The sequence below is a fragment of the Novosphingobium sp. NFX11 genome (assembly GCF_057376415.1).
Window position 1 is genome coordinate 638,087 of the sequence record NZ_CP080385.1, and the last position, 57,671, is coordinate 695,757.

A 57,671-nucleotide genomic window follows, 5' to 3' on the forward strand; every position below is an offset into this window, starting at 1 on the left:
GGAGTCCTGATCGATTGCGAAACGGCTGCTTCCTCAGGGAAGCAGCCGTAACCCGGTTCGCGTCGACAGACGGCCCTGACGGGATCACAGGGAATAGTTCAATCCGACAAGCAGACTGTGCGTGCGAAAAGACCCTTCGATCGCATTGGCGGTGGTCGTCTGCAGGAACACATCCGACACGTTGAGATAGCGATAGCGCAGCGTCGCATCGAGCCGGTCCGACAAGGCATAGCGCGCGCCGACCACGGCCTGCCAGGCGAAGCGCACCTTGTTCTCGTAGGCGAAGGTGCTGCTCTCGTCCGCCTCCAGCTTCCAGCGGTACTGGTTGATCCGCGCCACGCCAATGCCGCCGCCCGCCTCCAGCGACCAGCGCGAGCCGGTGGCGATATCGGCCAGACCGTTGAGCAGGATCGACTGAATGCGCGTAGTGCCGGAAGGATCGTCGTAAATCCCGGCAGTGCGGGAAACCGGATCGACCGCGATGCGCGTCGAATTCAGCGCAACCCGGTCGAGATCGAACTGCTGGCGCGCCAGTTCGGTTTCGGTGCGCAGGAAGCCGAAATCGTAGCCCAGCCTCCCGGCGAGTTCCCATCCGGTCTTGTACGAGGTCTTCAGGCCACCACGATCCACACCCAGCGCGGGGTTCACGCGGGCGCGGATGTCGAAGCTGCCGTCGTTGATCTTCGTGCCGCCCGCCGCCGCGCCGATGTAGAAGCCTCCCGTTCCGGAGCCTTCACTCCACCCGGCATCGCGCCGCTCGATCGGGCCGGTGGAGACCGTAAGGTTCAGGCTGAACGTGCGCGGGGCACCGGCCGACAAGGAGACACCGCCCGAGCCCGGCACCCAATACTGCTCGTTGGTGATGTTCTGGACGTTGCCGGAAACCGTCACCGAGCGCCCCTCGATCGGCAGTTCGTAGGAGATGCCCGCATCGCCGATGGTCACCGGCTTGTAGATGAAGGTATTCGTCACCTGCCCGTAAGCCTTGCCCGAATAGCGCACGCCGCCGAACGCCGAGAAGCCGGGCAGGAACGCGGGCGAATATTCGACGAAGCCCGAGGTCTGGAACGCGGTGGCGCCCGGCACCTTCTTGCCGACCAGCGCCGCGCTCGATGCCTTGGTCTGCACCGCGTCGAGATAGGCGGCGCCGAACTTCAGCAGCACTTCGGGCGTCGCCTGCCAGTGCGCATCGAACTCGATGCCCTGGAACCGCCGCTCGCCGTCGCGCACCCAGTAGCTTTCGATGTTGAGGAACTCGGACGGCACCTTGGTGCGGAACGCCGCGAGCGTCGCGCCCCAGGTGCCGCGATCGACCTTGATGCCCGCCTCGTACTGCGTGCTCTTGATCGGGCCGAAGCTCTCGCCATAGTTCAGCGCGTTGGCGGGGGCCTGCGTGCCGCGCTGCAGGGCCTGCACGTAGGAAACATAAGCTCGGACGCCATGTGCTACGTCGTAGCTGAGCGCGGCGACGGGAGTGAAGCTGTTCTCGCGGTAGTTCGTATCTGCCAGCACCGGCTCGTAATTGCGCTCGGTATAGAAGGTGTAGCGGCCGCCCAGCATCAGTTCGGCATTACCCAGCTTCAGCGTATCGCTGAGGAACAGGCCGCGCTGGCGGATTTCTTGATAGCGGAACCAGTCGGGCGGGCGCTGGAACTGGCGGCCCGTCACCACCTGCCCGTCGGCGCGGGTGTAGGAAGCGAAAGCCCAGTCGGGCACGTTGTTCGCGTAGATGTTGCCGGTCAGGTTGAAGTCGTACGACACCGTCGGCACGCGCGTAGCGGTGTACGGGTTGTAGTCGTAGTCGTAATCGACGTCCAAGTAATCGAACCCGGCGACCACGGCATGCTCGATCGCGCCGGTATGGAAAGTGCCGTCGATCGACAACTGCCCGACATGATACGTGAACTTGCGGTTCATCCCCAGCACGCCGACGCGATAATCGCCCGCATTGTTGGTGATCTGCGCGGTATTGCCGGTGAACCGCTCGTCCAGCGCCGAATAGCGCAGCGCAGCGGAAATCTTCCAGTCAGGCGCGATCTGGTAGTTCAGGCGGCCGGTCACCTGATTGATGTCGTTGAACTTGTGCGTCGATTTCGAGGCGAGGTTGAAGTCCGCCCCGCTCATCGTCGCCAGCGAGGTGACGCCGGTGGTGAAGCTGACGGTATTGGACTGCCCCGCCTGCCATGTGCGCTGGTAATAACCGTCGACGCTCCACGTCAGGTCGGGGGTGATCTCGCCCTGCAGCCACAGCTGCGCGAACGTATTCTTATTGTAGGCACCGTTGTAGAGCGTGCCCTGCTCCTCCACCGCGTTGAGGCGGAAAGCGGTGGAACCGGTCTCGGTCAGCGGCCCGCCGATATCGACGTGCGCGCGCCAGATGCTGGAACTGCGCAAGGATAACCCGGCGGTGGCGACCAGTTCGTCGGTCGGCTTCTTCGAGATGAAGTTCACCACGCCCGAAGGCGAGGCATAGCCATAGACGAAGCCGCCCGCGCCCTTCAGCACCTGGATCTGCTCGACCGCCTCGATCGGGTGGTCCTGGAACCAGTAGGGAAAGGCCAGACCATCGTACTTGTAGCCGTTGGTGAGGTCCACCGCCTGCCCGCGAATGCTGAAGGTATTGCCCGAAGCCAGCCCCGAATTGTTGGAGCGCACCGAAGGATCGTAATTGAACGCGGCGTCGATCGTCGTCGCGGCGATGCGGTTGATCTGGTCGGTATCGGCAGCGGAGACCGAAAACGGCGTCTCCAGAATGGTACGCGTGCCGAGCGGCCCGGCCTCCACCACTTCGCGCGAGCGCGTCCCTTCGACGAGGATTTCCGCCGCCGCATCGCTGCTGTCCGCGCCTTCCGCTTCGTCTGCCGCGAAGGCCGGCGTCGCCGTCCCCCCTACCGCCAGTGCGAGCATGAAGCCCAGAGCCTGCCTGCTGCTGCCCGATCCCAAGGCATGGCCCTTATGGCGTGCCAATTTGCGCATTGTTCACCCCTGTATATGCGTCGGGCGCACCGCTCCGGCCCCCGGAACGGAAGCTGCGGGAGCGGCGAAATCCGGCCCGACCTGTCGTTTTTCGAAAAAGGATATCCCCGACGTCAGGGTGCATCCGGCGCGCACGCTGTCGCAGCGTGCAGGGCCTTTTCAGCGTGTCTCACCAGCATGGCATTCATATCGGCGTTTTGATGTCAAATAGCCGCCGAGGCCTGACCTGATGAGCGATGGGTATGGGCGGCCCGTCGATCAGACAAATTGGAAGTCTTGGGCCTCGCTTGAGAATTGGTCATACTGATCGCGTCCGTTTAGCGCCGCGAATAACGCTATGGGAAACCCTCGTTATTCGCGAGTGACCGCGTCGATTACGCTCGGCCCATCATCATCGACGAACGGGTACAATCTCATGAGCGAACGGCAGCTTCATCTTGGCGCGATACTTACCGGCGTGGGCAACGACCAGTACAACTGGCGCCATCCCGACGTGCCGGGCGATGCCAGCGTCGACATCGACTGGTACATCACCAACGCGAAACTCGCCGAGGACGCCAAGTTCGACCTGGTGTTCATCGTCGATTCCCCGTTCATCACCCCTGACACCTCGCCGCACTTCCTCAACCGACTGGAGCCGCTGACGCTGCTTTCCGCCGTCGCCGGGCACACCTCGCGCATCGGCCTCGTCGGCACGCTGACGACGAGCTACTGGGAGCCCTACAACGTGGCGCGCCAGTTCGGCTCGCTCGACCACATCAGCCGGGGCCGCGCGGGCTGGAACGTGGTGACCACCGGCCTCGAAGGCGCCGCGCGCAACTACGGCCGCGAGGAGCATTTCGACCACGCCGTGCGCTACGAACGCGCGCAGGAATTCGTCGAGGTCGTGCAGGGCCTATGGGACAGCTACGAAGACGACGCCTTCCCGCGCGACAAGCAGTCGGGCGTGTTCCTGCACAAGGACAAGCAGCACCGCCTCGACCACAAGGGACGCCATTTCGCGGTGGCCGGGCCGCTCGCGCTCACCCGCTCGCGGCAGGGCCAGCCGGTGATCTTCCAGGCCGGCGACAGCGACGAAGGCCGCAACCTGGGCGCCCACATCGCCGAAGCCACCTTCGCCGCCTCCCCCGATTTTGCCTCGGGCCAGCAGTACTACGCCGACCTCAAGGCCCGCGCCGCCGCGCTCGGCCGCGATCCCGACGCGATCAAGGTGCTCCCCGGCCTGTTCCCGCTGATCGCCGAAACCGACGAGGAAGCCCGCCGCATCGAGCGCGAGCGCGCGGAGAACCTCGATATCGACAAGCTGCTCGTCCAGCTCGGTCGCGCGTTCAACTACCACGATTTCAGCCAGTACGATCTGGACGCGCCGTTCCCCGATCTCACCGGCGTCACGCTCAACAGCTACAAGGGCGCGGCCGAGCGGATCATCCGCACCGCGCGCGAGGAGAAGCTGACCTTGCGGCAGGCGGCCCAGCGCGGCCAGAGCCCGGGCGGCAAGGGCTTCGTCGGTTCGCCCGAGACGATCGCGAACGAGATCGAGCGCTGGTTCACCGGCCGCGCGGCGGACGGCTTCAACGTCGTCGTCGGCACCCCGGACGAGTTCGCGCTGTTCCGTGAGCGGGTCGTGCCGATCCTGCAGAGCCGGGGCCTGTTCCGCACCGAATACGCGCATGACACCCTGCGCGGCCACCTCGGCCTGCCGGTCCCGGAGCACCGCCACGCCGCCCCGTCGCTGGCGGTGGCCGCAGAGTGACGGTACGTACCTGACAAGCGCATCCATGCCGGGTCCTCATCCCGTGAACGCACCCCTCAATGCCCTGCGCGCATTCGAGGCGGTCGCGCGCCATCGCAGCTTCCTGCTGGCCGCGCGCGAACTCGGGGTGACGCCGTCCGCCGTCGGCCAGCTCGTCGCGCGGCTTGAAAAGACTTGGGGCTGGACCTTTTCGCAAGGCCGCGCACCGGCCCCGGCGGGCTGTCTCTCACCCCGCCGGCAGCCGGTGCGCTGCCGCATCTTCAGGCCGCATTCGCCAGCCTGTCGCTGGCGGTGCGGCACATGGAAGGCGACAGCGGGCCGGTCAGAAGTCGACCGTCGCCGAAAGCCAGAGACGGCGCCCCTCCTGGTTGATCGAGTAGGCGGGCGTGTAGACCGTCGCCACGCCGCTCTGGTACGGCACGTAGACCGCATAGTCGGTGTCGAGCACGTTGTAGACGGTCGCGGCAAGGCGGAAGGCCGGGGCGATCTGGTACGAGCCGCCAAGGTGGAACACTTCGTAGCTGCGGAAGTCGCCCACCGCCACCTGCTGCGCATTGGCGCCGCGATAGCGGCTGGAGCGCACCTCGGCCCGCGCCCAGAGGCTGGCGACGTCGCTGACCTTCCAGCGCAAGTTGCCGTTCAGCATGTGCTTTGGCATGCCGACCAGCGGGAGGCCCTTTTCCGACCCGCTGAGCTGCTCGGTCTCGGTATAAGTGTAGTTCAGCGCCAGCGTGAGCGCGGGTGTGAAGGCGAAGCGCGTCGCCACTTCGGCCCCGCGCGTGCGCGCCTTGTCGATGTTGATCGACTGGCCGAACAGGTCCACCGCCGGGAAGTTGCCGACGTCGAGGCAGCCCGGACGGTTGGGATTGCCCGCGAAGGAACAGTTCGGGATGCCCGGGCCGCTGGCGATCTTGTCGTCGAAGTCGTTGTTGAACAGCGTGACGTTGCCGCTGAAGAAGCCCTTGTTATCGAAGTAGATGCCCGCCTCGTAGGTGGTGCTCGTCTCCGGCGTCAGGCCCGGCGTGCCGATCAGCGGCACGCGGCCCTGGCTGCCGAAGCCGATGATGCCGCTGGCGATCTGTTCGACGCGCGGGGTCTTGAAGCCGCGGCTGACACCGCCCTTGAGGGTCAGTGCATCGGTCAGGTTCCACACCGCATAGGCGCGCGGCGACCACTTGTTGCCGAACGTCGAGTGATCGTCGTAGCGTATGCCGCCGGTGACGTTGAAGCCGTCGAACACGGTCAGCGTGGCTTCCGCAAAACCGGCCCACTGGGTGAACTTGAACGGCTCGGGCGCGACGCCGTCGATCATGCGTGCTTTCCAGTACTGGCCGCCAACGGTGAAGGCGAGCGGTCCTGCCTTGCCGGCGAAACGGCTGTCGATGATGTCGTTGCGCGCCTCCAGCGAACGGGCGCTGCCGGGCACCGCACCGGGGGTGCCGTTGGGGATCAGGCGGCCGATGGTCTCGGTGTCGTTGCGGGTCAGGGTGGTGTCGAGCTGGCCGAAATCACCCATCCGCCAGCTATGCGCGACGACGTAGTTGGTGCGGTTGAACTTCTGCTCGGGCGAGTAGCCGCCCGACCCCAGCGTGCCGAGCGGCCCCTCGGTGTTGTCGTAAGTCTGTTCGTTCCGGTCGAATTCCACCCACAGGTCATGATCGGCATGCGGCGTGATGCTGAGCCGCCCGCCATAGGTGTAGACATCCGAGCGGACCGGGTTGCGCCCCAGCGTCAGCGCCGGATCGCCGGGAATTGCGATGCTCGATCCTTCGCGGTGGAACACGCTGCCGCGCAGCGTCAGCCCGACGAGGTCCTTCACCACCGGCCCCTGTGCGAAGCCGTTGATCGACTGGATGTTGCCGAAGCGCTCATCCTCCTGGATCGTGGTTTCCGCCGTTGCGGTGCCGACCCAGCGGTTGCCGACCTTGCGCGTGATGATGTTGACGACGCCGCCCATCGCGTCCGACCCGTAAAGCGTGGACATCGGCCCGCGCACCACCTCGATCCGGTCGATGGCGGAATAAGGCGGCATGAAGCTGGTCGAAGTCTCGCCGAAGCCGTTGGGCGTGACGCCGCCCGGCGCGTTCTGGCGGCGGCCGTCGATCAGCACCAGCGTGTAGTCGCTGGGCATGCCGCGAATGGAGATGTTGAGGCCGCCGGTCTTGCCCGCCTCGCCGCCGACGTCGATGCCGGGGACGTCCTGCAGCGCCTCGGCCAGACTGCCGAAGCGCTTGTCCTGCAGATCGGCGCGGTCGATCACCGTGATGCTGGCGGGCGCCTCGATGATGTCCTGCGCATAGCCCGCCGCCGTGACCACGATCGGCGATCCGGTTTCGGCATCCGCCGCGTCGTCCGCACGGGCGGTCTGCGACCCGAGACACGCAAGCAGGACAAGGCTGCTCCCGGCAAGCTGACGATAACGATTACTGGCACGATTATTGGCACTGCGGGAAACGATGGACACGACTGAACCCCCTGCTGGTAATGCGACGTACTCGCATTAGCAGGGCCGGTTGATAAATTTGGCCGGGGTGTCAATCGCACGGCAGTCACGGCGCCGGTCGGGAAATGAAATATGACCTGCGAGCAACACCTTGTGAAATTAGATGCATATTCGTTGCGTCAATATTGCCGTTGAATTGCAGGACAGCGCCGCGAATAGTGTGGCAGAGCCATCTTCACCTCATTGTGCGAACAGCGCGCTGCGCCCTGCTGCTACCAACACGGTATCGGCCTGGGGCGAGTGAATCCGGCTGCACAATACGTCACGGTAATGCCTCTCGAGCGGGTTGTTACGGCTGATGCCCGGGTTGCCGGTCAGTTCCAGCCCCAGCGCCACCGCCTGGATCGCGTTCGCATTGGCGACATGCTTGATCAGGTTGGCCTCGGTGGCGGAGGGCAGCGCGCCTTCGTCGGCCGCCCGCGCCGCGCCTGCGATCAGGGCGCGGTTGGTGTAGAGCAGCGCCTCGATCTCGCCCAGCTTCTCCTGCACGCGCGGCAAGGTCGCCAGCGCAGCCCCGAGGTTCGCGGGCACCCGCGCGTCGAGATAGCCGACCAGCCAGTCCCGTGCGGCGCGGGCGACCCCGTCGTAGATCGTGGCGATCGCCAGCGCGTTCCACAGCGCCGGTCCTGCCGCAGGTTCCCACTCGGCCGGAAGCCTGACGTCGACCGCGTGTTCGGCCGGGATCGCCACGTCCTCGAAGACGACCTTGTGGCTGACCGTGGCGCGCATGCCGAGGTGGTCCCACTCGGGCACGATGGTGATGCCGGGCGTCGCCGGGTCCACAAGGAAGCTTCCGACGCGCGGGACTACCTCGTCGGTGCGCGCCCAGACGACGAACCAGTCGAGTCCGGTGGAGCCGGTGGAATAGATCTTCTCGCCGCTGATGCGCCAGCCTTGCGGGGTGCGGGTGGCGGTGGTCTTCGGCAGGCCGCCGCGTACCGGGGTGCCGAGTTCCGGCTCGACGCGGAACGTGCCGATCAGCCCGCGCCCCGCCACCGCCTCGCGCGCCAGTCGTTCGTAGAGAGGACGCGGCCAGCGGGCGGCCTTCTCGGCGGCGTGGAAGGCGTAGGTCATGAACAGGATGAGCGCGGTGGACGGCTCGCCCTGCGCTACCGCGCCCAGCACCCGCAGCGTGTCGGCATAGCCCGCGCCCGCGCCGCCCAGCTTTGGATCGACCGTCAGTCCGATGAGGCCCGCCTCAGCCAGAATGTCGAAGTTGGCGCGCGGGAACGTGGCGGCGCGGTCGTGGTCCTGCGCGCTGACTGCCAGCTTGCGGGTGATTTCCTGCAAGGTGGCGGCATCGGGAAGGCGCAGCGAAGCGGGTTCAAGTATACGGGTCGCCATCGTCGAAGCTCCGAAAGCACAAGTTGTCTCGCGAAACCTGTGTTCACTGCCGCCGCGTTCGACAAACGAGTTCGGCGCGATCTGGCTTGAGAGTTTGTGGACTGCGCCTGACGCCCGGGCATCTGTTGAGATAGCTCAATAGTCACATTGCCATTGCCGGATAGTCTTGCACGATCGCGGCGCTAGGCTTGGTGAGCAGGATCGATCCTTGCCGGGGCACTTCGCGTGAAAGCCCCCGGCGTACGGGTCTCCATTCCCTTCCAAGCAAGCGAGCCCGCATGACTTTCACGCCGTCCGACGACGATATCGCCGAACCCGAAGCCCCGCCGCCGCGTCCGCTCATCAACCGGCGCAGCGTGCTGGCGGGCGGCGTGGTCGCAGCGGCCGGGGCGGCCGGGCTTTATGCCGCCGCGCGTCCATCGCCACTGCCGCGCAATGCGAAAGGGCAGCGCAAGATCACGCTGGCCTGGAATGCCAATGCGATCTGCCTCGCCCCCGCACTGCTGGCCAAGGAACAGGGCATCTACGAGCGCTTCGGCCTCGACGTGGAGCTGATGAACTTCGCCGGGTCCACCGACCAGCTGCTGGAGGCGATCTCCACCGGCAAGGCCGACGCCGGGGTCGGCATGATCCTGCGCTGGATCAAGCCGCTGGAGCAGGGCTTCGACGTGCGGCTGATCGCGGGCACCCACGGCGGCTGCATTCGCGTGCTCGGCTCGCGAAGGGCGGGGATCACCGATGCGGTGGAGAGCCTGCGCGGCAAGGCGATCGGCCTTTCGGAAATCACCGGCGCCGGGCGCAATGCGCTGGCGGTGCTGCTGAAGGCCAACGGCCTCGACCCGAACCGCGACGTCGAATGGAAGGCATTCCCCGCGCCGCTCCTCGCCGCCGCCGTCGAGAAGGGCGAGATCCAGGCTTTCGTCGATTCCGACCCGATCGCCTACGTGCTGCAGAAGAATTCGGGCGGCGATCTGGTGGAGGTGCTCTCCAACCTCTCGGCTCCCTGGCAGGACCGCGTGTGCTGCGTGCTCGGCGCCAGCGGCGACCTGCTGCGCCGCGACCGCGCCAGCGGCGTCGCGCTGGCGCAGGCGCTGACGACGGCGGCCTCGATCTGCTCGCAGCAGCCCGAGGCGGTGGCGCGCGCCTTCGCGCCTTATGCCAAGGCCAGCGTCGAGGATCTGGTCGCGGTGCTGAAGATGCAGACCCACGATCACCACCCTGTCGGCCGCGACCTGCACAACGAGGTCGCGCTCTATGCCGGGGAGCTGCGCGACGTCGGAGTGATGAAGCCGACCACCGATCCGCAAAGTTTCGCCAGCCGCACCGTCGAACAGCTTTTCGCATGAAGGACACGCCATGAGCAGCAGCGCCCTCGCCTTATCGTCTGATCGCTTCGCCGGACGCAGTGAAGAGGTCGTCGAACCGGCTTCCCCGCGCGCTCCGGTGTGGCGAGGCGGCATTGTCGCGGCGCTGGCATGGGCCGCCGCCGCCGGGGTCACCTGGACGTGGCCGGATATCACGCCATGGTCCCGTTCGGGGCTTCTGGGTGCCGTTGAGTGCACGTTGGGTGCCGCCCTGTTCCTCCTAGCATTCGCCGGAAATCGCGGCCGACTGGCGGCCCTCCGGCCGTGGGATCGCTGGCTCGGCGCGGGTGCGGTGCTGCTTACACTGTGGCAGATTCTGACCGCAAAGACCGCAATTCTGCCGCTTCCGTTCTTCCCGCCGCCCCAGTCGATCCTCGAAGTCTACACCGACGACAGCGCCCGATTGCTCGAAAGCGCGGCCCGTTCACTGCTCCTGCTGCTGCCCGGCTATGCGATCGGCGGGGCGGTCGGTTTCGCCAACGGCGTCGCCATCGGCTGGTGGAAACAGGCGAGCTACTGGGGCCACCCGATCCTGCGTTTCGTCGGCCCGCTGCCCGCCACCGCATGGCTGCCGCTGGCGTTCTTCGTGTTCCCCGGATCGCAGAGCGCGAGCACCTTCCTGATCGCGCTGGCGACCGCCTTTCCGGTCGCGGTGCTGACGTCCTCAGGCGTCAAGGGCGTCAATGCGGCGTACTATGACATCGCCCGGACCCTGGGCGCGAGCGAGCGGTTCCTGATCCTCAAAGTGGCGATCCCGGCCGCGCTCCCGGACGTTTTCGTTGGCCTTTTCATGGGCCTCGGCGCATCGTTCGCAGTGCTGATCGTGGCCGAGATGATGGGCGTCAAGGCCGGGCTCGGCTGGTATCTGCAGTGGGCGCAAGGGTGGGCGGCCTATGCCAACCTCTACGGCGCGCTGATCGTGATGGCGCTGTTGTTCTCCAGCCTCATCGCCCTCCTCTTCACCGTTCGCGACCGCGTGCTCGCCTGGCAGAAGGCAATCGTTCGATGGTAACTCTGGTCCATTCCCCCGCGACCACCGGCCTGTCCGTACAGGTGCGCGGCGTTCACCACGCTTTCGACACGCCCGGCGGCCCGCTGCCGGTGCTGGACGACGTCACCCTCGACATTGAGCCGGGCGAATTCGTCGCCCTGCTCGGCCCCAGCGGCTGCGGAAAATCCACGCTTCTGCGCCTGCTGGCGGGGCTGGAGGCGCCCTCCGAGGGCAAGCTGGGCGCCGACAAGGTCCGCATCGTCGGCCCCGATCCGTCGCGGCTGCTCGTGTTCCAGGACCCGACGCTATATCCATGGCGCAGCGTGCGCGGCAATGTCGCGCTGGGCCTCGAGGCGCAGGGCGTGGACCCGCAGCAAGCCGCCGCGCGGACCGACCGGACCTTGCGCCTCGTCGGCCTCGGAGGCTTCGAGCAGGCCCTGCCGAGCGAGCTTTCCGGCGGCATGGCGCAGCGCGCGGCGCTCGCCCGCGTGCTGGTGAACGACCCGCGCCTGCTGCTGCTGGACGAGCCTTTCGGCAAGCTGGATTCGCTGACCCGCATGACCCTGCAGACCGAAATCCTGCGCCTGTGGCGCGATGCCGGGTTCACCGTGCTGCTGGTCACCCACGATGTCGAGGAAGCCCTGCTGCTGGCCCAGCGGATCGTCGTGTTCAGCCCCCGCCCCGCCCGGATCGTGCGCGAGGTGGCGGTCGAGGAGCCCTATCCCCGTCGCCGCGACAATCCAGCCCTGCAATCCTTGCGCCGGGACATTCTCGCCTCGCTCGGACACGCCCACGAGCTTTGAGAAGCCCCGGAGCCAAATGCTTCATGGGTGCTGCGACACGGCTTCGCCCTGCCTGACGATTTCATCGACAAGCGCGGCCGCGTGGCGGCTGAGCGCGGTAAAGTCGGCCGCACAAAGCACCAGATGGCGGCGTGCCCAACGATCCGCCAGCGGCACGATCGTCAACCCGCCGGAACGAACACGTTCGGCTGCCGCGAGCGGTAGAATGCCTATTCCGACGCCGGCTTCCACAAGCCGGGCCACGCTCTCGAAGCTGCGCAAGCGCACCCGGTAGCCAATCCTGCGGCCAAGTTTCGCGGCCTGATCCGCCAGATGCGAATGCAACGCCCCGGCGCTCAGGCCAACGAAAGGCTGGTCTAGCAGTTCGGCAAAACGCATCGACGAACTGCTCGCAAGGGGATGCTGGGATGGAAAAAGGACGACCAGCCTGTCCTCTGCGACCGTCACCGTCTCCAACCCAGCCGTATCGGCCGAGTTCGCGATCAGCCCGAATTCGGCCCTCCCTTCCGCGACGGCAGCAACGATATCTGCACTCGTACGCTCCTCGATGTCGACATCCACGTCGGGATGCGCAATCAGGAACACCCGCACGGCGGCGGGAAGCAGTTCGACAAGCGCAGCCGTATTCGAAAGCATGCGGATGTGCCCCTTGAGGCCCGATGCGAAAACGCCGAGATCACCCCGCATGCGCTCGATCTGCGCCGTCACGATGCGGGCATGCGCCAACAAAGTGCGTCCCGCAGGTGTGGGCACCACACCACGCCGGCCGCGCTCCAACAGCGAGGTTCCGAGCACGGCCTCCATGCCGCTGATCCGCGCGCTCGCCGAAGCCAGCGCCATGTGCGCAAGATTGGCGCCACCGGAGATGCTGCCTGCCTCCACTACGGCGATGAAGAGGCGAAGGTCGGTAAGGTCGAAACGCATGTGCCTTCGTTAACAGCGAAGGCTGGCATCGCATATCCCGCATTGTCGCATGCTGCGGGACGGACCACAGGTCGGGCAGCAACGTCACACAGGACAGGAAAGAGAACCACCATGCAAAGCGAGCACAACGCGATCGTCGACCGGCAGTTCGGCGGACAGGCGCAGGCCTACGTCTCCAGCACCGCACACTCCAGCGGCCCTGACCTTGAGCGACTGGCGCATGTCTCGCAAGCCTGGTCGGCCGCAAAGGTCCTTGATCTCGGCTGCGGGGGCGGTCACGTCTCCTATACGATTGCACCAAACGTCGGCGAGGTCATCGCCTGCGACCTTTCCCCGTCGATGCTCGATGCGGTGACTGGCGAAGCGCGGCGGCGCGGTATCGTCAACATTAGTACCCGGCAGGCCGCAGCGGAATCGCTGCCTTTCGCCGACGGCGAATTCGACGCCGCGGCCTGCCGCATGAGCGCGCATCACTGGCAGGACCTCGACGCCGGTTTGCGCGAAGCGCGGCGCGTTCTGAAAGCCGGGGCGCCCGCGATCTTCATCGACGTAGTTTCCCCCGGCCATCCGATGCTCGACACGCACCTGCAGGCGGTGGAACTGCTGCGCGACCGCAGCCATGTTCGCGACTACCGGATCGAGGAATGGTCGGCCGCACTGAGCCGCGCCGGGTTCGATACCCTCCGCGTTTCCACGCATTCCCTGCCGATGGAGTTCGCCGCATGGGTCGAGCGGATGAAGACCCCGGCGCCCCTCGTCACCGCGATCCGGGCGCTGCAGACCGAAGCATCGGAAGCGGTGCGCGATGCCTTCGCCATCCGGGAGGACGGCAGCTTCACCATCCGCATCGCGACTTTCGAACTGACGGCGGCATAGCGCCCAGCCTCCGTGGTTCTAGCCGTAGGCTTTCACGAAAAACGCGGCAGTCACGCAGACCGCCAGGATCAGCGTCAAGGCCCGCACGACGCCGGAAGGCAGACGAACCCCCAGCAACGCGCCCAGATAGCCGCCTGCCGCCGCGGCTGGGGCGAGGATCAGAACCTCGCGCCAGCCAACCACGCCCATGGCTGCGAACAGCAGGACGGCAGATGTGTTCGCCGCCGTGACCAGCACGGTGCGCGGCCCTTGCAGGCGCTTGAGGTCATCGGGCGTCACAAAGCTCCAGAACGCCATCATCATGATGCCCACGGCGCCGCCGAAATAGCCGCCGTAGATGCCGAGGATGAACTGCCCGGTCAGGATCAGGCCGCGACCCGCGCCGCTCCAGCCGTGGATCGCGGACATGATGCGCCGCCCGAAGGCCAGCGCCATGGTCGCGGCGAGCAAAAGCCATGGCAGTGCCTGGAGAAACAGCGCCTGCGGCGTCACCAGCAGCAGCACCCCTCCCGCCAGCCCGCCAACGACCGATACCGCCGCCATCCAGCGCAGCGAGACGCCCGCGATCGGCCCCAGCCCGTCCCGATAGACCCAGGCACTGACCGCCCCGCCCGGATAGAGCGCCAGGCTGCTGGAGGCATTCGCCGTCACGGGCGGCACACCCGCCGCCATCAACGCCGGCAGGGAAACGAACGAACCGCCGCCCGCCAGCGCGTTCATCGCCCCCGCCAGCAGGCCCGATCCGATGAGGAGAAAATCTGCGGTCATGGCACGGCTATGAGGATGCCGGGCGCCCCGCACAATCCGGATGATGCGAAGCCGTGCCTTCGTCCTGAACGAAGGCTAATGCGAAAAAGGGGCTTCAGATTGCGACAGCAGGCGAGATACCGCCGACACGGTTGCGCTGGGTGGCTACGACGACGCGGTCGCGGCCGCCTTCCTTCGCACGAAGAAGCGCTGCGTCGGCAGTGGTGATCAATGCCTGGATCGGTCCATGATGGGGATAGACGGCCAGCCCCAGCGAGACGGTGACCTGTCCGAGAGGCTGCCCCTCCTGCGTGAGATCGAGGCCCGCCACCCGCTCGCGGATACGCTCGGCCCGCTCCAGCGCCAGTGCCTCGTCAGCCCCCGGCATCAGCATGAGGAATTCCTCGCCGCCATAGCGAAGCGCCAGATCGTCATCTCGCGCACCACCGGCGAAGACAGCCGCGACGGTGCGGATGACGAAGTCCCCGGCATCGTGACCGAAGCGGTCGTTGAGGCCCTTGAAGTGGTCGATGTCCATCATCAGGCAGGCGATCGGCGTACCTGCCGCATCGGCGGTGGCGACCAGCCGGCGTAGGGCATCGTCCAGTTCATGCCGGTTGCGCAAACCCGTCAGCGGGTCGAACAGCGCCTTTTGGTGGAGCACGTCTCGAAGGTTCAGGTTGGCAAGCGCGAGCCCGACGGTCTCGGACATCAGTTCGATGTAGACGCCGGTGGAATCGTCCGGCCCATGGTCGGCCGCCAGGTTCTCCAGCACCAGCAGGCCGATCGTTTCGCCCTGCGCGGTCAGCGGCACGCAGATGGTCGCCCGCGCCGCAGACGGAACAACGTGGCGGCAAGGCACGTCGAGCATCTCGCCGCCGGGCGCATGGATTTGACCGCGCCGCAGCGCCCAGCAATCGTCCGGGCCGAACGCCGCGTCGGTGCCCTGCGGCCCGCGCTCCCCACCCCTTGATCTTTGACTCCTTGATCTTTGGCCCCGCGCCACTCGGCGGCACAGACCATCAGCTTCATGCGGTTGTCCAGCGTATAGAGCCGTCCCGCCAGCGTCGGCGCGATCTTGGGGGCGAACAGGCGCACCACGGCGAAGAGGTCGGAAACGCTCTCGCACCCCTGCAAGCGCTGTGTCATGCGCGCCAGCAGGTCCCGCACGGCCCAGTCGGCATCGCGCTCGCGCTCCAGCCGCTGGCGCTCCAGCCCGTTCTCCCGGAAGATGCGGATCGCCTGCGCCATGTCGCCGATCTCGTCGACTTGCGAGAACGCCGGGGTTTCCACGGTGTAGTCCTGGTCGGCAAGGCGGTTGACCACGTCGCTCAGCGTCATGACCGGACGCAGGATGCGTCGCTTCAGGATGAAGCCCAAAACCAGCAGGAACAGAGCGGCCGTGATCGCGACCATGGCCTCGGACACCGAGCGCAGCCGCTGCGAGGCCTGGCTCGCCTGTTCGATCGCATTGTCCGATCGCTGGTCGAGCATGTAGCGGAAGCGGCCGATCAGGAAGCGCACACGCTCCAGTTCGCGCTCGTACTCCGGTCCGAAGACGATCGCCCGCGCAGTGGCGCTCTCGCCGCGACGGCTGGCGGCGATCGCGGCCTGCTGCTCGTCCTCCAGCGTCGTAGCCCAGCGGAGACCCTCCGCCAACGAGCGCAGTTCCTGTTCGCTGGCGCCGCCGTCCTTCAGCCTCGCGAGGCGCTGTTCAACCGAGCCGAGCGAGGCCCGCGTGCGCTCGTAGGCGATGGCATGGCTGGGGTCGTCGGTCACCGTCGCGAGGCGAGCCTGATCGGTCAGTTCGGCAAGGTCGTTCTCGACCTCGAAGGTCAACTGGTCGAACAGGTCGCGCTGACGCACCGCCGCGCGCTCGACCTTGTCGGCGCTGGAAGCCAGAACCATCGTGATGCCCGCCACGATGGTAAGGCAGACGGTCGCGCCATAGGCCCAGTTGGTGATCGTCGCAATGCGCATGAACGGAAGCTAGACCATTGTGGTTACTTTTTGGTGCATCCCCCAACAAGGCGACCTCTAGCCAAATCCCGAATAGCGGGTAATCAGCGATCCGGTCTGAGCCATGTCTCGCATCACCGAAGGAAAGCGCGCAACCATGCCTTACGAACTATTGATCGATGGCGCACTGATCGACGGTGCATCCAGCATCGAGGTCGTGAACCCGGCAAGCGGCCGCGCCTTCGCGTCCGCCCCCGCGCGGACGAGGGACAGGCGTTGCAGGCGATCGCCGCCGCGAAGCGCGCGTTTCCGGGCTGGGCCGCACTGGGGTTCGCCGAAAGAAGCCGCTGCCTCCACGAACTTGCCGATGCGATCAGGCTGCGGGTCGACGACTTCGCGCGGCTGCTCACCCAGGAACAGGGAAAGCCGCTGAAGGAGGCAAGGCAGGAGGTTCTCGGCGCCGTCGCCGCGCTGACGTACTACGCGCCGCTCACCCTCGAGCCGCGTGTCCTGCGCGAGACGCCGACGGAACGCATCATCGAGCAGCGTTATCCGCTGGGCGTGGTAGCCGCGATCACGCCGTGGAACTACCCCTTGCTGCTGCTGATGGTGAAGCTCGCCCCGGCCCTCATCACCGGCAATACCGTTATCGCCAAGCCGGCGCCGACCACGCCGCTCACCACCTTGCTGCTGGGCGAGGTCGCCGCCGGCATTCTTCCGCCCGGCGTCTTCCAGACGCTGGTCGACCAGAACGACCTTGGCGCCCTGCTCAGCCGGCATCCCGACGTTGCGCATATCAGCTTCACCGGCTCCACGCCCACCGGCAGGAAAGTGCTGGGCAGCGCAGCCGATACGCTCAAGCGGTTCACACTGGAACTGGGCGGCAATGACGCGGCGATCATTCTCGACGATGCGGACATCGCCAAGGTCGCACCTCGGATATTCGGCGGCGCGACCACCAATGCGGGGCAGATCTGCCTTGCCGTGAAGCGGGTCTACGTCCCCAATTCGATGATCGATGCGCTATGCGCCGAGCTTGTCAGGCTCGCCGGAGAGGCCGTCGTCGGCGATGGGCTCGAACAGGGCACAACGATCGGGCCGATCCAGAACCGTGCCCAGTTCGAGAAGGTGCTGGGCTTCATCGAGGACGCACGAGCGCAGGGCACCATCGTCGCCGGTGGGAAAGCGCTTGCAGGCGACGGCTACTTCATCGCGCCGACCATCGTGCGCGACCTGCCCGACGATGCCCGCCTCGTGCGCGAGGAGCAGTTCGGCCCGGTGCTCCCGGTGCTGGGTTATGACGACCTGGAAGATGCGATCGGGCGGGCTAACGACAGCGAGTACGGCCTCGGCGGGACGGTGTGGACCTCTAACATCGATCGCGGCATCGCGGTCGCTTCACGCATCGAAAGCGGAACGGTGTGGGTCAACAAGCACCTGGAACTGCCCTTCGACGTGCCCTTCGGCGGCGCAAAACAGTCCGGGATCGGTCGTCAGCAGGGCATCGAGGGCATGGAGGACTTCACCCAGCCCAGGATCGTCAACGTCGCACTTGGCTGAGCCCTGATCGATCGTCGGCGGTCCCGTGCGACTTGCGCATGAGGTAGACGTCCATGATCCAGCCATGCTCCCGTCGCAGCGCCGAACGCAGATCGATGATCGTCTCCGCCACTTCGGCAAGGCGCCCGGCGACGAGTGCTTCGCCGGGCATGCCGAGGTAGGCGCCCCACCAGATGTCGATGCCTTGCGCATCCAGCGCCTCGAAGGCACCGCCCTCGTCCAGCATGACCACCACCGTTCCCGCGCCGGGCGGCCAGCCATGCATGCGCAGCAGCCGTCCGGTCGTGATCGTCACCGCGTCCGCCAGCCGGTTGAGCGGGATCGCATGTGCGGCGGTCAGCGCATGGAGGCTGGAGATGCCGGGCACCACGCGCACCTCGATGGCCATCCCGCCTCCGATCAGTTGCCCAGCGATCCGCAAGGTGCTGTCATAGAGCGAGGGGTCGCCCCAGACCAGCAGGGCAAGCCTGCCTCCTTCGGGCAGGTGCTTGGCGATCTGCGCGGCCCATGCGGCGGCGATCGCGCCGTGCCAGGACTGCACGCCATCGATGTAGTCGCCCCCGGCATCGCGGGTCGGGAGGTCGAACTCGACCACGCGCACCGGCTGCGTCAGCACGGCGTCGCAGATGGTCCGGCGTACGTCGAGCAACCCCGACTTGGCGCTGCCCTTGCGCGGCAGCAGGATCAGGTCGGCCTGGTTCATCGCGCGCATCGCCTGGACGGTCAGGTGATCGGGATTGCCCGTGCCGATGCCGATGAGATCGAGATGGATCACTTGGCAGATCCGGCGTAGCGGGAGTCTGCGGTCTGCGGCCGGAAGCGGCGGTCGTAGCCGCGGGCGTAGAGGCTGCTTTCCCCGAAGTCCTCGGCAGCGAGCACCCGGCCGACGAGGATCAGCGCGGTGCGCTCCATGCTCCCGGCAACGGCGTCTTCGATCGTATCCAGCGTGGCGCGCACGATGCGCTGGTCGGGCCAGCTCGCCCGCCATACGACCGCGACCGGGCAATCGGCGCCGTAGACCGGGGCAAGGTCGGCCACGACCCTTTCGAGGTTGTGGATCGACAGGTGGATCGCCAGCGTCGCTCCCGTCGCGGCAAAATTGGTCAGGCTTTCGGCGGGCGGCATCGTGCTCGCGCGGCCGGGCGTGCGGGTCAGCACCAGCGACTGCGCCAGCGCGGGCAGAGTGAGTTCGGCCTCCAGCGCGGCGGCAGCGGCCGCGAAGGCCGGAACGCCCGGGGTGACGGTGAAGGGAATGTCCAGCGCGCGCAGGCGGCGCAGTTGCTCACCCATCGCCGACCAGACCGACACGTCGCCCGAATGGAGCCGCGCGACGTCCTGCCCGGCGGCATGGGCCTCGGCGATCTCGGCGATGATGGCATCGAGGTCCATCGGCGCGGTGTTGACGATGCGCGCGCCGGGCGGGCAGTGGTCCAGCACCTCTGCGGGCACCAGCGACCCGGCATAGAGGCACACCGGGCTCGCCGCGATCAGATCGCGGCCGCGCAGGGTCAGAAGGTCGGGCGCGCCGGGGCCGGCGCCGATGAAGTGAACGGTCATGCGGAAACTCCCAGGGCTATGGCGCAAGTCGCCATGCGGTCGCGTGAAATGTGGCGGGGGCCTGCGAGCGTGGCGGCATCGTCGTCGAAAGCGGCAAGTGCACTGGCCTCGGCGACGCTACCGACGCCTCTTGCAGCTTGCGCGGCGGTGGAGGCGGTGCACGTAGACACTTGCGCCAGCCGGCCGGGCGGTACGGCGATCAGGGGCAGGTCCAGCAGGTTCGCCAGTTCGGCGAGCAGTTCCGCCTTGTCGGCCGGAGCGGCCAGATGCGTGACGGGCGGCGCCCCTCGCGCGCCAGCTGATACGCGGAAATCAGCGAAAACACGCTGGCGTCCTTGCGAAAACCGAAGCCCGCCACGATCACAGCACTACGCTCCACTGCACCACCGGATAGCGCGAACGCCAGCCGCGCCGGGTGCCGAGCGGTGCCGCATCCGCAAGTTCGATGCGCATCAGCGTGCCGCCTTGCTCGCCCTGCCAGCGGGCGAGCAAGGCTTCGGACTCCAGCGTCACAGCATTGGCTACCAGCCGGGTGCCTGTGGGAAGCCGCTGCCACAAGGCGTCGAGAAATCCGTCAGATAGTCCTCCACCGATGAACACGGCATCCGGCGGGCGGCCGTCAGGCAAGACCTGAGGCGCGCGGCCGAGGACGAGTTCCAGCCGGTCCACGCCCAGCGCCAGCGCGTTCGCCCTCGCCCGACCGGCGCGGCTCGGATCGGCCTCGACGGCGCAGGCGGTGTTGGCCGGATGCGCCAGCAACCATTCGATCGAGACCGAGCCCGAGCCGCCCCCGATGTCCCACAAGCGCTCGCCGGGACGCGGCGCGAGGGCGCTGAGCGTCAGGGCCCGCAGCGGGCTCTTGGTGATCTGGCCGTCGTGATCGAACAGATCGTCAGGCAAGCCGCTGGTCGCGGGCAAGGCGTCACCCACGCCGGCGACCTCGATCCCCACCGCTACCGGATGCCGGATATCGTCGAAGCCCAGCGCCTGTGCTTCGACGCTGCGCACCCGTTCGCGCGGCCCGCCCAATGCTTCCAGCACATGCAGCGTAGAAGCGCCGAAACCACGCTCGACCAGATACGCGGCCAGCCCAGCCACCGCTTCGCCATCACGCACGAGCACCAGTATGTGCCGCCCTTTGGCAAGGTGAGGCCGCAGGCGCTGCACCGGCGCGGCGTGAAGACCAAGGCAGGTGCAGTCCTGCAGCGCCCAGCCCAGCCGCGCCGCCGCCAGCCCGAACGTGGAAGGCGCCGGGTGCGCGATCCATTCGCCCGGAGCAAGATCGCGAGTCACACTGCTCCCCGCGCCGAACCAGAACGGATCGCCGGAGACCAGCACTACCACCTTGCGCCCGCGCTCCGCCAGCAGCAGCGGGATGCCGTCGGCGAAGGGAACTGGCCATTCGCGGCTCGGCGCACTAAGCCCCGGCAGCAGCGCGAGGTGGCGGGCGGCGCCCATCACCAGTTGCGCCTGTTCCAGTGCCGCGCGGTTTGCCGCGCTCAGTCCGTCCGCCGCATCCTCGCCGATGCCCACGATCGTCAACCAGGGGGAAGCGATGCTGTCAGCCATGCCGAACATCCTGCTGCTGGGCGGAACCACCGAAGCGAGCGCGCTTGCCCGCCTGCTGGCGGCGTCCGGCATGACCGCAATGCTCAGCTATGCCGGACGCACCGAAAACCCGCGCCCGCAGCCGATCCCCACGCGCATCGGCGGCTTCGGCGGCGTGTCCGGGCTCGCCGCCTACTTGCGCGCAAACTGCGTTACTCATCTGGTGGACGCCACCCATCCCTTCGCCGCAACGATGAGCGCGAACGCGGTGGAAGCGGCCCGCATCGCAGGCGTAACTCTCTTCGCGCTCACCCGTCCGGCATGGGAACCGGTAGCCGGAGACGACTGGCGCCCTGCTCCCGACATCGCCGCTGCCGTCGATGCCCTTGGCGGCCCGCCGCGCCGGATCATGCTTGCACTGGGCCGCATGCATGTGGAGGCTTTCGCCGCCCGCCCGCAGCATCACTACCTGCTGCGCTTCGTCGATGCGCCGGACCAGCCGTCCGCCTTGCCCCATCACACGCTGGTCATCGATCGCGGCCCCTTCAGCGTCGAAGACGACACCCGGCTGCTGCGCGACCATGCGATCGACCTCGTGGTCTGCAAGAACGCGGGCGGCAGCGGCGCCAAGGCGAAACTTGTCGCCGCGCGCGATCTCGGCCTGCCGGTGCTGATGATCGAGCGCCCGGCGCTCCCGACCCGCACCGAGTTCCATCGGCCCGAGGACGTACTCGACTGGATCGCTCACGCCGCATCCCCGGAAACCGAGCGCGGGGTGTAAAGGGTCGGTCCTCCCGGCCGCTCGATCACCCGCGTCCGGCTCGATCCGACGATCACCACGGTGCGCATGTCAGCCATTTCCGCACTCGCCTGTCCGAGCGGCACGATCCTCAGGCTTTCCTCCGGGGTCGATACCGCGCGGGCGAACAGGACCAGCCGCTCGTCGCCGCAGGCATCGCGCAGCACTTCCAGCACTCTGGCGAACCCTTCGGGCCGCGCCCTGGATCGCGGGTTGTAGAACGCCATGGCGAAGTCCGCCTCCGCCGCCAGCTGCAGGCGCTTCTCGATGACGTTCCACGGCTTAAGGTTGTCGGACAGGTTGATCGCGCAGAAATCATGCCCGAGCGGCGCGCCTGCCCGTGCCGCGGCGGCGAGCATGGCGGTAATCCCCGGCAGCACGCGTATGTCGAGACCGCGCCATGAAACCGGCCCTGCCTCCAGCGTCTCGAACAGCGCGGAGGCCATCGCGAAGACTCCGGGATCGCCCGATGACACGACGACCACCCTGCGCCCCTGCGCCGCAAGGTCGAGCGCCAAGGCCGCCCGGTCCAGTTCCACGCGGTTGTCGGAAGGATGCAGCGTCAGCCCCGGCCGAGGCGCCACGCGCGCAACATAGGGAATGTAGCCGACCACGTCGGTCGCCTCGGCCAGCGCAGCGGTGACTTCGGGCGTGACGAGTGCCTCGCTGCCCGGCCCCAGCCCGGCAACCGCAACCCATCCTGTGGTCATGGCCCCGCTCACGGTCGACGCCCCTGTCCGTGAATGAGCAGGATCGAGAAGTAGGGCGCGACCTGCTCGGCATCGACCAGCCGGGTCACCTTCTGGCCCGGCATGGCGGCGTGCTCGACCAGCCATGCGGCATCCTCGCGCCCGGCTGCGGCCACGGCGCGGCGCAGCTTGGGCAGGTTGCGGCCGATCTTCATGACCACCAGCGCGTCGGTATCGCGGATGCGCCGCGCCAGCTCCGCTTCGGGCAGAGTGGCCATCGCCACCGTCAGCACGTCATCCCCCCACGTGATCGGCAGGCCGGTGGCGTTCCATGCACCCGCCATGCCGGTGATGCCGGGCACGACCTCCACAGGCGCTTGGCCCGCAAGGCGGCTGTGGAGGTGCATGAACGACCCGTAGAAGAACGGATCACCCTCGCACAGCACCACCACATCCTCGCCGGTGCGGGTGGCGTCCAGCAGCCGCTCGGTGCATCCGGCGTAGAACTCGGAGAGGCAGGCGTTGTAGCCCGGATCGGACAGCGGGATTTCGGTGGTCACCGGATATTCCATCGCGATCTCGACCGCATCGGCGCGCAGCAGGTCCTGCGCGATGCGCCGGGCGTGGCCGGCGCGGCCCTTCTTGCGGAAATAGGCGATCTGCCGCGTGCCGCGCACCAGCCGGTCCGCACGCACGCTCATGAGGTCGGCTGCGCCGGGGCCAAGGCCGACGCCATGGATCGTGCCATGATCCGGCGCGCTCATTCGGCGCGGCTCGCAAGGGCGTTGATGGCCGCCACCGTGATGGCACTGCCGCCGAGGCGCCCCTCGACGATGCAGCAGGGGACCGGCGCCGCCTCCCACAGCGCGTCCTTGGACTCGGCCGCTCCCACAAAGCCCACCGGACAGCCGATGATCGCCGCCGGGCGCGGGCAGGCCGGGTCCTGCAGCATGTCGAGGAGGTGGAACAGCGCCGTGGGGGCGTTGCCGATCGCCACCACCGCACCTGCCAGATGCGGCCGCCACAGCTCCAGCGCGGCGGCGGAGCGGGTATTGCCCATGGTACGGGCGAGGTCCGGTACCTGGCTGTCGTTGAGGGTGCAGATCACCCGGTTGTCTGCGGGCAGGCGCGCGCGGGTCACGCCCTCGGACACCATGCGCGCATCGCACAGGATCGGCGCACCGGCGACCAGCGCATCGCGCGCTGCCGCCGCGAAACCGTGCGAGAAGCGGATATGCGCTTCGAGGCCCACCATGCCCGCCGCATGGATCATGCGCACCGCGACCGGCTCCTCCTCGGCCCCGAAGCGCACGAGATCGGCCTCGGCGCGGATGATAGCGAAGGACTGGCGATAGATCGCGGCGCCGTCCTTCTCGTAGGCATGCGGCATCAGGAAGCTCCAAGGCGGGCGAGAATGTCGGCGCTGTCCAGCCCTCGGCACAGCGGCTGCGCATCGGCGCGGGCCCCGAAGACAAGGTCGTAGCGTCCGCCGCGGCCGGTCACGGTCACGTCGGCGGGCAGCGAAGAGGCGCAGCCCTTGGCGCACCCGGACACATGCAGACGGCCCGGCACGAGGGGGCAAGCCGCCGGGCCAGATCGCGGGTTTCCACGCTGGCCTGCGGGCAAGCGGGGGCACCGGGGCAGGCATCCACCCGCAGCAGCGGATCGGCGGGATCGGTCACGAGACCGGGAACATCGGTCGAGCAGCCCCCTTCGACGAGCAGCACGCGCCAGGGCGTCAGGCGCACTCCGGTGACGCCGGGGCTTCGCATCAGGTCCAGCAATGTCTTCGCCTCGATGCGCCCGAACGGCAAACCACAGGCGATCCCGTCCCGCCACCGGCCGGGCGCGATGGGCGGCTGAGGCGGGGCGGGCCGGGCACCATCGCGGGCCCAGGCGGGCAGCGGAGCGTGGTGCCGGGCCATCCGCCGCGCCTTCGCGCCGCCGCTTTCGACGAACCACCGCGCGAGCGCCAGCAAGGCATCGACCTCGCCGCCGACCGTCAGCTTCACGCCCTCGGCCCGCCCGTCGGCGCGCAGCATCAGCGGGCCATCGAGCGTGCGTTCGATCCGGAAATCTCCCGGTTCGCGCGCCAGTACCGGCACCTCGCCCGCATCGATGACAAAGCCGACCTTGCCCGGCAGCTGCGGAAATCCCGCCAACCGGTCGCGCAGCTCGTCGGCGATGCGCGCGGTGTCGTCGCCCGCACGCCAGTCCGGTGCAGCGAGGATGTTGCGGTGGCTCTCCCGCTCGCCGTCACCATCGACGAGACCGAGCGCGCACAGATGCTCCAGCAGGACCGGCCAGTGCGGCTCGCCCACCCCGCGAATCTGGAAGTTGGCACGCCGCGTCAGGTCGATCAGGCCATTGCCATAGGCCAGCGCGGCCTCGCCCAAGGCAACCGCCTGGGCGGAGCTCATCCGGCCGAGGTGCGGCTTGACCCGCACCAGCAGTCCATCTCCGGCCATCATCGGACGCCAGGCGTCGGGGCACCAGCCCCGTATCACGCCCTCTTCCTGCAGGCTCACAGCCATCCCACCCCGCGCGCCGGGCCGAACCTGAGGATGGGGCTTACCGGCCACGGCCGACCGACGCGGGCCGACGGGCGGGCGCAACAGGCGCCCGGCGACACGCGCGCGTGCAGCCCCAGCCGCACCGCTTCGTCGCCCAGACGGAAGAACAACCGTGCCGTGACCATCCCCTGGACCAAGGCAAGAGCGACCAGTGCGCCGGCAGGTCTCCTGGCTCGCGGGTCACAGCTTGATGCACGCCTTCCCGGACCTTTAAGGCCCAGTGGCTGCCCCTCGAAAGGGCGAGTGCATCGCGCTACCCGCTTACAGTTGCAGGGACAGCCGCGGATTTGGGAGCAAGCCCCCGCACCGCATTCCCGATTAAGCCCCGTCAGGGGCACCGGCGCGATCATGTTCGAAGAACGGAGTTTCCCCACCCTTCGAGCGCTGCGCCTTACAGCGACTTTGCAGGAGGGTAAACTCCTGTTCGCCAGGATTGATCGTCATCGAATCAGTCGATTGCGATCGGTGCCCGCAGCGACTATATCCACTGCACCCCTGACGGAGTGTGTAATCATGAACTTGTCCCTGACCGCATCGCCTACCCGCCTTGCCGCCAAGGAAACCTGTGTTCATGCCTGCCTCCATTTCCATTTCCAAACTCACCTGGCCCGCGCCTGACGGCCGCCGCGTTCTTGATGACCTGACCCTCGATTTCAGCAAGGAACGCGCCGGCCTTGTCGGACGCAACGGCATTGGCAAATCGACGCTGCTGAGCCTCATCTGCGGCGACCTGTCGCCGTCCAGAGGAACCGTTCGCGTTCAGGGCACAGTGGGATTGCTACGGCAGGCTGTACAGGCATCGGCCGACGGCACCGTGGCGCATCTGCTCGGAATCGCCGATGCACTCGCGGTTCTTCGCGGCGCCGAAGCCGGCACCGCGACGTTGGACGAACTGGTCGAGGCCGACTGGACCGTGGAAACCCGCGCAGCCGACGCACTGGCCTGCCTAGGGCTGCCGATACCGCTCGATACGCCGCTCGGCTGCCTGTCGGGCGGACAGAGGACACGCGCGGCGCTGGCGGGATTGCATTTCACCCAGCCGGATTTTCTGCTGCTTGATGAGCCGACGAACAACCTTGACGCAGAGGGCAGAGCGGCCGTCATCGATATGCTGGCGCACTGGCGTGCAGGCGCCATCGTCGTGAGCCATGACCGCGAATTGCTCGACGCCATGGACTCGATCATCGAACTTACCTCGCTGGGGGCCGCGCGTTATGGTGGCAACTGGAGTGATTACTGCGCACGCAAGGCCGTTGAACTCGCTGCCGCCGAGCATGATCTCGCATCGGCCGAGCACCATCGGGCGCAAGTGACCCGCAAGACGCAAATAACCGCAGAGCGTCAGCAGCGGCGCGATGCAGCGGGAAATCGCCAGGCCGGTCGTGGCGGCATGCCGCGTATCCTGCTCGGGGCCCGCCGCGAGCAGGCGGAAAACAGCGGCGGAGAAAACAGACGCTTCGCCGAACGGCAGCGCAGCGAGGCGGAACTCGCTGTGAAACGGGCAAGGGCGCGGATCGAAATATTCCAGCCCATCTCGGTTCAGATCGCGACGACAGGCCTTAACCCGTCTCGCGATGTTCTTACGCTCGAGCATGTCTCCGCAGGATACGAGGATGGGGCATCGATATTACGCGACATGTCACTGCGCATCGTCGGACCCGAACGGGTTGCGATAACCGGAGCGAATGGCAGCGGCAAATCGACTTTGCTGCGGGTCATCATCGGCGAACTTACCCCGTCGTCAGGCCGAGCGGAATGCCACGTTCCCCGTAGGCTACTCGATCAGCAGGCCACCATCCTGCACAAGGAACAGACCATCGCTGAGAACTTCTCGCGACTAAACGAGGGGTGGACAATAATGCATGTCGCGCGGCGCTGGCTCGTTTCGGCTTCAGGGCAGCAGCAGCCGACAAGGCCGTCCACGCCCTGAGCGGAGGGCAGATCCTGCGCGCCGGCCTTGCCTGCATCTTGGGCAACCCTGCTCCGCCGCCGCTCCTTATCCTCGACGAGCCGACGAACCATCTCGACCTCGAATCGATCGCTGCGATCGAAGCCGGATTGATGGCCTACGATGGCGCGTTAATCGTGGTCAGTCACGATCGACGATTTTTGGATCGAATTCGCATTACGCGGACGGTCGAACTGGAAACTGGCGGCTGGATTCGCTCGACATGAGCATTGACCGAGAGGCCGCAGACTGAACCGAGCAATGCCGTGCGCCCGATCTTGGTCGCCAAAACAAGGCCTAGCCCCGGAACATTACGCAGCTATCGCTATTCACCATGCGCGGTCGGCGGCTGGGTCATTGCGCCGGGCGGGCATCACTTCATGGAAACGCCGATCGGAGACCAGGTAATCGCCTAAGCCCTGCCGTGAAGCCGTCCCGGCGACGGTAACACCTGAAACCAAAACCCACGCTCAAGCGATGTGGACCTTATGGAACCGCCAGCCGCATCTCAACCGCCTGCGACGATATCTTTCGCCAGACGACGGCGGCGCTGGAGCATCGCGCGGAATGTCCTGCTTGCCATTCTCACCGCGATCTTCGCTGTCTGGTTGCTTCTGTTCATAACCAAGGGCCGGTTCCTCAGACACCCTTTCGAAAGCATCGCCAGTTCGCTAAGCGATCGCACGGTCAAGGTCGGCGGCAACTTCCAGCTCTATTTCGCCCCGCTGCGGATCAAGTTCGTGGCCGAGGAGTTGGCCGTATCCAACCCGCAATGGGCAAAGGAAAACACCCTTTTCGCCGCCCGGCGCATCGAAGCCAGGATCGCCCCGCTTTCGCTGCTTTTGGGGCATCGCCATGTCTATGCACTCGATCTCGATCGGGGCGTCATCAATCTGGAATGGGATGCCGGCCACAGGCGCAATACCTGGACTTTCGCAACGAGCGGGGAAGGCAAGCCTTTCGAAATGCCACGCATCGACAGGGCCAACATTACCGGCACGCAGATCCATTACATCGACCCGCAGATGCCGCTCCTCGCCAACCTCACCATTGATCCGATCGCGGCTACGGATACGCGGATCGGCAAGGCAGTGGGGCTGAAAGGCAGCGGCACTTTTCGCACTACGCCATTTCGCCTGACGGCTGAACTGCTGTCCCCCGATGCCAGTCTTTCCGGAGCAGAGAACCGACTACAGGCGCGCGCATGGGCGGCCAATAGCGTCATCGACGTTTCCGGCACCCTGCCCGCCCTCACAGAGTTCGAGGACGTTCCCTTGAAAGTCGCGGCCAAAGGGCGGGACTTGTCCGACCTAATGGCGGTGATTGATGTCGTCATTCCGCAGACACGCCGCTATGCGCTCGAGGCGCAGCTTGTGAAGGACGCGCAGACCTATCGTTTCACAGGGATGACGGGAACTTTTGGCCAATCCGACCTGTCGGGCCGCTTCACCGTGACCAATGCGCAGCGACTGAGGCTGGACGCCGCGCTGGAAACCCGGCGCCTCGACATTGTCGATGCGGCCCCATTTATCGGTTACAACCCCGATGTCGTAGCTTCGCAGGGCGCGATGGCTGCCGCTGCGCAGACAGGAGCAGGAGCCCGCCGCATCCTTCCCGACGCAGAACTGCCGGTTGCGATGATGCAACGCTTCGATGCCGGTCTCGACTGGAAAATCGGCGTGGTCCGATCGAAGAACGTGCCCGTCTCGAACATCGCGCTGAAACTGTCGCTGGACAGGGGGCGACTGGCGCTGTCGCCGCTGACATTCTCCATGGCGCGCGGCGACGTGGCCTCGGACTTCGTGATCGACACCCGCCAGCGGCCCTCCGCGATCCGTTACGATATCCGTCTGGCCTCGACGCCGATGGGCCGCCTGCTGGCGGGTTATGGTCTCGCCGATTCCGGTACTACCGGCACTATTCGCGGCAGGATCGAACTGGACGGAAGAGGTGACACGATCCACGATCTGCTGGCGACGTCATCGGGCCGGATCGCCTTTGTCATGCCGCAGGGTACGCTGTGGACGCAGAATGCGCAACTCGCCGAACTGGACCTCGGAACCTTCGTCTCCAAGATGTTTCAGGGCAAACTGAAGAAACCGATCGAGGTCAATTGCGGCCTGCTGGCCTTCACCGTCCGAGGTGGAACCGCCGCGGCCGACCCGATCCTGATCGACACCAGCAAGAACGTGGTGATCGGCCGCGGGGGCTTCAGTTTCGCGACCGAGACGGTAGACATGGCTTTCCGTGCCGACGGCAAGAAGTTCAGCCTGTTCTCCGGCCAGTCTCCCGTTGGCCTGGGTGGTCATTTCTCGGAACCGAAACTGCAGGTGATCAGCCCGCAACTTGTCGGCCGTGCCGGGGCCGGACTTGGCCTTGCCTTGCTTGCCACCCCAGTTGCCGGATTGCTGGCATTCGTCGACCCCGGTGATGCGAAGTCAACCGCTTGCGGCCCTGTTCTTGCGGGAGCAAATGCAAGCGCCCAGCGCACTTCCAACGGCAAGCCGCGTGACGATGTCGGCAATGGTTCAACCAAAAAGAATTAGCGCCATGGCCAAGACATCCGGTGTCTTTCGAGACAAAATCGTGATTTACGGTGCGCTGGCAGCAAACCTTCGAATCGCGATCGCAAAGTTCGTCGCAGCCGGGATCCGCGGCTCATCGGCGATGGCCACCGAAAGCGTTCATTCGCTAATGGACAGCGAGAACCAGCTTCTGCTTCTCTAAGATCAGCGCCGCTGACATTCCGATGTATGAAAGCATCGCCCATATTCGCGAGCCTCACCCGATCTAGGTTGAATCGCCATTCATCACCAGAAAGCAATGGCGGCAAGGTAGAGCGATTACGAACGCCTCGAACTCGACGTGCCCAGTCGATTGATCCTCGACGATAGTGGGTTGATGCTCGATGCCACGCTCGCCGGGATGGGGTGGGGCTATCTGGCTGAGCAGACCATTACGCCGCTCATCAAGGACGGGCAACTGATCCAGATGCTGGTGGACTGGATGCCGCAGGAGGCGCCGCTTTGCCTATACTATTCCGGCCGTCGCCATGTTCCTGCCAAATTGCGTGCGTTCATCGACCTCGTTCGGCTCCACGCCCGGAAGCCGTCAATGGCGTGAGGCACTCGTTTGGTAAGTTGCTTCCTGGACGAGCAGCGTGAACCGTGCACGGATGCGATGGGCCGGCGCGTTGCTGCCGTTTCTGTGGTCGCCCCGTCACTACCGTTCGGTAGCCAATATTCCATTCTCAGGCGCAGACGGTCTGCTCCTGACAAGAAACCGAACCTGGCTCGGTTGTGGTGCTCAGATGCCTCCAAAACAACCCATTCATGCCTTCGCTCCTCGTCGAACGACACGACGGGCTTGGCGAAGTAGGAATGCTCGAACGATCCCAGCGGAATCGCCAGCAGCGACGGTTCTACGTCGAATCTGATACGCAATGTTCGATCCGCGCTCCTGACAGAATCGATAAGCCACATGGCGTCTGCTATCGGGAGGTCTTACCCACTCTCGCGACGGGCCGTCGATCCTAACATCGCTGCATCTAATAGGACCCGCGTCGAAAAAACGCTTCCCGATTGTTGCCGGCAGGCCAAGCGATGACAAACCAGCGTTTTGAATCGGCGGTTTGAGGCAGCTCGCCAGCCATATTCACACAACTAAAACATGCGCGCCCGGCATGGAATTCATCATTTTAGCTCTCTCCTAGAATATTATCACATAAATTTTCTACTGCCTTTCTCGACCCATCACGATTAATCGCCCGCAAATTTCTGTTGCCAATTTACAAACCATCTACTTTTACCCCCTATTCATAAAATGTCTGATTGCGGACTGGCAGGTTAGAGATCCGAACGAGGCGCAACGGCAAGCAGGAAAGATCGGACTTGGCGCCGACACCGTCGTGAATCATGTCGTGAACGAAGCGATGGAATGCGGCGACCCGGGGATCTGGCCTTATGCAGAACTCTGGTCGCCAAGAAGCTACGGCGCTGCTATAGCCTTATATCCCTGCATCCTGAGAAGGATTCTGCGGCCTTGCGTGCTACGTTGACTCGCGAGGATAGGTTTCGTCAGACGTAGCTTAAGGTACTTAAAAGATGACATTCGACAAGGGAAATCGCGGCTATGGTCGTGATCGGTTCGGCGGTGGTGATGATCGTTGGGGTGGTGGCAACGATCGGTTCGGCGGCGGCGGCGGTGATCGCTTCGGCGGTGGCGGTGATCGGTTCGGCGGCGGCCAGCGTGGTGGCTTCGGCGGATCGCGCGGTGGTGGTTTTGGCGGCGGCGGTGGTTCGCGTGGCGGGCCGGGCCAGGTCGTCGGGCAGGGTCGTGGAACGGTCAAGTTTTTCAACCCCGACAAGGGTTTCGGCTTCATCCAGCTTGAAGGTGGCGGCGACGACGCATTCGTGCACATCAGCGCCGTGCAGTCTGCCGGCCTCGAGACGCTGGCCGAAGGCCAGCAGCTGGAATTCCAGCTGGTCGAGCGCAATGGCAAGGTTTCCGCATCCGAACTGACTATTGTCGGTGAGGTCATCGTTGCTGAACGTCGCGAACGTGCCGCCGCTCCCGCTCCGCGCCAATCGACTGGTGAAAAGGCCACCGGCACGGTCAAGTTCTTCAACGGCTCCAAGGGCTTCGGCTTCATCGTGCGCGATGACGGCCAGCCTGACGCTTTCGTGCATATCAGCGCCGTCGAGCGTTCCGGTTTGCATGGTCTTTCGGAAGGCGATCAGCTCGAATTCGAGATCGAGATCGATCGTCGCGGCAAGGCATCTGCCGTGAATCTGGTCCAGCGCTGACGGACTTGGCCATGGCTGCCACAGGTGGCCATGGCCTCTGCTCCGGCTTTCCTCTGTCGCATTGCGATCGGTAACGGAAAGACACGCGCTTTATGCCGAAGGCGCTGATCCAGCCCGCCTTCGGCCAGATACCTGCAAGGGTACGAATGAGTACCCTTCAGGCGTACGCACAACACGTCCTGCTGCGGGGGATCAGCTTTCTTCTGGAACTGATGACCGGACACATTACTTGAGCCCCGGACCAGCGGTAGTTCAATTCTTGCTTGAAAGGCTGCCCCTTAGCAGCCTCAAACCTGACCTTGTCCTGGCGGCACGACCGTCACGCAAAGGCCAATAAAACGACAACGGATTACATGACGAACGACGATCGCAGCGGTGACAACGACTCCCTCTTCTCGACCTGGACAAAGGTTCGGTCCAGCGGTTCATCGCGCGCGCCAAGAGCCAGGGCGTCATCACGGTCAAGGAGTTGAATGCCGCGCTGCCGCAAGACCAGATGACCACCGACCAGATCGAGGACATCATGGCCGCGATCTCGGAAATGGGCGTCAAGATCGTCGAGAACGATGATGATGACGATGAAGAGGGTGAGCAGGAAGAGGGCGTGGAGGCCGTCGATGGCCGCGATGACGATTCGGGTTCGGATTCCGAGTTCGACGAAGGCAATTCCCGGCGCCGCCCCGGCGAAACCCGCAAGGCGGACACGCTCGGGCGTTCCGATGACCCGGTACGGATGTACCTGCAGGAAATGGGCGCCGCCGAGATGCTCAGCCGCGAGGGCGAGGCCGCCATCGCCAAGCGCATCGAAGCTGGCCGCGACATGATGATCATGGGGCTTTGCGAAAGCCCCATGACCTTCCATGCGATCATCGGTTGGTCCGAAGCGCTCAACAATGGCGACATGCAACTTCGCGAGATTCTCGATCTCGACGCCATGCTCTCCAAGGAGCCGCAACCGGAAAACCTGGGTGAGGACGGTGAAGCCGACGGCGAGATTTCCGCTGCCACGGCCGGTCCTTCTTTCAAGGACGATGACGATTCCGGCGAGGACAACTCGGAGGAAGTCGACGAGGACGGCAACCCGATCCCCAAGCGCAAGGTCGAGGACGATGAAGAGGACAACACCCTCTCCCTCGGCCAGATGGAAGCGGCCCTCACACCGGAAGCGCTGGAGAAATTCGCGCTCATCACCGAACTGTTCCGCACCTTTGAACGTCTTCAAAGCGACCGGCTCGACGCGCTGGCGCTTGGCATTGATTTCCCGGGCGAGAAAGAAGACCAGTATCTGCAACTGCGGGAGGATCTCACCGCGCAGGTGGAGGCAGTGCAGTTCCACGCGAGCAAGATCGAGTATCTGGTCGACAACCTCTACTCCTTCAACCGTCGCCTGACGACGCTGGGTGGCCAGATGTTGCGTTTGGCCGAGCGTCACAAGGTGAAGCGCGCCGACTTCCTCGAAGCCTACACGGGCCGGGAATTGGACGACACATGGGTCGCCGAAGTGGCCAGGAAGGACAAGAAGTGGGCTGCCTTCGCGGAAAACGAGGCTGAGCCTGCCGAGCGCATCCGTCTGGAAGTCTCGGACATCGCCACCGCCACCGGCATGGCGCTGCCCGAGTTCCGCCGCATCGTGAACATGGTGCAGAAGGCGGAGCGTGAAGCGCGCATCGCCAAGAAGGAAATGGTCGAGGCGAACCTGCGTCTGGTGATCTCGATCGCCAAGAAGTACACGAACCGCGGCTTGCAGTTCCTGGATCTCATCCAGGAAGGCAACATCGGCCTGATGAAGGCGGTCGACAAGTTTCAGTACCGCCGCGGCTACAAGTTCTCGACTTATGCGACTTGGTGGATCAGACAAGCAATCACGCGTTCGATCGCGGATCAGGCTCGCACGATCCGTATCCCGGTCCACATGATCGAGACGATCAACAAGCTGGTACGCACCAGCCGTCAGTTCCTCCATGACCAGGGCCGCGAGCCCACGCCCGAGGAAATGGCCGAGAAACTGTCGATGCCGCTCGAAAAGGTGAAGCGGGTTCTCAAGATTGCCAAGGAGCCGATCTCCCTCGAAACGCCGATCGGCGACGAGGAAGACAGCAGCCTCGGCAACTTCATTCAGGACGAGAACGCCGTCATCCCGGTGGACGCAGCGATCCAGGCCAACCTGAAGGAAATGATCACTCGCACGCTGGCGTCGCTGACGCCTCGCGAGGAACGTGTGCTGCGCATGCGCTTCGGCATCGGCATGCCGACCGATCACACGCTGGAGGAGGTTGGACAGCAGTTCTCGGTGACCCGCGAGCGTATCCGCCAGATCGAAGCGAAAGCGCTACGCAAGCTCAAGCATCCAAGCCGTTCACGCATCATGCGCGCGTTCCTCGACTAGACGCAGGCGGGTCGCCGGTCTTGGCCGGTTACCGCTAGCGCGATACCATACGCGACGATTGGTTTTTACGCGCCCCTGCAAGCCGTACAGCATGCCAGATGCCGCCCCCAGACCTGCCGTTCAGTATTTATAGGTCGCGTTGACAAAATGCTTCAGCCGCCTTGCTGGAACAAGGTTGAGGAGCCGAGGTAGGAAAGCGGGGTTTTCTCGAAGCGGGTGGCGATGCGGCGCTGGTGTTCGAGAAAACCGAACATGCGCTCGATCCGGTTGCGATTGCAGTAGCGGCGATAGTCGGGATGCTCTGGCGCCTTGCGGTTCAAACGCCGCGGAATGGCGGGCAGGAGCAGGTCTTCACGGAAACGGTTGCCATCGTAACCGTTGTCAGCGAGCAGTGCTTTGGACTTCGGAACCGCGGCGGCCATCAGGTCATCGATGCCGCCGTAATAAGATTACTCGCCGCTTATCAGGTGGAGTCGAGAGGGAAGCTATGATTGTCGCAGCGGGCGTCTATGCCGCGTGATCGACCAAAAGCCTCCTTGCAAAGCCCCCTTTAGCGTCAGCAGCCGACAAGAGGCGAGGATGATAGTGCTGTCGACCATGTACCACCAGTCGTCGGTTGGGCCGAGATCGACCAACGATCGCAACAGGGCAGAAACCCGCAGGAGGTCCATAATTCCTTTCAGATACATACGGTTATATCCGGAAAGACAGGCATGTCTACCGCGCTTTTGCGGAAGCAGCGGTCCGGTCAAGGGGAGAATAAGTTCGATCCGTTGAGTGATCCCGCAGTTCTTGGTCCGTTATCTTCACCGCTCGTCTGCCAGCCAATGTCCGTCCAAAATAGGGGTCTGGGCGATACCAAAGACAGAGCAGTGCTGAGACATAGCGGTGAATAGTGGATAATGTGGATCGAGTTGCCGTGCTGCGGCGGGCCGGTTCGGTGTAGCACCATCAACGGCGGTTCGCTGGCGAGCACAGTAGCGCGAGACGGGTGACATTGCCCCAAAGCCCCGCGGCGGGGATACGCGCTCGCGGCGGATGGAAGAGCGGGAAGCGGACATTCTGGCCGTTTGGCAGGAGCGCAGGGACATCACTCATGAACGCCCCACTGGCGCGTTCGAACACCGCGAACATGCCGAACCCCAGCAGGCTCCAGTGTCCCGCATAGCGCAGAAGGCGATGCCATGCCTCCTCGCGCGATGTGGGCAGACCGCGAATGAACTGGAGCACCGCCGGATCGGTCGCGAGTTCGAACACGGCATCGAGATCGTCGATCGTATGGGCACGCAAGATCAGGCGATCGGTGGTAATCTTGGGTCGGTGCATAGCCAGACTCGCGACGGTTCTAAAATATCAGACGGCGATGCCGGCGACTTCGCGCGCCAGCGGTTCCAGGGCCTCGAGCACCGATGTGTCGAGCACCACCGATGCGGCGGCGACGTTCTGTTCCAGGCGCGTGCGGTTGCGGGTGCCGGGGATCGGCGAGATCGCCACGCCCAGTTCGCGCGCCTTGGCATAAAGCCAGGCGATCGCAACTTGCGCCGAAGTCACGCCCAGACCGGTGGCGATACCGTCGATGGTCGCGACGAGGCGCATGTTCGCGTCCCGGTTTTCAGGCGAGAAGCGCGGGAAGTGGTTGCGGGCATCCCCACTGCCGATGGCCTCAGCAAATGCCTGCCCGGTGAGCATGCCGCGCCCGAGCGGCGAATAGGGAACCACCGTCACGCCCAGTTCGGCGGCAACGGGCACGACCTCGGCCTCGATCGAGCGCGTGAAGATCGACCATTCCGACTGCAGCGCGGCAATCGGATGGATCGCGTGCGCCTCCCGCAGTTCCTCTGCCGAGACCGCCGACAGCGCGATCGCCCGCACTTTTCCGGCCTCGACAAGCTGGGCCATCGCTCCGATGGATTCGGCCAGCGGCACGTCGGCGCTGCGGCGGTGCATGTAGTAGAGGTCGATCACATCAACCCCTAGCCGCCCGAGCGAGGCATCGGCCGCCTTGCGGATGAATTCGGGCCTGTTATCGAGACTCCAGTCGTCGGGCGTTTCGGGTGTGCGGGCATAGCCGAATTTGGTGGCGACCACGGCCCGGTCGCGGTTGGCCTTTACGAACGGCGCGAGAAACCGCTCGTTTTCGCCCATGCCGTAGACGTCGGCGGTATCGAACATCGTCACGCCCAGTTCGAGCGCGCGGTCGAGGGTCGCGTAGGCCTCTGACTCGTTGGTCTCGCCGTAGAACTCGCTCATGCCCATGCAACCGAGGCCCTGGGTGCCGATTGCGGGGCCGCCGTCGCCAAGGACGATCCGGGGAAGCACATTTTCGCCTGTCATGAATCTACTCCAAAAGTTGACCGGCATGACCTATAAGTGTGGAGTATGGTCCATGGTCAAGAGCCTTTGATGCTGATTTCCCAGTTCGCCCTAACCACCGGCCTGTCGGTCGATACGGTTCGTTTCTACGTCAACAAGGGCCTGCTGAAGCCCGAGCGAAGCGCCAAGGGCGGCGCCAATCCTTATCAAGTATTCACGCAGGATGACGTGACTGCGGCGCAGATGATCCGCCTGCAGCAATCCCTCGGATACTCGCTGGCGGAAATACGCGCCCTGGGCGACGAGTACCGCCGCGGCGCTGGCTCGGCGCAGCGCACGGCCGAAATCCTGCGCAGCCAGATTGCCCGGCTCCAGGAACGGCGCACCGAACTCGATGCCGCGCTGGCATTCCTGGAGGCGAAAGTGGAGTGGGTGGAGGCAGGCCGGCCGGGTGCGGCGCCTCAGCCGGGCATCTGCCACTGTTGAGCGTCGGCTAATTCGGCAAGCCCTTCTGCCACCGAGACTTGCGGCGCATATCCCAGTTCGCGCCGCGCCTTCGCAATGCCCAGCGTGACCTCCACCGCCATCGTCGCGAGATCCTGCCGCGTGACCGGCGGTTTGATCCGCCCGCCCGAGAGCATAGCCAGCCCTTCTCCGATCCGGGCGATGCTGCGCACCAGCCATGACGGTACTTCCCTGGTGGGAGCCGCGATGCCCTGGGTCTCCAGAATGCGGGTCACGAGGCTGCGGAATATCATCGGCTCGCCGTCGGTGATGAAGTAGGCCTCGCCGCTCCGGCCTTTGCGCAAGGCAAGGTCAATCCCGTGGCAGGCGTTGGCCACATGCGTCGCCGAAGTCAGGTAGTGCCCCCGTCGATCCACGCCATCTGGCCGGAACGCGCCGCCGCAGTCAGGATCGGGAGCGCCGTCGTGTCGTCCCGTCCCCAGACGAACCGGGGCCGCACGGCCACGACCCCAAGCCCCTCGCCCGCCGCTGCGAGTGCGATGCGCTCGGCTTCAGCTTTCGTGCGCGAATAGGCGCCGGGAAACCGCTTTGGGAACGGATGGCTTTCATCGACGCACACCAGCGGTCTCCCGTCGAGAAGGACGGATTCGGTGCTGATGTGAACAGCGCGCTTCACGCCGGCCTTGCGGGCGGCTGTAAAGACGGCGCGCGTGCCCTCGACGTTGACCGCTTGATGGTCCGGCGTCTCCGGGCCGTGCCCGGTATGGGCAGCCGCGTGGACCAGAGCAGCGCAGCCAGCCATCGCTTGTGGGAGATGCGGATCGTCAAGGCGCCCTTCGACCGGCCTTGCCCCCAGTTTGCGAACCACGTCCGCGGCCTCCGGTGAGCGCACCAGCGCGGCCACCGGCGCACCAGCCGAGACGAAATGACGGATGAGATTGCGGCCGAGATAACCGCTGCCGCCCGTCAGGAAAACGGGCGCGTCTGGAGAAGGAAGAAAGGCACGGCTGCCTCCCTCCGCGATGCGGTCGGTCATGATGGGGTGTCGCTTTCTTTTGTTAGGGAAATTCGTCAGCCGGCCCGCGTCGAAGCCAGCCATCGGATGTCGCCAAGCAGCGCATCGCGCTCGGCTTCGGGCCATTGATGATAGTCGAGGGATTCGAGGAGCTTGAGCCCCTCCAGCGCCAGATAGGCCAGCATCGGGCCGCGCGCGCCATCCGCCTCGGCGCGGATGCGGGTGATGACCACGCTCTGGTTCTCCTGGATCGCCGCGCGCAAGTTCTGGTCCTGCGCAAGCGCGGCGCAGATGTTCAGCGCTGCCGCGCGGAACGCATCGGGAAACGGCTGCGCCGCCGCGGCGATGCGCCCGTGAAGCGTGCGGTTCTCGGGAGCATCGCAGGATCCCGCCGCAGCCTCGTTGAAGGCATTGTCGCGCGCCACGGCACGCTGGACCATAGCTTCGAGCAGCGCCTGCTTCGACCCATAGTCATACACGACGCTGCCCTTGCTGATGCCCGCTTCCCGCGCCACGCCCTCGAGCGTCAGACGCGCGGCGCCGACACCGGCGACGACCGCCTCGGCAGCATCGAGAACCCGGTCCCGATCGATAGATTTCTTGCGACCCACACTGCCATCCATTTTTATCTGACTGGATGGATATAAATTAGACGGCAGCGCGGCGTCAACCTGCTTTCAGCGGGCGATTGCGTAGCCCTGCATACCGCGCGGGTTGGCGGCTGCGCGAAGCAATCCCCCGCTCTCGCATCGAAGGCACAGGCCGAAAGCCGCCCTTCGGACCACGGACCGCCGACCTGAAGCGCGTGACCGCGCCGCACAAGATCGGCGCGCGCGACTTCGGAAAAGCGGCTCTCCACGGTCAGGGTACCTAGGTCCGCCTCGCGCGGCCAGAAACTCGCCAGCATATGGTCGGTGTGGAAAGCGGGGGTCTCGATCGCGGCTTGCAGCGGGCGGCCATGGACCACGTGCGCCAGCCAGAGCAGCAGCGACCATTGCTCCTGCTGGTCGCCGCCCGGCGTGCCGAAGGCAAGGTAGGGGCGTCCGTCGCGATAGGCCATCGACGGCGTCAGCGTCGTGCGCGGACGGGTGCGCGGGCGGAGCGAACTGGGCAGTCCCTCGGCCAGCCAGAACATCTGCATGCGCGTTCCCAGCGCGAAACCCAGGCCCGGTATCGCCGGGCTCGATTGCAGCCAGCCGCCCGACGGTGTCGCCGAGACCATGTTGCCCCAGCGGTCCACCACGTCGACATGGCAAGTATCGCCGCGCTGGTGCCGATCGATCGCTGTTCCGCGCTCCCCCGCCATCGTCGGTTCGCCGCCGCCGATCGACGTGCCCGCTTCGCCCCGGCGGCGTACCGGAGGCAGTTGCGGAAGAACCCCGCCGGGCGCGCCCGGGCGCAGTTCCCCGCTCGCCTCCTGCCCGATCAGTGCGCGGCGTTCTGCGGCATAACCCTCGCTCAGCAGGACGCTCAGCACATCGCCGCCCAGCCCTTCCCCGTACCAGGCATCGCGATCGGCCATGGCGAGCTTGACGGCCTCGGTCACCGTATGGACGTATTCAGGCGATCCCGGCGGCATCGCGGCGATGTCCATGCCCTTGAGTATCTGCAGCGCCTGCAGCATCGCCGGACCCTGGCTCCAACTGCCGCACTTGAATAGGGTGTGGTCGCCGTGTTCGATGGACAACGGCGCCTCGATCGGCGGGCGCCATCCGGCCATGTCGTCGCCGCGCAGCAGGCCGCCGTGGCGACGCCCGCTGCTGTCCATCGCCTCGGCATTGCGGCAGTAGGCGTCGATCGTCTCGGCCACATGGCCTTCGTACCAGTAGGCCAGCGCCGCCTCGATCTGAGTTTCCCGGTCGGCGCCCGCCGCTTCGGCATGGGCGAGCAGCCCCTCGTAGAAATCCGCGAGCACCGGATTGGCGAACAGCGTACCCGCGGTGGGCACATCGCCACCGGGAAGGAACAGCGACGCGGAGCTTTGCCACTCCTTCCGGAAGAGCGGCGCGACCGATGCGATGGCTGCAACGGCACCTGCGAGGATCGGGTGACCGGCGCGGGCATAATGGATCGCCGGCTCCAGCACGTCGCGCAGGCGCATCGTCCCATGATCGCGCAGCATCGTGACCCAGGCGCCGAAAGCGCCCGGAACGCAGGCCGCGAGCAACCCCGTGCCGGGGATCATGTCGAGGCCGAGCGCGGTGAAGGCCGCGATGTCGGCTGCGGCCGGAGATGGCGCCTGCCCGCAGATTACGGTAGGCGCGGGATCGCCCGCCCGCGCGACGAGGATCGGCACGTCACCGCCCGGCCCGTTGAGGTGCGGCTCCACGACCTGCAGCGTGAAGCCTGCGGCGGCAGCGGCATCGAAGGCATTTCCGCCTGCCTCCAGCATCCGCATGCCGACCGCGCTGGCAATCCAGTGGGTGGACGCGACCGCGCCGAAAGTCCCGCAAAGTTCCGGCCGTGCGGTGAAATGCGACATCGTTGTATTCCTGTTCAAGTCGTTCGAGGCGAAGGGGTATGGGAGGCTGCCGGGCGCGACGTCAGGCAGGTGAGGAACAGGGTGAAGGACGCGGTATCCCGCCAGTTCCGGGCCATCTCGAGCGCTCCGTTCACATCTTGAACGAAAGTGAGGCCATGACGCGGGCGGGCATGCCCGGTGCGCCCAAGCCCTCGCCCACGGTGAACACGTCGGCGGTGAACTCGTTGTAGTACTTGGCGTTGAAGATGTTCTCGCCCCGCACCGCGACTTCCCAGCGGCCGTCGGGCGCGCCGAGCGAGGCCCGCAGGTTGACGATGTCGTAAGCCTTCTGGCGCGATGTGTTCAGGATGTTCCAGTAGAACTTGCCCATGTGGCTGTAATCGCCGCGCAGGCCGAGTTCGAGGGTGTCGGACACCGGAATCCGGTAGTCGATGCTGCCGTTCGCGGTGACCGAAGGCGCATTAGGCACCGTCAGCCCGTCTACCGGCACGAAGCTGTAGAGCGCATCGGCATCCTTCCAGCGCGAATGGAGCCAGCCGCCGGATGCGGAGAAGGTCAGCCCGGTGACCGGGCGATAGGACACCCCACCCTCGACGCCGTAGCTGACCGAGCGGCCGATGTTGGTGACTTCCTCGCTGATCGCACCGTCGTCGTTGACGAACTGGGTCTCGAACTGGCGGCGCTTGTAGTCGATGTAGTAGCCCGCAAGCTCGAAGGTCAGGCTGCGCCCGAGCGCCGATCCCTTGATCCCCGCCTCATAGCTGGTGGCGCGTTCGGACTTGTAGGCGCCGCCGGTTCCGGTCGTGACGTTGACGCGGCCCGGCTCGACGCCCTGCGCCAGGTTGGCGTAGACCATGACATCCGGGGCCACGTCGTAGGACAGCGTGATCTTGGGCAGTACGGTCGTGTCATTGACGTTCACGGACAGCGGCACGTTGTAGTCCCGGCCGGTAAAGGCGCTGCGGGCGACACGCAGACCCGCGCCGATGTGGAGGCTGCCGATACGGTAGTTGGCGGTGGCGAAGGCGGCGTATTGCCGCTCGATCGTGTCCCCGTTGTTGTAGTTCTCGATGAACTGCGGGCCGCCCGCATCAGGGCCGACCATCAGGTCGAGATTGTTGGTCATCCCGCGATTGTCGACCGCCGCGTAATAGGCGCCGACCAGCCAGTCGAACGGCCCGGAACCCGACGACGCGAGCCGCAGTTCCTGCGTGAACACGCTCGCCTTGTCGCGATCCCCGTTGAAGGCGGTGATGCCGTCGGCCGAGCTGTAGTCGAGATCCCAGCGCAACTGGTTCTTGCGGCGGGTATAGGACGTCACGTTGGTCAGTTCGACTGTGCCCAGATCGTAGGCAACGCTGAGGATGCCGCCGTCGACCCGGCGCTTGTTCATGACGTCGGTGTTGTAGTCGACCGTACGGCGATAGGCGGCGCTGCCGTCGGTTTCGGGGGCGGTGACATAGACGTTGCCGCCGTTGCTCAGTTCGTTGTGCCGGTAGCTGAACTGGACGTCGAGCGCATCGGTGGGCTGCCAGCCGATGGCGATGCGGGTGCCCCATTCGGTGCCCTTATCGGGATTTCCGCCCAGCAGGGTATTGGCGATGTAGCCACCCGTGCGGTTGTAGTAACCCGATGCGCGAACCGCGAAGCCGTCGGCAAGCGGGGCATTGACCGCCGCGAAGGCGTTCACGGTATCGAAGCCGCCGTATTCGACACGTGCCTCGCCGCCGTAAACATCGGTGGGCTTCTTCAGGACGTACTTGATGGCGCCGCCGATGTTGCTGCCGCCGTAAAGGGTGCCTTGCGGCCCCTTGAGAATCTCGATGCGCTCGACATCCTCGACCGAGGCAGACTGGTCGGTGAAGTTCTGCACGTCGTCGATGTAGAAACCAACGCCCTGCGTGTTGCCGAAGGCGCCGACGCCGCGGATCACGACGTTGGGCTCGTTGTCCTGCCGCCGGTTGAGGATGATGTTCGGGGTCTGCCGTCCGAGGTCGTTGAGCGATGAAATGCCGGCATCGCGGATGGTGTCGGCGGTGATCGCGCTGATCGTCTCGGGAATGTCTAGCAAGCGCTCGTTGCGCTTGCGGGCCTGGACGACGATCTCGCCGCCGGCTGCAGGCTCAGCGGTATCCTGCGGGATTCCCTGCGCCTTGGCGGACGGAAGCGGCATGAGTGCCAGCGTGGTGCCGGCAAGCAGAATGGCTCGTACATAGATCATAGACTGAACCCTCATGATTGAAGCCGGCGCGATCTTTCGCAGCGGCATGTGTGACTCCCTGACGGACATGCTTTCCCGCTCGCCGAAGACGCATCCTCGACGCTCGGGCCTGCCCGGCTTTCGTTTTTTGGTCTGCTTTCCGCACCGTTGCCGGTGCGGGCATTCTACGCTGCGGTGGGCACCAGCCCGGCCGCGTGGTAATCGGTGATCGTCAACGCGCTGTTGAGTTGGCGCGATTTGCGCCCGATCAACCCGAAGCGCGTGAGGATCGGCGACAGGTCCATCATCACGTTGCGCTTCCAGATCTTGGCGCGCGTGGCGGGGACCATGATGTCTGAGCCGCCGTGCGCCGTCGCCTGGTTCTGCTCGACGAAGGCGCGGGCCTTGCGCTCATAGGCGGCGAACGCCTCGCGGTGATCGTCATGCGTCGCCAGTTCGCCCGCAAGGACATAGGCGCCGACAAACGCAAGGCTCGTGCCCTGCCCCGAGAAGAACGAGGGTCCGTAGGCGGCATCCCCGACGACGCCCACCCGTCCCTTCGACCACTGCGGCATGTGGATCTGCGTCATCGAATCGAAGTAGATGTCCGCAGACTTTCGCGCTTCCGAGAGCATTTCGGGCATGATCCATCCCTGGCCGGCATACCGCGTCTGCAGGTCGCGGTGCAGGCGATCCATGTCGGTGTACTCCTCGCGCGCCGGAGCCTCGCGGCGATAGGCGAGCAGCGCGTTCATCCGCTCCGCCCCGGTCTCGTAGACCAGCGCCATGAGGCCGGGCTCATTGTAGATCACCGCCTCGCGTGACAAGCCGTGGTTGTTGGGCATCGTGAAACCGACGAAGCAGCAACCGAGGTAGCGATAGAACTGGTCGGCGGGACCGAACGCAAGGGCACGGGTCGTCGAATGCAGCCCGTCCGCCGCGATAACCAGATCGAACCTTTCCTGCCGCCCGCTGCGGAACGTCACGTCGATCCCGCCGTCGTGGTCGGCCATGGCGGTCACGCTGTCATCGAAGCGATAGGGGATCGTACCCTTCGTCATGTCATGGAGCAGGCCCGAGATGACGCCGCGCTGCACCTCAACGTCACGGCCGACGACGCCGCCGGTAATGTCTTCCTGCCGGATGCTGGAGATCACGCGGCGGGAATTGAGAAACGTCCAGCTTTGCGCGTTGATATGTTCCTCGCGCAGCGCCGGCATCAGGCCCATGCGCTCGCACACGTCGACGGCGGTGCCGCGAATGTCGATCGCATAACCGCCGCTGCGGATGGTCCCTGCCCGCTCCACGACGGTCACGTCGAAGCCGTAGCGCTCCAGCCACCATGCCAATGCCGGACCGGCGATGCTGGCGCCGCAGACCAGGACTTTGCGGGCTCTGGGCCGGATCATCGAAACTACTCCCTGTTACAGTTCATGGTCATGGCCGCCCGAGACCGCTCAGGCGTGGGCGAGCACGAAAGCGCGCACGATATCCGCCGTACGCTGCCGGTGTTCGAGAGTGATCCCGTGCCGACTGCCCGCAAGCAGCGCGAACGAGCCACCGGGTATTGCCGCCGCGAGTTCGCGCGCCTCATCCACGCGGATGATCGGATCGCTGTCGCCGCAGATCACCAGCGTGGGTGCGGTGATCTCGCCCAGCCTGCCGGTGATGTCATGCCTGTCGAGGGCCGCCATGCGCCGGGCGAAGGCCTGGGGCTCCCGCGTCACCAGAACCGCGTTGGTCTGCGCGACCAGTTCGGGCTGCAGGTCGATCGCTTCGGGGGCGATCACCGTTTCCAGCACGAAGCGCCGCACCGCCGCCGGATCGACGAGCCCCAGCGCGCCGAGGTCCGGCAGATGAAACCGGCTCCGCGCCGAGGCGGTCGCCCCGAGGATTACGCTTTTCACGCGCTCAGGGAACAGCACGGCGAACGTCATCGCCACTGCGCCTCCATAGGACGATCCGAAAAGGTGAACCCGCTCCAGCCCGCTCCCGTCGAGGAAAGCGGCAATGTCCCGTGCGTGGTCCGCCATACCGTAAGGGGTAGGTTCGCACGGGCTATCCGGGGAATCGCGCTGATCGAGCGCGATGGCCTGAATGCCTCCTCCCAGATGCGGAGTGAACACCGCGAACTGGCTGCGATCGGCATTGCCACCGTGGAGAAGCAGAAGCGGCTCACCCTGCCCAATCCTGTCGGCGCAGAGCGGTACGGTATCGGCGATGGCTTGCCCCATGACATGACCTCCGTCGTGCGGGGAGAGGCGCCTGTCCGCCGCTCCGTTTCAGTTTTGTGTCATGCCCGTACAGATACTGTCCAAGACTGTATTCTCATCGCGCATATGCCCGGGCGGCATGTCTCCGGCGCAAAAGCTATGCGCGATGGGTATCGGCCGCTTCGGGGAGCCGCGCCGTCGGCCATTCGCCCGCAGCCACCTGATCGGCGACCAGCGAGAGCAGCATTTCATGAATTTCGCGGATCGCGCGCAGGCCCTGCCGGTTCCATTGCGTCGCGATCGCCCACGATGCCTGCAAACCCTCGATCGGCACGAAACTCAGCCGCTCCGCCCTTTCCGGGCCGATAACGCAGCTCGGCGCTATGCCGAAACCCGCGCCCCGTTCGACGAGGTCGCCGACCAGGGCCGAACTGTTGACCTCGCTGCGCACGACCAGCTTGCGCGTCACTTCCGGATAGGCGGCCTCCAGGTACGCGAGCGTGCTCTGCGGATAGCCGACAAGGACCAGCGGAAGGCCGACAAGATCCGGCACGCTGACCGTGTCCGCGAACTCCCTCGCCTCTCGCGCGGACAGACGAGGCAGAAGTTCTCGTTGACCAGCGGGGTCATCATCACCCCGCTGGTGCTGGCCGAATTGGAAATCAGCGCCACGTCGAGATCACCGGCCGCGATCCTGTCCCGCAAGTACGAACTCGAGCCCTGGATCAGGTCCACGCGGCAGCCGGGATAGCGGGCCAGAAACCCCGCCATGACCGGCAGCAGCAGCTTGGCATGGATGGATTGCGGGGCGCCAAGCGCGATGCTCCCAGTAAAGTCGCTGTCCTCCGTCGCCATTTCATCGACCAGTTGCTTCACCGAATCGAGAATGCCGGTCGCCCTGCGATAGAACCGCTCCCCTGCATCGGTCAGCGATACGCCTGTGCTGTGCCGCACGAACAGGGCCTGCCCGACCTCGTCCTCCAGCTTGGCGATCGAACGGCTCAGGGCGGGCTGGGCGACGTTGAGGTAATAGGCGCCGCGCACGAAACTGGACGCATCCGCGACCGCCTTGAAGTATCGAATTTGCCTGAGTTCCATGACCCCGCGCGACTCCATTGGCAGACTGCGGCCGTTAGATAACCTTTCCAGATCGAGGTCAAACCACCGTCCCGCGCCGGGCCAAGGGTTCCGCCTCGCGGTCGGCGTAATGCCGGGCCAGAATGGCGCAGGCGAACAGCTGGATCTGATGGAACAGCATGAGCGGCAGCACCGCCGCCCCCACCTGCGAGGCAGGGAACAGAATGCCCGCCAGCGGCACGCCGGACACCAGGCTCTTCTTCGAACCGCAGAACTGCAGGACGATCGCATCCTCCCGCTCAAGGCCGAGCAGACGGCCGAGAACCCACGTCGACAGCAGGACGAGAGCAAGCAGGATGACGCACCACAGCGCAAGCTGCGCCAGCGCTTCCGGCGCCACGCGGTGCCACAAGCCTTCGACGATGGCCGCGCTGAAAGCCGAGTAGACGACCAGCAGGATCGAGCCCCGGTCGGACACCATCACCAACGGACGATGCCGCGCGACCCATGGGCCGATCCACGGACGCAGCAGGTGCCCGGCGACGAACGGCAGGAGAAGCTGCAGGGCAATCGTGCGCACCCCGCCCCACGACATTCCCAGCGACCCGCCTCCCCCTCGACGCGCATCAGCACGCTTGCGAGGATGGGCGTCAGCGCGATACCCAGAAGATTGGAGAACGACGCGCTGCAGACCGCCGCCGCGACATTGCCTCTGGCGACCGACGTGAACGCGATGGACGACTGCACCGTGGAGGGAAGCAGCGTCAGGAACAGCAGGCCCGAAGCCATCACCGGATCGAGGACGCCCAGCCGCTCGATCACCAGGCCCAGAAGCGGAAACAGCACGAAGGTCGATCCAAGAACCGCCAGATGCAGTTTCCATGCGCCCGCGCCGGACAACAGCGCCTCACGCGACAGCTTCGCCCCCTGCAGGAAGAACAGCAGCACGATGGCCGCGTCCGCTGCCATGTCGACGACCGAGGCTCCCGCGCCGCGCACAGGCAGGAAACTCGCCAGGCAGACGGTGCCGGCCAGCGCGAACAGGAAAGGGTCGAAGGCGGCGCGCAAGTATCCCTTCATCGCCTCACTCCCCGATCAGCAGATCGGCGAGGACCGGCTCGGCTACCGAGATCGAGGTGCCCTGATGATAGATATTGCGCCAACCCTCCGCCTGGAGACGATAAAGCCGCAAATGGCGCGCGGCCTTCCGGCGAACCGCGCCGTCGCTCGCCCTGAAGACATTCACGAACGAGCCGCGCACGATGGCAAGGTCGCCGACATGACTGATGTGGTTCTCGGTGACGCGATACTCGACATATCGACCGCCCTGCTGGCAGACGGCGGCGAGGTAGCCCGCCTTGTCGCGGATCGAGCCATCGGCATCGACATGGACGTAGTCGGCATCGACCATGCTCGCCAAAGTCTGGTAGTCGGCCTCGACGATCCCCACAGCCCTTCTGTCCTCGAGTTCGGCGATCTCGGCGTAAATCACGTCCATGTCCTGCGCTCTCCATTCCCTGCCGCCAAAGCCAATCCGCAGGTGGGTAGTGCGCGAGAGGAGAGCGATGCAAAGTCCGTATTCTCATGATCGCCATGAGGGAGCGGCATGGCTCACGGCCATGCCGCCGATGAATTGCCCCGATGAACAATCGCTAATGGCAATTCGCAGGCGCCGATGCCAATCAGGGCATGTCCATTCGCGGAGCGCATGATGTCTGAAGCTATCGGTACGAGCCTCGTGGAGCGCATCTCCCACGTCAATCTGGCGATCCGCGACGAACAGGCTTCGCGCGATTTCTACGTCGGGATTCTTGGCCTCACCGAAGTATGGCGCGTTCCGCAGCCGCAGCCGGGGCTATGGCTCCAGATCGGCTCGAAGCAGATCCACCTCCTCCGCCCGGTGGACGACGACGAACTGCCGCCCCCGCGCGTGCTTCAGGAAACGCCGATGGCCCCGCATCTCGCCTTCTCCGTCGCTGACGTGAAGCGGGTCGCGCGCCGTCTGGAGGAAAACGGCGTCACCGTGATCTTCAGCCCCTACATGGAAGGGCAGGCGTTCTTCACCGACCCGTCCGGGAATATTCTCGAAATTCTCGAAGACCTCTGACCGGCCAACAAGTCCCAACCACCCTGACGGCCTGCGCCTCTTCGGCTGCAGGCCGTCTTTTGTTTCAAGCAGAGGTGATGCGCGGCGCGGGCCGGTTGATGAAGGACTTCAGCGCAAAGCTGCTCTGGATATGCGCGACGTTGGGGATTTGCGTCAGCACCTCGAGGAGATCCCGGTAGTGATCCAGGTCCCGCACCACGACCCGCAGCAGGTAATCCGCGCCGCCTGACATAAGGAATCCGCTCATGATCTCGGGCAGGTCCGCCGCCCGGCTTTCGAACGCCTCGAGGGCGGTGCGGACCTGCTTGTCGAGGGTCACCGAGACGAAAACGGATATCGGCCCGGCGAGCTTCTTCTCGTCCAGCCGCGCGAAGTATCCGAGGATATATCCCTCCTCCTCCAGCGCGCGAACCCGCCGGGCCGTGGGGGTCAGGCTGAGGCCGATCCGCTCGGCAAGATCGCTCCACGTGATGCGGCCATCCTCGCTGATGCACTGGAGAATCTTGCGGTCGTAGGAATCAAGCACCCGGATCATCACTTCCCCACCATAAGATCGATCATTAGCAATATATTCCACACAATCTACATTATATAGTAAAATTGTTCAAATCCGCAGTTCGATCGCGCCATGTTTGGCAACTCTCCCTCGCGTTTCCCGGCTACTTTCGGACCCGCAAGGAGAACGACAATGCGACACGAGCGGATCATCAGCCTGGACGCCATCTACCAGGCCGAGACCGGCCCTGCCTTCATGACCGGCATCCAGGCCCTCGTGCGCCTGCCGCTGATGCAGCGGCGCCTCGACAGGCATCGGGGCCTGCGGACGGCGGGCCTGATCTCCGGCTATCGCGGTTCTCCCGTAGGGGCTTACGACCAGCAGCTGTGGAAGGCGCAGAAGTACCTCGACGCGCATGAAGTCGTCTTCCAGCCGGGGCTGAACGAGGATCTAGCCGCCACCGCCCTGTGGGGCGCGCAGATGCACAAGGCTTATGGTCCGTCCAAGGCCGATGGTGTCTTCGGCATCTGGTACGGCAAGGGCAACGGCGTCGACCGGACGGGCGACGTGTTCCGCAATGCGAACATGCTGGGCACTTCGCCGCTGGGCGGCGTCTTGGCGATCGGCGGCGACGACCACAGCGCGCAGTCATCGATGTTCCCGCACCAGACCGACGGCATCTTCCAGTCGGTTCACATGCCGGTGTTGCAGCCGGCCAACGTCTCGGAAATCCTCACGCTGGGCATGGCGGGCATCGCCATGTCGCGCTTCTCGGGCGTGTGGGTCGCGATGAAGACGATCGCCGAGGTCGTCGAAAGCGCCGCGACCTTCGACCTTCCCGATCCCTATCCCGCTTATGCCTCACCGGCGGGGCTGGTGCCGTCGCACGGGCTGAACTGGGACCCGTCGATCAACTGGCCCGCCGAACGCGCCGAATACGAACGGCGCATGATCGAGGAGCGCATTCCCGCCGCCGTGGGCTGGGCCACCGCCAATCGCATCGACGCGCCGGTGTTCGAGGCTGGCCGCACACGCCTGGCCGTCGTGACGGTCGGCAAGGCGCATCAGGACCTGATGCAGGCCCTGTCCAACCTCGGCATCGGCAAGGACGAAGCCGAGGCACTCGGCCTCTCGATCTACAAGGTCGCGATGAGCTGGCCGCTCGCCACCGATCCGCTGCTGGTCTTCGCGAAGGGAGCGGAGGAAATCCTCGTCATCGAGGAAAAGGGGCCGACGGTCGAAAGCCAGATCAAGTCCGCCTTGTTCAATCACGACGGCAGGCGCCCGCGCGTTTCGGGCAAGACCGCCCCGGACGGCAGGCAACTGCTGCCGGTCGTTTCGGAATTCAACCCGCTGATGGTCGCCAGGGCCCTGGTCCAGCGCATCGCCCCGGACGGCGCGATCGACCTGACGACCCGGCTGTCGGCGCTGGAAGCCGCCGGGTCGCGCGGCGAGGTAATCGCATTCCCCGCCCGCAAGCCGTTCTTCTGCTCGGGCTGCCCGCACAACAGTTCAACCCGGACGCCGGAAGGTTCGATGGCGGGCGGCGGCATCGGTTGCCATGTCATGGCGCTCTCGCAGCCGAAGCTGAAGACCCCGACCTTCAGCCAGATGGGCGGCGAGGGCCTGCAATGGGTCGGCGCAGCACCATTCTCGCAGACGGGCCACATCTTCCAGAACCTGGGCGATGGCACCTACCAGCACAGCGGGCTGCTGGCGATCCGCGCGGCCGTGGCGGCGGGCACCAACATCACCTTCAAGATCCTCTACAACGATGCCGTGGCGATGACCGGCGGCCAGCCCGCCGAAGGCGCGCTGGAACCACGCCGCATTCTTGCGCAACTCGTCGCTGAGGGCGTCGGTGCGGTCCATCTCGTCAGCGACATGCCCGAGAACTGGCCGCGATCGAGCCTGCCTGCCGGCGTCACCCTGCACCACCGCGACGCGATGGACAGCCTGCAAAAGACCCTGCGCCAAGTCCCCGGCGTCACCGCGATCCTTTACGAACAGACTTGCGCCGCCGAGAAGCGCCGTCGCCGCAAGCGCGGCGCCTTTCCCGATCCCGACCGGCGGGTCTTCATCAATGAGCGCGTCTGCGAAGGCTGCGGAGATTGTTCGGTACAGTCCAACTGCATTTCGGTGGAGCCGCTCAAGACACCTTATGGCGTGAAGCGCCGGATCAACCAGTCCGCCTGCAACAAGGATTTCTCCTGCACGAAAGGCTTCTGCCCGAGCTTCATCGAGATCGCCGGCGCCAAACTGCGCAAGCCCGCCCCCGACCGCATCCGCGCACTGGAAGCGGAGCATTTCGGGGCACTGCCCGAGCCGACGATCCCCGCACTCGAGACCGTCTACAACATCTATGTCGCGGGGATCGGCGGGCTTGGCGTCCTGACCACCGGCGCCCTGCTGGGCACTGCCGCGCACTTGTCGGGCCGCAATGCCACGGTGCTGGACTTCACCGGCCTTGCGCAAAAGAATGGCGCGGTGGTGAGCCAGGTGCGGATCGCCCCGCAGGGCAGCGACATCCACGCCGTGCGGATCGGATCGGGAGAGACCGACCTGCTGCTGGGCACCGACGCACTGGTCGCCGCCAGCCCGGATTCGCTACGCAAGTTCGCCAGAGGACGCGGCGCGGTGGTCCTCAACGGTGACGAGACCCCCACTGCCGATGTCGTCTCGGATCGCGACTTCGCATTGCCGACGCCGAAAATCGTCGAGACGCTGCTTGGCCGCGCGGGAGCCAACGGCTTCCTGCTCAGCGCCACCCGCATTGCCGAAGGGCTGTTCGGCAACAATGTCGCGGCCAACACCCTGATCGTCGGCTACGCTTGGCAGAAGGGCCTCCTCCCGCTGGAAGCCAGCGCTTTCGAAGCCGCGATCGAAGCCAATGGCGCAGCGGTCGAACTGAACCGGCGCGCATTCGCATGGGGACGTCTGGCGGCGGTCGACATGGCCACGGTAGAGCAGGCCGCCGGTATCGCGCCGCCCACAGCGCCGACTCCCGAAACCCTCGACGCATTGATCGCCCGCCGCACTGCGGACCTTATCGCGTATCAGAACCAGGCCTATGCGCGCGTCTACGGCGCAATGGTCGATCAGGCGGCTGCCTCTGCCGCATCTCTGGGCAAGCGCGGCGAGGCATTCGTACGTTCGGTGGCCACGCAGGGCTATCGCCTGATGGCGTATAAGGACGAATATGAGGTCGCGCGCCTTTACGCAGATCCGGACTTTCGCAGGGCGCTGGAAGGGCAGTTTTCCGAGACCGGCGCGATCGGCGTCTGGCTTGCCCCTCCCTGCTCTCGCGGATGGACCCGGCCACCGGCCGCCCAAAGAAGCGCAAGTTCGGCCCCTGGGTCTTCCATGCATTCACGATGCTCGCCCGCCTGAAATCGCTGCGCGGCAGCTGGGCCGATCCGTTCGGATACACGCAAGAACGGCGAAGGGAGCGGGCGCTGGCGGCGGACTATCGGCAGATGATCGCCGAACTGTGCGGCGATCTTGGTCATGCCACCATCGACCATGCCGCAGCGCTCGCCGATCTGCCCGAGATGATCCGCGGCTACGGCCCGGTCAAGGAGGCGGCTATGGCCGAATACGAAGAGCGGCTCAGCGAACTTCGCGCGGGCCCGAACGCAACGCCGATGAACGAGGCCGCCTGATGCTTAACGAAACACAGATCGCCATTCGCGACACGGTGCGCGATTTCACGCAGCGGAAAATCCGCCTCGACGGCGCCATCCGCAAGGCACCGCGCTAACTTCAAGGGTCAAGCAATGACATTGGTATTCCAGACTATTCCCCACCCCCGCCCGCTGGCCCCCGGTTCGCGATCGGCCGCCCTCGAAAATCCGGGGTTCGGAAAGCATTTCACCGACCATATGGTCACCATCCGCTGGAGCAGCGAAGCCGGATGGCACGATGCCCGTGTCGGACCGCGTCGCCCCTTCGAGATCGATCCTTCGGCATCCGTCCTGCATTACGCGCAGGAAATCTTCGAGGGCATGAAGGCCTATCGCGGGGCCGATGGGCAAACTCTTCTGTTCAGGCCGGAGGAAAACGCCCGGCGCTTCAACCTGTCGGCAGAGCGGATGGCGATGCCGCAGCTTCCCGAAGATATCTTCCTCGAAGCCGTGAAGCGCCTCGTGGACGTCGATCGTGACTGGGTGCCGGGCAACGGGGGCAGCCTTTATCTGCGGCCTTTCATGTTCTCGGATGAGGCGTTTCTGGGGGTGCGTCCTGCGTCCAGCTACGTTTTCTGCGTGATCGCATCCCCGGCCGGCGCCTATTTCAGGAACGGTGACGATGCGATCCGCCTCTGGGTCACTCCGGACTACACGCGCGCCGCGCCCGGAGGCACGGGTGCGGCCAAATGCGGCGGCAACTACGCAGGAAGCCTGCTCGCACAGCGTCAGGCAATCGCTCGCGAGTGCGACCAGGTCCTGTTCCTCGACGCGGTCGAAGGGCGCTGGGTGGAGGAACTTGGCGGCATGAACATCTTCTTCGTGTTCGACGACGGCCGACTGATCACGCCGCCTTTGCGGGGCACCATTCTTCCCGGCATCACCCGCGATTCCATCATGACCATCGCGCGGGAACGGGGGCTGACCGTGTCCGAGGCGCCGGTGTCGTTCGATCAATGGCAGGCCGATGCCGCGAGCGGCAGCCTCACGGAAGCGTTCGCCTGTGGGACCGCTGCGGTGATCGCTGGAATCGGGTCGGTGCTTTCTCCCGGCGGGCAGTTCGCGGTGGGAGACGGAAAGACGGGGCCGGTCACAACGGCGCTCCGCGATGAACTCACCGCGCTGCAGCGCGGCGATCGGCCGGATCGTCATGGCTGGGTCCAGGCGTGCAGCTAGGCTGAACCGCGCGTTTCGGGGGCGGCGTGCAGCCGCCCCCATCGACGTCAGGCAGTCACGCTTCCCCACGCCGCGCCCCAGAGGTTCGGCGGGCAATGAATGCGTCCGTCACGATAGGACACAGGGTCGGGCAGATCCGCGGCGATGAAAGCCGAACCGTCGAGGTCCACGAAGTCACATAGCTGACCCAGCAGAAACGCCGGAGCCGCGGCAAGGCTGGACCCCGCCATGTTGCCGACCATCACGCCCAGCCCCAGCTTGCGCGCGAACGCCTCCATTTCCAGCGCTTCGGTCAGGCCGCCGCACTTGTCGAGCTTGATGTTGACGACCTGGAACCGGCCGACGAGCCCTGCGATGTCCTCCAGCCCCAGCAGGCTTTCGTCCGCCGCGATGGGAATGCGCGAGCGGATGTATTCGAGCCCGGCTTCGCCGCCGCGCGGGACGGGTTGCTCAAGGAGCGAGACCCCGGCCTCCACCAGAACGGGCAGGAGCGCATCAAGGCTGTCGACGCGGTAGCCCTGATTGGCATCGACCATGAGCCAGACATCGGGGCGGTGCTTGCGCACCAGCCTTATCCGCTCGCTATCGGCGTCGAGATCACCGTCGAGCTTGAGCTTGATCGCCTGCGCGCCGACATAGCTTTCCAGTTGCCGCAGCATCTGCTCGGGCGGGTCGGCGGACAGGGTGAACGTGGTGACCAGCGGCACCGGCGGCTTCAGGCCAGCCAGTTTCCACACCGGCACGCCCTGTTCCAGCGATTCCCGCTCCCATAGCGCTGCGTCGATGGCATTGCGCGCGCCGCCCGCAGGCATCGCCCGGCGCAGTTCCTCGCGGCCCGGGCCGTCCTCGATCAAGGGGCGGTAGGCTTCCAGTTCGGACAACATGTGATCGAGCGTATCGCCGGTGTAGTAGACCCCGCTCGCCTCGCCGCGCCCGGCCATACCGCCGCCTTCCAGCCTGACCTGCACGGCGGGGATGCCGGTGAAGACATGGCCGGCGATGCGCAGCGGCTGCCTGAAGGTCATCGGGTCGGTAGCTACGTGCAGCGTGAGCTTGCTCATGCCGTCGCCCCCACGATCCCGGTCCGCCGCGCGCCGCGCATGGCAAGCAGAAAGAAGAACGCCGCCAGCAGCGAACTGGGAAAGCTGACGCCCGCGATCGCCTGCCCCAGCATCGCCTCGCCGCCCAGCGCCTGGCTGAGCAGGGCGATGGCGGCCGGCGCGGTCGCGACGCCGAACACCGCCGAGACGAAGACGTTCGTGCCCAGCGCCAGCCCGCGTATCTCGTTGGGGACGTTGAGGGTGATCGCGATCACCCCGATCGTCGCCGTCACCGCACCCATCATCAGGTTGAGGGCCAGCATCCCGGCAAACAACGGAACCCCCGGCGAGAGCGCGAAGAACGACAGCGGCGCCGTCGCCAGCGCGGCGACGAAAGCCGGGATCAGCACCCCGGCCCTACCGCCGCGACGACGGCCGAGTTCCGCGCCCTGCCCTCCGGCAAGCGCGCCGACGATGCCGCCCAGGAACGTGACCGCGCTCAGCCACCCGGCGAACTGACCGGGCGAGAGATGATGGTCGCGGATCAGTACCGGCGTCGCCCAGACCGCCGCTGCCTGCAGGGCGATCTGGCAAAACAGCATCGCGAGGAGCAGCGGGACGAGGAAGGCGCGATAGGCCCACAGTTCGCGCAAGGCGGCCGATGTGGCGGTGGTCGTCTCCTTGCGCTCCTGCCGCGCAGGCTCGACGATCAGCAGCAGCGGGATCAGCAGCACGATCGCGAGGACCGCCGCCGCGAGATAGAGGGCACGCCAGGGCGCGAGGCCGCCCAGCAAACCCGGGCTGAACGTCAGCATCCGGGTCAGCGCATCGAACATCAGCCCGCCCGCGAGGATGCCGAACGCCTGACCCGAAGCCTGCCCCACCGCGAACAAGCTGGTGGCGACCGAACGACGCTCGGGCGGGAAGAGGTCGGCGATGACCGACAGGGCCGCCGGGATGATCAGCGCGAAGACCACGCCGAGCGCGATCCGCCAGATCACCAGCAGCGTCACGCTCGATGCGAAGGCGGTGCCGGCCATGCCCGCCATCCACACGATCAGCCCCACCACCAGCAGGCGCATCCGGTTGCGGCTGTCGATCATGCGGCCGAGCGGGATCGAACTGAGCCCGAACGCGAGCCCGAAGGCCGTGCCCTGCAGCAGCCCGATCTCGATGTCGCTGAGCGCCATGTCCCGCTTCATCGGTTCGATGAGCAGCGTCGTGAGCGTGATGTCCATCGACAGGAAGAAGCCCATGAGCGCCAGTACCGCCATGGCAGCCCGCGCACGGCGGGCCTCGGGATAACCTGGGCCGGGAATGCCGGTCATGCCTGCGCGCTCCGCTCGAACGCCAGTCGCACGGTGCGGCCGCTTGTGAACAGGAAGCCGCTGGCGCCGAATTCAAGCGTCCCGCCGGGCGGCGAGAAGGTGGGCGACACCGCGCGCCACAAGTCGGGGCCGAGCGGTTCAAGCAGATAGTCGGTGCCGCCCAGCGGCCCGGATAGCACGATCCGCGCGGTGCCCGTCTCGTCGATGCGAATATCCGCCGCAAGCCGCGCCGCGCGGCTTTCGTAGCGGCCGATGAGCGGGGCAGCGGTGGTCCCCTCGGGCACCGTGACCGGCGCAAGATGGTCGGCCACACCGAACTCGGTGGTTTCGAGCGCCGTGACGCCGTCCGTCTCGACCGGCAGGATGCGCAAGTCGGTGGGAAGGATCGCCACGGTCATGCGGCCGTCCGCATCCCGCTTCGTGGGCAGGCTCATGCCGCCCATCACGACGGCCTGCTGCCCGGCATGCCCGACGAGCGAAAGCACCTGCCCGGTGCGCGCGGAATGGAACGTGCCTTCGACCAGCCTGCACGCGGCGTCCTGCGGCGCGGGCGGCAGACCCTGGATGCAGCAGTCGATGATCGCATCGACGAGACTGTAGAGATCCAGCGCGCTGCGCCCGTTGGTCATGAGGATGATGTCGAGTTCATGCCCCAGCACCTTGAGCATCTGGCTCGACCCGCCGACGACCCCGCCCGCGTGGTGCACGGTGTCCAGCCCACGATGCTTCGTCATGTTGAGACCCAGCCCATAGCCGTGGGTCATGCGGGGCGTGCGCATCTGCGCCCAGGTCTCGGCGTTGCCGACGATGGGGTGGCTCATGTGCCGCAGCCACGCCAGCATGTCGTTGACGGTCGAGACGATGCCGCCCTCCCCGCCGATCCAGGCACCGAAGATGCCCCGGCTCCAGCCGCCGTCGGACCGCGGCAGGTGCTGCGTGGCGCTGTTGGGCAGAAGGTCGGTGTCGAGGGGACGCAGCAGCGTGTCGGCCATGCCGATGGGATCGAGGATGCAGGTCCGCAGGAAGTCGGCGAACGGCATGCCGCTGACCCGCGCCGCGATCTCGGTCAGCAGGACGTAGCCGCCGTTGTTGTAGTTCCAAGTCGTCCCGGCCGGGGCATTGACGCTGTCGAGCCCCGCCAGCAGGTCCAGCTGGAAACCGGCATCGGCGGCCACGCCCGGCCCGGCCGTGGAGAAGATCAGGTCGAGGCTGTCACGCATGCCGCTGGTATGCGCCATCAACTGTTCGATAGTGATCGGATCGGCCCAGGCGGGCAGTTCGGGGATGTAGTCGCGCGGCGAATCGGTGATCGCAAGCTTGCCTTCCTCGGCCAGCAGCATGACCGCAAGGACGCAGAAATGCTTGGTTGTCGAGCCGATCCGCATACGGATCGAGGGGGACAGAGCCACCGGCAGCTCGACATTGGCCATGCCGAAGCCGCGGCGATAACCGGGTATGCCCTTGAGGGCGACGCCGACCGCAAAGCCCGGCGCGTCGGTTCTGTCATAGGGCGCGAACAGCGCGTCGAGCGCCGCCACGTCGATCCTGGCCTGCTGGGACATGGGAATTCCTCGGGAGATGATCTGGAGATTGAGTGCGCGGTCAGAAGCGCGTGGTGGCGCTGAGCCCGATAGTGCGCGGCTGCATCATCGAGACCTGCGCGGGTCCGCCCAGGATCGACAGCACCGTGGCAGCGGAAAGCTGGCCGCGCGTATCGAACAGGTTGCGCACGAAGACTTGCGCCTCGACCGGGCCGACCGTCGCTCCGGCCCGCAGATCGACCGCGACATAGTCAGGCAGTTCGTACTGCGGGAACCCCGCACTGCCGTCGAACGAGGACGATCGATCGGAGACGAAGCGCACCGTCGCGCCCGCACTCGGACGCAGCGCGGACGTGGCAGGCGCCCGGTAATCGAGGTTCATCGTCACCGTGTACTTCGGCACGTTGGGCAGACGGTCGCCTTTGGTCGC

The 57,671-nt window shown here is 65.7% G+C and carries 43 protein-coding genes, 10 pseudogenes and 1 riboswitch (1 of these 54 cut by a window edge); of the genes and pseudogenes, 20 read left to right on the forward strand and 33 right to left on the reverse strand.

Translation table 11 applies throughout. The features are described 5' to 3' along the window. Window positions 1–84 precede the first annotated feature (84 nt). Window positions 85–2,976, reverse strand: coding sequence for a TonB-dependent siderophore receptor (locus KZO24_RS20675; RefSeq protein ID WP_486487633.1), 2,892 nt, complete (start codon window positions 2,974–2,976; stop codon window positions 85–87). A gap of 415 nt (window positions 2,977–3,391) precedes the next feature. Between KZO24_RS20675 and KZO24_RS20680 the strand changes: the two genes are divergently transcribed. Continuing rightward, on the forward strand, window positions 3,392–4,729 hold the full coding sequence (locus tag KZO24_RS20680) for an LLM class flavin-dependent oxidoreductase (protein ID WP_271182185.1): 1,338 nt from the start codon (window positions 3,392–3,394) through the stop codon (window positions 4,727–4,729). Between the two features lie 25 nt (window positions 4,730–4,754). Next, window positions 4,755–4,898 (forward strand): annotated as a pseudogene (locus KZO24_RS20685) (LysR family transcriptional regulator); the annotation flags it as partial. Between the two features lie 153 nt (window positions 4,899–5,051). On the opposite strand, the gene KZO24_RS20690 reads toward KZO24_RS20685, so the two are convergent. Together KZO24_RS20690 and KZO24_RS20695 are read right to left on the reverse strand one after the other, a co-directional pair. Beyond that, window positions 5,052–7,193 carry a TonB-dependent receptor domain-containing protein gene (locus KZO24_RS20690; RefSeq protein WP_271182187.1) on the reverse strand — a complete coding sequence of 714 codons (2,142 nt, stop codon included), beginning with the start codon at window positions 7,191–7,193 and terminating at the stop codon, window positions 5,052–5,054. A gap of 219 nt (window positions 7,194–7,412) precedes the next feature. Then, a complete protein-coding gene (locus KZO24_RS20695; protein WP_271182188.1) occupies window positions 7,413–8,576 on the reverse strand; it encodes an acyl-CoA dehydrogenase family protein in 1,164 nt (387 codons plus the stop codon). Window positions 8,577–8,854: 278 nt separating this feature from the next. Between KZO24_RS20695 and KZO24_RS20700 the strand changes: the two genes are divergently transcribed. The 3 genes from KZO24_RS20700 to KZO24_RS20710 are packed head-to-tail and all read left to right on the forward strand — an operon-like array spanning window position 8,855 to window position 11,734. Next, window positions 8,855–9,922, forward strand: a complete 1,068-nt coding sequence (locus tag KZO24_RS20700) for an ABC transporter substrate-binding protein (protein ID WP_271182189.1) — start codon at window positions 8,855–8,857, stop codon at window positions 9,920–9,922. Between the two features lie 10 nt (window positions 9,923–9,932). Beyond that, window positions 9,933–10,952, forward strand: a complete 1,020-nt coding sequence (locus KZO24_RS20705; protein ID WP_271182190.1) for an ABC transporter permease — start codon at window positions 9,933–9,935, stop codon at window positions 10,950–10,952. Then, window positions 10,946–11,734, forward strand: a complete 789-nt coding sequence (locus tag KZO24_RS20710) for an ABC transporter ATP-binding protein (protein ID WP_271182191.1) — start codon at window positions 10,946–10,948, stop codon at window positions 11,732–11,734. The genes KZO24_RS20705 and KZO24_RS20710 overlap by 7 nt, the downstream gene beginning before the upstream one ends. 21 nt (window positions 11,735–11,755) lie before the next feature. Here the strand turns inward: KZO24_RS20710 and KZO24_RS20715 are convergent, their stop codons facing one another. After that, window positions 11,756–12,658, reverse strand: coding sequence for a LysR family transcriptional regulator (locus KZO24_RS20715; RefSeq protein ID WP_271182192.1), 903 nt, complete (start codon window positions 12,656–12,658; stop codon window positions 11,756–11,758). 111 nt (window positions 12,659–12,769) lie between these two features. Here KZO24_RS20715 and KZO24_RS20720 point away from each other — a divergent pair, with 111 nt between their 5' ends. After that, window positions 12,770–13,534: a class I SAM-dependent methyltransferase gene (locus KZO24_RS20720; RefSeq protein ID WP_271182193.1), complete on the forward strand. Its 765-nt coding sequence runs from the start codon at window positions 12,770–12,772 to the stop codon at window positions 13,532–13,534. An 18-nt stretch (window positions 13,535–13,552) separates the two neighbouring features. Here the strand turns inward: KZO24_RS20720 and KZO24_RS20725 are convergent, their stop codons facing one another. Then, window positions 13,553–14,302 (reverse strand): sulfite exporter TauE/SafE family protein, encoded by a 750-nt coding sequence (locus KZO24_RS20725; RefSeq protein WP_271182194.1) that lies wholly within the window; start codon window positions 14,300–14,302, stop codon window positions 13,553–13,555. 94 nt (window positions 14,303–14,396) lie between these two features. After that, a pseudogene (locus KZO24_RS20730) lies at window positions 14,397–16,261 on the reverse strand (GGDEF domain-containing protein). 136 nt (window positions 16,262–16,397) lie between these two features. On the opposite strand from KZO24_RS20730, the pseudogene KZO24_RS20735 reads away from it, so the two are divergent. Then, window positions 16,398–17,800 (forward strand): annotated as a pseudogene (locus tag KZO24_RS20735) (aldehyde dehydrogenase family protein). Here KZO24_RS20735 and cobF read toward each other — a convergent pair. From cobF to cbiE, 4 genes are all read right to left on the reverse strand, one after another. After that, window positions 17,781–18,575, reverse strand: a complete 795-nt coding sequence (gene cobF / locus KZO24_RS20740) for a precorrin-6A synthase (deacetylating) (RefSeq protein WP_271182197.1) — start codon at window positions 18,573–18,575, stop codon at window positions 17,781–17,783. The pseudogene KZO24_RS20735 and the gene cobF sit on opposite strands and share 20 nt — an antisense overlap. Continuing rightward, window positions 18,572–19,357, reverse strand: a complete 786-nt coding sequence (gene cobM / locus KZO24_RS20745; protein ID WP_271182198.1) for a precorrin-4 C(11)-methyltransferase — start codon at window positions 19,355–19,357, stop codon at window positions 18,572–18,574. Before cobM ends, cobF begins: the two co-directional genes overlap by 4 nt. Further along, on the reverse strand, window positions 19,354–19,623 hold the full coding sequence (locus KZO24_RS20750) for a cobalamin biosynthesis protein (RefSeq protein ID WP_486487739.1): 270 nt from the start codon (window positions 19,621–19,623) through the stop codon (window positions 19,354–19,356). Before KZO24_RS20750 ends, cobM begins: the two co-directional genes overlap by 4 nt. Window positions 19,624–19,717: 94 nt before the next feature. Further along, window positions 19,718–20,926, reverse strand: coding sequence for a precorrin-6y C5,15-methyltransferase (decarboxylating) subunit CbiE (gene cbiE, locus KZO24_RS20755; RefSeq protein WP_271182200.1), 1,209 nt, complete (start codon window positions 20,924–20,926; stop codon window positions 19,718–19,720). Between cbiE and KZO24_RS20760 the strand changes: the two genes are divergently transcribed. After that, complete coding sequence (locus tag KZO24_RS20760) at window positions 20,925–21,686, forward strand: cobalt-precorrin-6A reductase (protein ID WP_271182229.1); 762 nt, start codon at window positions 20,925–20,927, stop codon at window positions 21,684–21,686. The genes cbiE and KZO24_RS20760 overlap by 2 nt on opposite strands. On the opposite strand, the gene cobJ is transcribed toward KZO24_RS20760, so the two are convergent. The 4 genes from cobJ to KZO24_RS20780 all read right to left on the reverse strand — a co-directional run bounded on the left by cobJ (window position 21,650) and on the right by KZO24_RS20780 (window position 24,921). Then, window positions 21,650–22,414: a precorrin-3B C(17)-methyltransferase gene (cobJ, locus tag KZO24_RS20765; RefSeq protein ID WP_271182201.1), complete on the reverse strand. Its 765-nt coding sequence runs from the start codon at window positions 22,412–22,414 to the stop codon at window positions 21,650–21,652. The genes KZO24_RS20760 and cobJ overlap by 37 nt on opposite strands. A gap of 8 nt (window positions 22,415–22,422) precedes the next feature. Continuing rightward, window positions 22,423–23,157, reverse strand: a complete 735-nt coding sequence (cobI, locus tag KZO24_RS20770) for a precorrin-2 C(20)-methyltransferase (protein WP_271182202.1) — start codon at window positions 23,155–23,157, stop codon at window positions 22,423–22,425. Beyond that, window positions 23,154–23,783, reverse strand: a complete 630-nt coding sequence (locus KZO24_RS20775; RefSeq protein ID WP_271182203.1) for a precorrin-8X methylmutase — start codon at window positions 23,781–23,783, stop codon at window positions 23,154–23,156. Before KZO24_RS20775 ends, cobI begins: the two co-directional genes overlap by 4 nt. Window positions 23,784–23,898: 115 nt before the next feature. Beyond that, the gene (locus tag KZO24_RS20780; RefSeq protein ID WP_486487634.1) at window positions 23,899–24,921 is read right to left on the reverse strand and encodes a cobalamin biosynthesis protein CobG; all 1,023 of its coding nucleotides are present in this window, start codon (window positions 24,919–24,921) and stop codon (window positions 23,899–23,901) included. Between the two features lie 186 nt (window positions 24,922–25,107). Then, window positions 25,108–25,323: riboswitch (cobalamin riboswitch) on the reverse strand. Window positions 25,324–25,537: 214 nt separating this feature from the next. On the opposite strand from KZO24_RS20780, the pseudogene KZO24_RS20785 reads away from it, so the two are divergent. The 6 genes and pseudogenes from KZO24_RS20785 (at window position 25,538) to rpoD (ending at window position 34,105) form a co-directional block, all read left to right on the forward strand. After that, window positions 25,538–27,141, forward strand: a pseudogene (locus tag KZO24_RS20785) (ABC-F family ATP-binding cassette domain-containing protein). Between the two features lie 261 nt (window positions 27,142–27,402). Then, window positions 27,403–29,460, forward strand: coding sequence for an AsmA family protein (locus KZO24_RS20790; protein ID WP_486487635.1), 2,058 nt, complete (start codon window positions 27,403–27,405; stop codon window positions 29,458–29,460). Between the two features lie 4 nt (window positions 29,461–29,464). After that, a pseudogene (locus tag KZO24_RS20795) lies at window positions 29,465–29,638 on the forward strand (cation diffusion facilitator family transporter); the annotation flags it as partial. Between the two features lie 141 nt (window positions 29,639–29,779). After that, complete coding sequence (locus KZO24_RS20800; RefSeq protein WP_271182206.1) at window positions 29,780–30,037, forward strand: LysR substrate-binding domain-containing protein; 258 nt, start codon at window positions 29,780–29,782, stop codon at window positions 30,035–30,037. Between the two features lie 980 nt (window positions 30,038–31,017). Next, window positions 31,018–31,719: a cold-shock protein gene (locus KZO24_RS20805; RefSeq protein WP_271182207.1), complete on the forward strand. Its 702-nt coding sequence runs from the start codon at window positions 31,018–31,020 to the stop codon at window positions 31,717–31,719. Window positions 31,720–32,119: 400 nt separating this feature from the next. Next, the gene (gene rpoD / locus KZO24_RS20810) at window positions 32,120–34,105 is read left to right on the forward strand and encodes an RNA polymerase sigma factor RpoD (RefSeq protein WP_486487740.1); all 1,986 of its coding nucleotides are present in this window, start codon (window positions 32,120–32,122) and stop codon (window positions 34,103–34,105) included. 152 nt (window positions 34,106–34,257) lie between these two features. Here the strand turns inward: rpoD and KZO24_RS20815 are convergent, their stop codons facing one another. After that, entirely contained in the window at window positions 34,258–34,527 is a 270-nt protein-coding gene (locus KZO24_RS20815; protein ID WP_271182209.1) for a transposase, read from the reverse strand. 484 nt (window positions 34,528–35,011) lie between these two features. On the opposite strand from KZO24_RS20815, the pseudogene KZO24_RS20820 reads away from it, so the two are divergent. Continuing rightward, window positions 35,012–35,206 (forward strand): annotated as a pseudogene (locus tag KZO24_RS20820) (IS630 family transposase); the annotation flags it as partial. Between the two features lie 12 nt (window positions 35,207–35,218). Here the strand turns inward: KZO24_RS20820 and KZO24_RS20825 are convergent. Further along, window positions 35,219–35,431: pseudogene (locus KZO24_RS20825) on the reverse strand (GNAT family N-acetyltransferase); the annotation flags it as partial. Window positions 35,432–35,458: 27 nt separating this feature from the next. After that, window positions 35,459–36,439 (reverse strand): aldo/keto reductase, encoded by a 981-nt coding sequence (locus KZO24_RS20830; protein WP_271182210.1) that lies wholly within the window; start codon window positions 36,437–36,439, stop codon window positions 35,459–35,461. A gap of 69 nt (window positions 36,440–36,508) precedes the next feature. On the opposite strand from KZO24_RS20830, the gene KZO24_RS20835 reads away from it, so the two are divergent. Next, window positions 36,509–36,904, forward strand: coding sequence for a MerR family transcriptional regulator (locus KZO24_RS20835; protein WP_271182211.1), 396 nt, complete (start codon window positions 36,509–36,511; stop codon window positions 36,902–36,904). On the opposite strand, the gene KZO24_RS20840 is transcribed toward KZO24_RS20835, so the two are convergent. The 11 genes and pseudogenes from KZO24_RS20840 to KZO24_RS20890 all read right to left on the reverse strand — a co-directional run bounded on the left by KZO24_RS20840 (window position 36,880) and on the right by KZO24_RS20890 (window position 47,368). Continuing rightward, a complete protein-coding gene (locus KZO24_RS20840; RefSeq protein WP_486487636.1) occupies window positions 36,880–37,299 on the reverse strand; it encodes a hypothetical protein in 420 nt (139 codons plus the stop codon). The genes KZO24_RS20835 and KZO24_RS20840 overlap by 25 nt on opposite strands. Continuing rightward, window positions 37,275–37,919 (reverse strand): NAD-dependent epimerase/dehydratase family protein, encoded by a 645-nt coding sequence (locus tag KZO24_RS20845; RefSeq protein WP_486487637.1) that lies wholly within the window; start codon window positions 37,917–37,919, stop codon window positions 37,275–37,277. Before KZO24_RS20845 ends, KZO24_RS20840 begins: the two co-directional genes overlap by 25 nt. 35 nt (window positions 37,920–37,954) lie before the next feature. Further along, window positions 37,955–38,509, reverse strand: coding sequence for a TetR/AcrR family transcriptional regulator (locus tag KZO24_RS20850; RefSeq protein ID WP_486487638.1), 555 nt, complete (start codon window positions 38,507–38,509; stop codon window positions 37,955–37,957). Window positions 38,510–38,575: 66 nt separating this feature from the next. After that, window positions 38,576–40,380: pseudogene (locus tag KZO24_RS20855) on the reverse strand (gamma-glutamyltransferase family protein). Window positions 40,381–40,510: 130 nt separating this feature from the next. After that, window positions 40,511–42,601, reverse strand: coding sequence for a TonB-dependent receptor (locus tag KZO24_RS20860; RefSeq protein ID WP_271182215.1), 2,091 nt, complete (start codon window positions 42,599–42,601; stop codon window positions 40,511–40,513). A 164-nt stretch (window positions 42,602–42,765) separates the two neighbouring features. Continuing rightward, window positions 42,766–43,989: an FAD-dependent monooxygenase gene (locus tag KZO24_RS20865; protein ID WP_271182216.1), complete on the reverse strand. Its 1,224-nt coding sequence runs from the start codon at window positions 43,987–43,989 to the stop codon at window positions 42,766–42,768. Window positions 43,990–44,037: 48 nt separating this feature from the next. Further along, window positions 44,038–44,814 carry an alpha/beta fold hydrolase gene (locus KZO24_RS20870; protein WP_271182217.1) on the reverse strand — a complete coding sequence of 259 codons (777 nt, stop codon included), beginning with the start codon at window positions 44,812–44,814 and terminating at the stop codon, window positions 44,038–44,040. 136 nt (window positions 44,815–44,950) lie between these two features. After that, a complete protein-coding gene (locus KZO24_RS20875; RefSeq protein ID WP_486487639.1) occupies window positions 44,951–45,346 on the reverse strand; it encodes a LysR substrate-binding domain-containing protein in 396 nt (131 codons plus the stop codon). Beyond that, window positions 45,259–45,891, reverse strand: a complete 633-nt coding sequence (locus KZO24_RS20880; RefSeq protein WP_486487640.1) for a LysR family transcriptional regulator — start codon at window positions 45,889–45,891, stop codon at window positions 45,259–45,261. Before KZO24_RS20880 ends, KZO24_RS20875 begins: the two co-directional genes overlap by 88 nt. 58 nt (window positions 45,892–45,949) lie before the next feature. After that, window positions 45,950–46,950 (reverse strand): annotated as a pseudogene (locus tag KZO24_RS20885) (bile acid:sodium symporter family protein). A gap of 4 nt (window positions 46,951–46,954) precedes the next feature. Further along, entirely contained in the window at window positions 46,955–47,368 is a 414-nt protein-coding gene (locus KZO24_RS20890) for a nuclear transport factor 2 family protein (protein WP_271182220.1), read from the reverse strand. Between the two features lie 210 nt (window positions 47,369–47,578). On the opposite strand from KZO24_RS20890, the gene KZO24_RS20895 reads away from it, so the two are divergent. Continuing rightward, window positions 47,579–47,977: a VOC family protein gene (locus KZO24_RS20895; RefSeq protein WP_486487641.1), complete on the forward strand. Its 399-nt coding sequence runs from the start codon at window positions 47,579–47,581 to the stop codon at window positions 47,975–47,977. Window positions 47,978–48,041: 64 nt separating this feature from the next. Here the strand turns inward: KZO24_RS20895 and KZO24_RS20900 are convergent, their stop codons facing one another. After that, window positions 48,042–48,512, reverse strand: coding sequence for an Lrp/AsnC family transcriptional regulator (locus KZO24_RS20900; RefSeq protein ID WP_271182222.1), 471 nt, complete (start codon window positions 48,510–48,512; stop codon window positions 48,042–48,044). A gap of 153 nt (window positions 48,513–48,665) precedes the next feature. Between KZO24_RS20900 and KZO24_RS20905 the strand changes: the two are divergent. The 3 genes and pseudogenes from KZO24_RS20905 to KZO24_RS20915 all read left to right on the forward strand — a co-directional run bounded on the left by KZO24_RS20905 (window position 48,666) and on the right by KZO24_RS20915 (window position 53,332). Next, window positions 48,666–52,135: pseudogene (locus KZO24_RS20905) on the forward strand (indolepyruvate ferredoxin oxidoreductase family protein). Beyond that, entirely contained in the window at window positions 52,135–52,233 is a 99-nt protein-coding gene (locus tag KZO24_RS20910; protein WP_248006253.1) for an acyl-CoA dehydrogenase family protein, read from the forward strand. The pseudogene KZO24_RS20905 and the gene KZO24_RS20910 overlap by 1 nt, the downstream one beginning before the upstream one ends. 16 nt (window positions 52,234–52,249) lie before the next feature. Next, entirely contained in the window at window positions 52,250–53,332 is a 1,083-nt protein-coding gene (locus KZO24_RS20915; RefSeq protein ID WP_271182224.1) for a branched-chain amino acid aminotransferase, read from the forward strand. Between the two features lie 47 nt (window positions 53,333–53,379). Here KZO24_RS20915 and KZO24_RS20920 read toward each other — a convergent pair whose 3' ends face one another. The 4 genes in view from KZO24_RS20920 to KZO24_RS20935 are tightly spaced (at most 40 nt apart) and all read right to left on the reverse strand, a layout consistent with a single transcriptional unit that may run on beyond the window. Next, window positions 53,380–54,393 (reverse strand): dipeptide epimerase, encoded by a 1,014-nt coding sequence (locus tag KZO24_RS20920; RefSeq protein ID WP_271182225.1) that lies wholly within the window; start codon window positions 54,391–54,393, stop codon window positions 53,380–53,382. After that, window positions 54,390–55,700, reverse strand: coding sequence for an MFS transporter (locus KZO24_RS20925; protein ID WP_271182226.1), 1,311 nt, complete (start codon window positions 55,698–55,700; stop codon window positions 54,390–54,392). Before KZO24_RS20925 ends, KZO24_RS20920 begins: the two co-directional genes overlap by 4 nt. Then, the gene (locus KZO24_RS20930) at window positions 55,697–57,262 is read right to left on the reverse strand and encodes a serine hydrolase domain-containing protein (RefSeq protein ID WP_285020726.1); all 1,566 of its coding nucleotides are present in this window, start codon (window positions 57,260–57,262) and stop codon (window positions 55,697–55,699) included. The genes KZO24_RS20925 and KZO24_RS20930 overlap by 4 nt, the downstream gene beginning before the upstream one ends. Window positions 57,263–57,302: 40 nt before the next feature. Continuing rightward, a protein-coding gene (locus KZO24_RS20935) for a TonB-dependent receptor (protein ID WP_486487642.1) crosses the window boundary here: on the reverse strand, window positions 57,303–57,671 show its end. It continues 1,818 nt past the right edge of the window; only the last 369 of its 2,187 coding nucleotides appear in the window; its start codon lies off the right edge, out of view; it ends in the stop codon at window positions 57,303–57,305.

Bases quoted from the DNA above. Each gene is read 5' to 3' on its own strand.
- KZO24_RS20675 (WP_486487633.1), bottom strand. From the start codon at position 2,976: ATGCGCAAATTGGCACGCCATAAGGGCCATGCCTTGGGATCGGGCAGC.
- KZO24_RS20680 (WP_271182185.1), top strand. From the start codon at position 3,392: ATGAGCGAACGGCAGCTTCATCTTGGCGCGATACTTACCGGCGTGGGC.
- KZO24_RS20695 (WP_271182188.1), bottom strand. From the start codon at position 8,576: ATGGCGACCCGTATACTTGAACCCGCTTCGCTGCGCCTTCCCGATGCC.
- KZO24_RS20700 (WP_271182189.1), top strand. From the start codon at position 8,855: ATGACTTTCACGCCGTCCGACGACGATATCGCCGAACCCGAAGCCCCG.
- KZO24_RS20705 (WP_271182190.1), top strand. From the start codon at position 9,933: ATGAGCAGCAGCGCCCTCGCCTTATCGTCTGATCGCTTCGCCGGACGC.
- KZO24_RS20710 (WP_271182191.1), top strand. From the start codon at position 10,946: ATGGTAACTCTGGTCCATTCCCCCGCGACCACCGGCCTGTCCGTACAG.
- KZO24_RS20715 (WP_271182192.1), bottom strand. From the start codon at position 12,658: ATGCGTTTCGACCTTACCGACCTTCGCCTCTTCATCGCCGTAGTGGAG.
- KZO24_RS20720 (WP_271182193.1), top strand. From the start codon at position 12,770: ATGCAAAGCGAGCACAACGCGATCGTCGACCGGCAGTTCGGCGGACAG.
- KZO24_RS20725 (WP_271182194.1), bottom strand. From the start codon at position 14,302: ATGACCGCAGATTTTCTCCTCATCGGATCGGGCCTGCTGGCGGGGGCG.
- cobM (WP_271182198.1), bottom strand. From the start codon at position 19,357: ATGACCGTTCACTTCATCGGCGCCGGCCCCGGCGCGCCCGACCTTCTG.
- KZO24_RS20760 (WP_271182229.1), top strand. From the start codon at position 20,925: ATGCCGAACATCCTGCTGCTGGGCGGAACCACCGAAGCGAGCGCGCTT.
- cbiE (WP_271182200.1), bottom strand. From the start codon at position 20,926: ATGGCTGACAGCATCGCTTCCCCCTGGTTGACGATCGTGGGCATCGGC.
- cobJ (WP_271182201.1), bottom strand. From the start codon at position 22,414: ATGACCACAGGATGGGTTGCGGTTGCCGGGCTGGGGCCGGGCAGCGAG.
- cobI (WP_271182202.1), bottom strand. From the start codon at position 23,157: ATGAGCGCGCCGGATCATGGCACGATCCATGGCGTCGGCCTTGGCCCC.
- KZO24_RS20775 (WP_271182203.1), bottom strand. From the start codon at position 23,783: ATGCCGCATGCCTACGAGAAGGACGGCGCCGCGATCTATCGCCAGTCC.
- KZO24_RS20790 (WP_486487635.1), top strand. From the start codon at position 27,403: ATGGAACCGCCAGCCGCATCTCAACCGCCTGCGACGATATCTTTCGCC.
- KZO24_RS20805 (WP_271182207.1), top strand. From the start codon at position 31,018: ATGACATTCGACAAGGGAAATCGCGGCTATGGTCGTGATCGGTTCGGC.
- KZO24_RS20815 (WP_271182209.1), bottom strand. From the start codon at position 34,527: ATGGCCGCCGCGGTTCCGAAGTCCAAAGCACTGCTCGCTGACAACGGT.
- KZO24_RS20830 (WP_271182210.1), bottom strand. From the start codon at position 36,439: ATGACAGGCGAAAATGTGCTTCCCCGGATCGTCCTTGGCGACGGCGGC.
- KZO24_RS20835 (WP_271182211.1), top strand. From the start codon at position 36,509: ATGCTGATTTCCCAGTTCGCCCTAACCACCGGCCTGTCGGTCGATACG.
- KZO24_RS20845 (WP_486487637.1), bottom strand. From the start codon at position 37,919: ATGACCGACCGCATCGCGGAGGGAGGCAGCCGTGCCTTTCTTCCTTCT.
- KZO24_RS20860 (WP_271182215.1), bottom strand. From the start codon at position 42,601: ATGATCTATGTACGAGCCATTCTGCTTGCCGGCACCACGCTGGCACTC.
- KZO24_RS20865 (WP_271182216.1), bottom strand. From the start codon at position 43,989: ATGATCCGGCCCAGAGCCCGCAAAGTCCTGGTCTGCGGCGCCAGCATC.
- KZO24_RS20870 (WP_271182217.1), bottom strand. From the start codon at position 44,814: ATGGGGCAAGCCATCGCCGATACCGTACCGCTCTGCGCCGACAGGATT.
- KZO24_RS20880 (WP_486487640.1), bottom strand. From the start codon at position 45,891: ATGGAACTCAGGCAAATTCGATACTTCAAGGCGGTCGCGGATGCGTCC.
- KZO24_RS20890 (WP_271182220.1), bottom strand. From the start codon at position 47,368: ATGGACGTGATTTACGCCGAGATCGCCGAACTCGAGGACAGAAGGGCT.
- KZO24_RS20895 (WP_486487641.1), top strand. From the start codon at position 47,579: ATGATGTCTGAAGCTATCGGTACGAGCCTCGTGGAGCGCATCTCCCAC.
- KZO24_RS20900 (WP_271182222.1), bottom strand. From the start codon at position 48,512: ATGATCCGGGTGCTTGATTCCTACGACCGCAAGATTCTCCAGTGCATC.
- KZO24_RS20910 (WP_248006253.1), top strand. From the start codon at position 52,135: ATGCTTAACGAAACACAGATCGCCATTCGCGACACGGTGCGCGATTTC.
- KZO24_RS20915 (WP_271182224.1), top strand. From the start codon at position 52,250: ATGACATTGGTATTCCAGACTATTCCCCACCCCCGCCCGCTGGCCCCC.
- KZO24_RS20920 (WP_271182225.1), bottom strand. From the start codon at position 54,393: ATGAGCAAGCTCACGCTGCACGTAGCTACCGACCCGATGACCTTCAGG.
- KZO24_RS20925 (WP_271182226.1), bottom strand. From the start codon at position 55,700: ATGACCGGCATTCCCGGCCCAGGTTATCCCGAGGCCCGCCGTGCGCGG.
- KZO24_RS20930 (WP_285020726.1), bottom strand. From the start codon at position 57,262: ATGTCCCAGCAGGCCAGGATCGACGTGGCGGCGCTCGACGCGCTGTTC.